A 56,113-nucleotide genomic window follows, 5' to 3' on the forward strand; every position below is an offset into this window, starting at 1 on the left:
GCCCGCTGCGCTGACCCGCGTCCCGCGACGTCAGGTGCTCACCGGCAGGGCGCGGGAGTGCCGGAGGCGGCCGTCGTCCGTCACCACCGCGTGCCGCCAGGGGGCGGGCAGGCGGTCCAGCCAGCCGATGCCGGGCTCGCCCATGGCGACGGCGGCGGTGGCGTAGGCGTCGGCGACGCCGAGGTCGGGGCCGACCACGGTGACCGAGCGCAGGCCCACGGCCGGGGCTCCCCGGCGCGGGTCGACGACGTGGTGGCCGCGCTCGTAGACGCCGGAGGTGGCGACCGCCAGGTCCGTGCCGGTCAGCACGAGGCAGGTGGCGGCCGGGTCCCAGGGGTGCCGGACGCCGATCCGCCACGGGCCGCCGGTGGCCGCGTGGCCGCGTACCCGGACGTCACCGCCGGCGTTCACGCAGTGGTTCGGGGCCCCGGCCTCGACCAGGCGGTCCGAGGCCACCTGCGCGGCCCAGCCCTTGACGTAGCCCGACGGGTCCAGCCGCCCGGTGGCGTACGCGTCGAAGAAGCCATCGGTGCCGGTCCACAGGTCGGCGCAGCGCTCCAGCACCGCCCGCAGGTCGGCCGACGCCCCGGCCAGCGGCAGCTCGCCCCGGTCCAGCCGGGACACCTCGCTGTCCGCCCGGTAGGTGCTGAACCGCGCGTCCACCTCGCGCAGCCAGGCGAAGGTGCCCTCGGCCAGCTCGTGCAGGGTCGCGGCGGGCAGGTCGTCGGCCAGGTCGAGGCTGATCGCCGTACCCATGATCTGCTCGACCCGGCGCAGGCCCGGCCTCATGCCGCGCCGATCTCCGTTCGCGACTGCGGGGCTCGCAAACCCGGCCCACTCCTCGCGCTCACGCCTTGTCCAACGCGGCCTGGAGCGACTGCTTGTAGGCCGTGCTCGTGTAGGTGGCCCCCGACACGGTGTTCAGGTTGGCGCTCTGCTTGGCGACCACCTCGCCCGAGCTGCCGCTGTAGCGGGCCTGCACGTCGTCGGCGCGCAGGCCCTCCTGACCGCCGACCGGCATGTCGAGGCCGGTGGCGTCGACGATCCGGCTGCCGCTCAGGGTGATCTGCACCCGCAGCGAGCCGTAGCGGTAGGCGACCGTCGGGCCGGTCACCGTGCGGGTGGTGACCTTCGGCGCCCGGGTGGTGGTCCGGGGTGCGGCGGTGGTGGCCCGGGCGGTGGTGCCGCCGCGGGTGCCCGGAGTGCGGCTCGCGCCCGCCCTGGCGGTCGGCTTCGCCGACGCGCCGGGCCGGGCGGAGGGGGTGACGCCGCCCGGGGTCGGCTCGGGAGCCGCCGCGCCGGCGGAGGCGACGGGGGCCTGGGCGACCGGCCGTTCCTGGGCGGCCTGACCGGTGCCCGGTGCGCCCTTGAGCACCACCAGCGCGGTGGTGCCGGCGGCCAGGCCGGTGATCGCGAGGAACGCGCGACGCATGGGCGGGGCCTCTCTACAGCTCGAAGGTGGCGAGGTGGATCTGCCGGCGCGGCACGCCGGCCCGGCGCAGCACCCGGACCGCCTCCTCGACGAGACCGCCCGGGCCGCACAGGTAGACGTCGCGCCGGGTCAGGTCGGGCACCAGCCGGCGCAGCCCCTCGGGACTCATCACCTGGCGGGGGCCGGGGTCGTCGCGGGAGCCGACGACGTACCAGACCGAGGTGTGCCGGGCCTGGGCGAGCCAGTCCAGCTCGTTGTGCAGCAGCACGTCGGCCGGGGTGCGGGCGCGGTAGATCAGCGCCGCCCCGGGCGGCAGCTCCTCCAGCATGGCCCGCAGCGGGCCGATGCCGCTGCCGCCGGCGATCAGCAGGGCGCGTTCCCGGGTGCGGTGCGCCGCCGTGAAGGTGCCGGACGGTCCCTCCGCCCAGACCCGGGTGCCCGGGGTGAGATCCCGCAGGTCGGCGGTGTGCCGGCCGACGACCTTCACGGTGAGCCGCAGCCAGCGGCCGTTGCCCGCCGCGGAGAGCGAGAACGGGTGCGACTGCCACCAGCCGCCGGGGTTGAGGAAGCGCCAGCGGAAGTACTGCCCGCCGAGCAGGTCGATCTGGTTGAGCCGGTGCCCGGTCAGGTAGATCGAGACGGTGTCCGGGCTCTCCGCCACCACGTCGGCGACCCGCAGCCGGTGCCGCAGGTTGAACCGCAGCGGGGCGATCAGCCGCCCCCACACCAGCGCGGCCACCACCAGCAGGTACGCGGCGATCCAGCCGGTGCGCACCGGCCCCGGCTCGTAGAGCTGGGCGCCGTTGCCGAACTGGTGCCCGTAGCCGAGCAGCAGGGCGAGGTAGCTGGTCAGGTGCAGGTGGTACCAGAGTTCGTAGGGCATCCGGCGACGGATGCCCCGGACCGCCGTGAGCCCGACCGCCACCATGATGCCGGTCGCCACGAAGGCGGAGACCATGTCCTCGTAGTGGGTCAGCAGGGCGCCGACCTGGCCGAGGATCGAATTGCGCTCCAGCCGGGCGTAGCCGACCACCAGCAGCGCCAGGTGGGCGAGGACCGCCACCAGCAGCGTGGCGCCGAGGTCCCGGTGCACCCGGGACAGCCGCTCGCCGCCCAGCCAGCGCTCCAGGGCCCCGAGCCGGCTCATCATCAGCACCTGCACGAGCAGCAGGTAGCCGGCGACCAGGCCGGTGATCCGGCCGGACGCGGTGAGCACGTGGGTGGTGTCGGCCAGCGAGCCGGGCGGGGTGGCGAGCCACCAGGGCAGGACCGCGGCGACCAGGCCGAGCCAGAAGGCGGCGGCCAGCACCCGCCGCCCGCCGGGCCCGCGACGCGGCCGGCCCGGCGGCACGGGGGCAGCCGGACGGCCGCCGTGCGGGGCGGGTGCCCCGCTGCGACGGCCGGCGGCGTAGGTGTCCTGATACGTCACGCGTACAACTTCACGGGGGTGTATTTCTGCCGGGGGAAGACCTTGTCCACCTGCGCGGTCGTCAGTCCGAACCGGCCCTGCGCGACCGACCCGTAGACGTTGAACATGTTGTTGTACTCGGGTACGTCTCCGCTGTCGAGATCGTTCAATCCGTTCCAGGTGCCCAGCAGCGAGCCGGCCAGCTTGCGCCCGGACAGGATGGTGACCACCCCGCCGTGCCCGTGGTCGGTGCCGCCCTGGTTGGAGGCGACCCGCCGCCCGAACTCGCTGGACACCATGACCGTCACGTCGGCGGCCCGGTCACCGAGGTCGGTGAAGAACGCCGCCATGGCGTTGGCCAGTTCGTTGAGCCGGCGCCAGAGCTGGCCGCCCTCGCGGGTGCCCTGGTTCTCGTGGGTGTCGTAGCCGCCCATGCCGACCGTCGCCACCCGGACGTTCGCCCCGCCCTTGATGAGCTGGGCGAGCTGCTGGAAGGCGTACCCGACGCCCTCGTACTTCACCCCGGCGGCGGCCGCGTACGGCTTCGCGGCCAGCTTCTGCGCGGTGGCCAGCGCGCCCATCCCCTCGCTCACCGCCTCCTCCACCGGGTGGTTGATCCCGGTGAACAGGCCGCGGATCGCCTTCTCGGTGGCGGCGCGGAAGCGGTCGTCGCCGTTGAGCCGCAGCTCCCCGACGCTGTTGAGGGAGATCGCGCCGTTCACGCCGACCAGCGAGCGGGGCAGCGTGCTGCCGATGCCCACGCTGCGGAACGCGGTGCCCTTGCCGAGGGTGTCGACCAGGCTGTCCAGCCAGCCCCGGCCGCCGGTCTCACCGGGCAGCCCGCCCAGGTTGCAGGCGTCGGCGGCCTGGAAGTGGCTGCGGGACAGCCGGGGGTCGGAGACCGCCGGCACGAAGCCCAGCTGGCCGGCCTTGAGCCACTTCTCCAGCGGGGCGAACGCGCTGGTCAGCTTGAAGCCACGGCCGAGGGCCAGCGAGTCGTTGCCGAGCAGCAGGTCCGGGCGGGACCTGCCGAGCACCGGGTCGTCAGCCGGGGCGACCAGGCTCAGCCCGTCCAGCCCGCCGTAGAGGAAGACGTGGATCAGGGTGCCGGTCTTCGTCGCCGCGAAGGACGCCGAGGTCGTGACGAACTGGGCGGTGGCCAGGGCGGTCGCGGTGGCCGCCGCGCCGGCGACGAAGGTACGGCGGGTGACGCCCCGGCCGTCCTGCTGGGCCTCCTCCAGCTCCTCCAGCCGGCGGTACCGGTCCGCCTCGGCGGCGTTCTCGGCCGCGACGATGTCGGCCTCCGCGCGCAGCAGCGCCTCGGCCGGGTTGTCGGCCAGCCGCCGCAGGTCGGGGCATTCGGGGTGCAGGGGGTACGGGTTCACGGTCATCTCCATCGAATGCCTCACCGGAGGTGGTGCTGGGGGGACGCGAGGATCGTCCGCGCGACCGCGGCGATGGCCCCGTTGAAGGTGGCGTCGACCTTGGTGCCCGCCGACACCCCGGCGACACCGAGCACGAGGGCCTTCTCCTTGGCGCTCAGCTTCTGGTGCACGAGCCGCTGGGCCAGCGCGTCCACGTACGCCCCGGCGGTCGCGGGCGGCTTCGCCACCAGCTTCTCCGGCCGCACGTAGGTGAACTGCTTGCGGTAGGCGGCGATCAGGTCGCCGGCCTCGTTCCAGCCGTCGACCATGGTGCCGGCGGAGGTCCAGGCCACGTAGACGTCGGCGTAACCGTCCGGGGTGGGCTTGCCCATCGGGTACTGGCCCAGCTCGCGCATCTTGTCCTGGACCTGCCGCAGCCCCTGCGCGAACGGGGTGCGCCGCTTGTCGCCGTCGAAGCCCGCGGACGCCTCCGGCCCCACGCCCAGCGACCGGTAGGTGGCCACCAGGTACTCCATCGGGCGGCGGACCTTCTGCCCCACGGAGGCCCAGAACTCCGACGAGCTGAACAACGTGGCCAGCACCGGCCGGATCTGCCCCTTGTTCGTCGTGTACGCCTTGGCCAGCCGGTCCACCAGCGACTTCGGCGGGGTGTCCGAGACGAACCGGGTGGCGAGGCTGCTCGCCACGTACCGGGCGGTCGACGCGTGCAGCGCGATGTAGGTGATGTACTGGTCGATCACCTTGTCGGCGACCTTCGGGTCGGTCGAGTTGTTCGCGTGGCTGAACCCGAGGATCTTCACCTTGCCGACGTAGTGCCGCTCCGGGAAGAACCGGTACCTGCCGTCGGCGACGCCCCGTCCGGTCTGGAGCATGGCGGCCTGGCGGACGTCCTTCTCGGTGTAGCCGCCGTCGACGCCGACCGAGTAGAGCTCCAGGTTCTCCCGGGCCAGGTTCTCGTTGACCGCGTCCTTGCGCGAGTCGGTCTGGTTCAGGTAGATGAGCAGCGCCGGATGCTTGTTGGCGGCCACCAGCATCTCCGGGTAGCTGCCCAGCGCGTGCTTGCGGATGACGTCCTGGTCGAAGGAGTTGCGGTAGATCTCGCCGCCGTCGAAGTCGGCCGCCACGTGCAGGAAGTCGTTCCAGAAGTCGACCATCACCTCGAAGAGCTGGCGGTCCGACCAGATCTGCCGGGCGATGGTGGCGTCCACCGTCTCCCGCTCGGGCTGGGCGCCCCGCTCGTTGAGCTGGTCCCGCTGGTCGCGGAGCTGGGTCGGGGTCAGCTTGAGGGTGGGCAGCTCGGCCAGCTTCAACTCGGCCTTCGTCGGCGCGATCTTCTCCGGCTGGAGCTGCTGGCGCAGCCAGTCGTCGATGCCGAGCCGCTTGATGTCGGCGAGCACCTTCGGCGTCGGGCCGAAGGTGGTCCGGCTGGCCAGGTGGCGGATCGGGTCCTTGGCGAGCACCGTCTTGACGGTCACCTGGGTGGCCGCCGCGGCGGCCGCCGGGCTGGCGAAGACCCGGCCGCCGGAGGGCGCGTTGCGCTTGAGCGCCGCGCCGGCCCGGGAGCCCATGTAGCTCTCGTTCTGCTCGGTGTAGGTGCGCACCGTGCTGGGCTGCTGGCCGCTCGGGCGGGCGGCGGTGCCGTCGGTGACCACGGTGCCGGTCGCGTCGCCGGCCACCGCGTCGTCCGAGAACAGGCCCCGGACCTGCGGCGACAGGAAGGCGGCACCGCCGGCGACCACCGCGGCGCCACCGATCGCGGCGAGGGCCCGCCGGCGGCCGCGGCGCGGCTCGTCGCCGTCGTCGTCCAGGTTGGGCAGTCCCGGTGCGGGCGGCGGGGCGTACCCGCCGGACGGCTGGGGGTAGCCACCGGCGAAACCGTCGGGCCCGACCCACTGCGGGCCGGACGTCGGCGCCGCGGGGGTGGTGTAGCCGCCGGGACCGGCGTACGGCATGGCGTTGTCGCGGTACCCGTCCGGATGGGGGTGCTGGTATCCGTCCCAGCCGCGATCGTCCCGAGGGCGACGCGGTGGCACGTTCAGGTCGGCCATGTAGCTTCCCGTTTTCTTCGAGCGCCGGCACGCCTGCCACCCGGGGGTGGGCGGAGGGGCGGCGACGGTTGCCGGAGGAGTTGCTACGGGAAAGTAGCCATGCGTCTCCGGGCGCTCAAGACGCGCCGATTGCACCCGCGAGGGCACTTAAGACGGTGCTCAGGCCGCCCGCCGGGCGGCCGGCGCGACGGTCGGTGCGCGGCGACCTCCGGAGCAGGGCCGACCCGGGCGGTCCCCGCCCGGACGTGACGTTTCCGCCCCTCGCGACGCTGCTGGCGGCGTTCAACCACTGAGGGAAACTTAAGGCACGGATAAGCCTGTGCTGAGGTCTCCGGCCGGTGCGTGCGAGCCTGTCCGGCCCCGCCGAAAGTAGCGGTGGGAGCAGCGCGTGACCCGCCTCCGTTCCGGGTATGCCGCCGAACCGCTGAAGCCGTGAGGGGAAGGCACCGCCATGCTCAGCAAAGAGGATCAGCGCAGGTTCGAACAGATCACCCGCCAACTGCGGGAAAGTGACCCGCAGTTCTTCGCCCGGCTCGACCACCGGGCCCGGGGCCGCCGAGGCCGGTACCTGATGCTGTTGACGATCGTGCTGTGGGCCTCGCTGCCGGCGATGACCGTACTGGCCGGACGGCTGGCCGGCGCGATCTGCGCCGTGGTGCTGGTCGCCAACGCCGGCCTCATGTGGCGGTTCCGCCGACGCTGGCTATGACCGCGGCGCCGCCGGCGACGGTCAGCCCGGGTCGTCCGACCCGGCCTCGCCGCGGCCGAACACCCGGTACGCCCGGCGGAGCCGCTCGACGAGGCCGGGGCCGCCGATCGCGGCCCCCGGCGGACCGAGCTGGCGCAGCAGCAGCTCCGGTCCGGTGGCCAGGGTGGGCGGCCGGTCCGGCAGCGCCACCGGGGACACCCAGAACCGGTCGACCTCCTCGTCGGGAGGGACCGCCGGCAGCCCCACCAGCACCCGACCCGCACCGGCCACGGGCCGCGCCCGCCCGGAGTCCGCGCCCGGCCCGTCCGGGGCCACCACCGGGACGGCCGGTGCGGCGGCGCCGCGCAGCGTACGCAGCCGGTCGAGCAGCTCGCCCCGGGACCGCCCGCGCCAGTGCAGGAGCTGGAACGGGTCGGCGTCGAACGCCTCCGCGAGCAGGTAGAAGGTCGCCGCGAGGTGCTTGCACGGCACCGCGAAGTCGGGGCAGCCGCAGCGCTGGTCCAGCTCGCCGACGGCGGCCGGGAAGAGCGGCGCGCCCGCCGCGGCGAACAGCTCCTCCAGCTCCGCCGGCAGGTCACCGGCGAGCAGCCGGGCACTGAAGAACGCCTGCCCCGCCAGCTCCCCCTCGACCCGCTCCCACACCCCGTCCGGGTACGCGGCCAGCCCGATCCGCACCGGGTAGGGATCCGGCCGGGACCCCTGCACGCTGGCGGTGACCAGCCCGGGCGCGACGTCGAGCCGGAGCACCTGCCCCCGGCGCGCGTACGCCCGGCCCCGGGTGAGCCGGGTGCCGAGCGCGAACGACTCCAGCACCTCCAGGAAGCGGCGGGACCACCAGGAACGTCCGATGGCGCCCCTGGTGCTGCGCGCCTTCAGCCCGCCCTCCACCCGCCGCGGCGGGCCGAACTCGGCGAAGCGCGATCCTCCGTCCGGTGTGGTCACTCGACCACCGCCCCGGACTCCAGCGCGAACAGCTCGCGCAGGGTGTCGGTGGACAGCTCGGTGACCCACTGCTCGCCGCTGCCCACCACCCGCTGGGCCAGGCTCCGCTTGTCGGCGATCATCGCGGCCACCTTCTCCTCGACCGTGCCGGCGCAGACGAACTTGCGGACCTGCACCCGGCGGCGCTGGCCGATCCGGAACGCCCGGTCGGTGGCCTGGTCCTCGACGGCCGGGTTCCACCAGCGGTCCACGTGCACCACGTGGTTCGCCGCGGTCAGGGTGAGCCCGGTGCCGCCGGCCTTCAGGGAGAGCACGAAGAGCGGCGGGCCCGCCGGGGACTGGAAGCGGGTCACCATGGCGTCCCGTTCGGCCTTGCCCACCCCACCGTGCAGGAGCAGCACCTCCCGGCCCGTACGCGCCGACAGGTGACCGCGCAGCATCCCGCCGAACTCGGCGTACTGGGTGAAGAGCAGGGCCCGCTCCCCCGCCGCCAGCACCTCGTCGACGATCTCCTCAAGCCGTTCCAGCTTGCCGGAGCGGCCGGGCAGGGCGGAGCCGTCGTGCAGCAGCTGGGCGGGGTGGTTGCAGACCTGCTTGAGCCGGGTCATGGTGGCCAGCACCAGCCCGCGCCGTTCGATGCCGTCGCTGGACTCGATCTTCGCCATCATGTCGTCGACGACGGCCCGGTAGAGCGCCGCCTGCTCGGCGGTGAGGTTGCAGAGCACCTCCATCTCCAGCTTCTCGGGCAGGTCCGTGATGATCGACGGATCGGTCTTGAGCCGGCGCAGCACGAACGGGCCGGTGATCCGGCGCAACCGCTCGGCCACCTCGGCGTCGCCGTGCCGCTCGATCGGCTCGGCGAACGTCTTCTTGAAGGTGGCGGCCGGCCCGAGCAGGCCCGGGTTGGCGAACTGCATGATCGACCAGAGGTCGGCCAGCCGGTTCTCCACCGGCGTGCCGGTGACCGCGACGCGGTGCCGCGCGGGCAGCGACCGCACCGCCTCGGCCTGCCGGGTGGAGGCGTTCTTGATCGCCTGCGCCTCGTCCACCACCACCCGGTGCCAGTCGATCCCGGCCAGCTCGTACGCGTCCCGCGCGGCCACCGAGTAGGTGGTCAGCACCAGGTCGGCGGCGTGCACGGCGGCGGCGAACGCCTCGCCCCGGGCCCGTTCGGCGCCGTGGTGCACGTGGACCCGCAGGTCCGGAGCGAACCTGGCCGCCTCCCGCTGCCAGTTGCCGACCAGCGACATCGGACAGACCAGCAGCGTGGGCCCGGCCTCCGGCGGGTCACCGGCGAGCAGCGCGAGCAACTGCACGGTCTTGCCCAGCCCCATGTCGTCGGCGAGGATCCCGCCCAGCCCGAGCGACTGGAGGAAGGCCAGCCAGGCCAGGCCCCGCCGCTGGTACGGCCGCAGCGTCCCGGCGAACCCGGGAGGCGGGTCGGCCGGGCTGAGCCGCCGCTCCGCCTCCCCGGCCAGCAGCTCGCCCAGCGCGCCGTCCGCGGCCACCTCCAGCACCGGCAGCTCGCCGGGGCGGTCGGCCCCGGCCAGCCCCATCCGCAGCAGGTCGGCCACGGTCAGCTCGCCGGAGGAGCGGAGCAGCCGCAGCCCGGCCTCCAGCCGCTGCGGGTCCAGCTCGACCCAGCGGCCGCGCAGCCGGACCAGCGGCGACTTCAGCTCCGCGAGCGAGGCCAGCTCCTCGGCGGTCAGCGGCTGGTCGCCGAGGGCCACCTCCCAGCGGTAGTCGACCAGGGCGTCCATCCCGAGCCCGCCGGCGGCGACGGCCACCGTGCCGGGCGCGGTCCGGCTGCGCGCCCGCAGCCGCGCCCCGAGGCGGGAGGAGGAACGCCGCCACCAGGAGGGCAGCAGCACCCCGAAGCCCGCCGCGTGCAGCACGGGCGCCCCCTCCCGGAGGAACCGGTGCGCGCCGTCGGCGTCCAGCTCCATCCCCTCCGGCGTGGCGGTGCGCAGCGCGGCGTCCAGCTCGGGCCAGAGGCGGCTGGCCCGGCCCAGCTCGGCCAGCAGGGTCTCCTGGGGGTCGACGCCACGGGCGGCGAGCGCGGGCGCCGGCCGCTGCCAGATGTGCGCGGCGTCGATCACCAGCCCCGGCTCGTCGGTCGGGTGCAGGCCGAACTCGACCCGCCAGGCGCCGCCCTCGACCAGTTCGGCCACCGGGTCTGCGGCCGGCTCGACCAGGCGGAACGCGGCCCGTACCGGGCCGCCGGCGGCGTCGCGCTGCCAGGCGTCCAGCTCGGCCCGGAGGGTGTCCAGGGCGGCCGGCTCGGCGGCGAAGGCACGCTCCGGGCCGGTGAGCGCGGCCAGCCAGGCCGGCACCGGCCCGCCCGGGCGCATGCCGCGGGGCAACCGGGTGTCGGCGAGTGCGGCCCGGGCGGCGGCGTCCACCAGCGCATCCAACGCCCCGGCCACCAGGTCCCCCAGCTCGACGTCACCCACCACCGTCACATGGCCGGGGCCCGCTTCTGTGGGTGCGGAGGCGACGGGGTGCCACCCGCGGGCGGCGCGGGCGGCCGGGGGCAGGGCGAGGGCCAGCGAGCGGGCCCAGGCCGCGTCCGTGCCGGTGAGCAGCGGACGCCAGACAGCGGAGGCGATCACCACGTCCGAGTCGTCGACGGCCCGCAGGCCCCGCGGCCCACCATCGGCGCGAGTGGCGTCGACGCCGGGAGCGGAACCGGCGACGCACGGCAGCAGCCGGCCGCGGGTGACCAGGTCGGCGGCGAAGTCGGCCAGTTCGGCCAGGTGGCGCAGGCTCGCCCCGGCCACCGCCTCCTCCGGTTCCAGCGCCCGGAGCAGGGCGAACGCGGCGTCCGGGGCGTACACCAGGGCGGGAACCCGCCAGCCGGCGCGGGTGACCGGGCCGCGGACCGGTTCCCCGGCGGCGGTCCGGACCAGCTCGGGTGAGTCCAGCGGCGAGCCGGCCCGGGTGGGCAGGTCGAGCAGCACGGCGGCCGGCGCGCCCGGCGGGCCGCCGAGCGCCGCGGCCAGGGCGGCGTGGTGGGCGGCGAAGGGGTGCGGCCGCTCGCGCGGGGCACGGCCCGGCCGGCGGGGCGCGCGGGCCGGACGGGTGCTGTCCTCGGCCCAGACGGCGAGCCCGCGCCCGGACAGCCACAACCCGTGGATGACCAGCACGCACTCCCCCTCGACGACGCCCGGGGCCAGGATAGGCGGCCGGCGCGGACTACTGTCGGCGCCATGGTCGATCTGCTCGTGATCGGCGGGTTGGGCGTGGACATCCGAGCCCAGGTGCCCGCCCTGCCGCTGCCGGCCGCCGACTCGCTGGCGGTGCCGCCGATCGAGTTGCGGGTCGGCAACACCGGGGCCGGGGTGGCGCTGGCCGCGCACGCGCTCGGCCTGCGGGTGGCCCTGGTCGACGTGATCGGGGCCGACCCGGCCGGCGACGTGGTCCGGGCGGCACTGGCCCGCACCTCGGTACGCGCCGTGCTGGCCGACGCCCCGGCCGGCACCCGCCGGTCGGTGAACCTGGTCGACCCGGCCGGCCGGCGGATGTCGCTCTACGACCCGCGCCCGTGGTCCGGTCCGGCGCCGTTCGGCGAGGCGGAGCTGGCCGGGCTGGTGCGCGGGGCGGCGCACGTGCACGTGTCGATCATGGACTGGGCCCGGGACGCGCTGCCGACCGTGCGGGCCGCCCTCGGCGCCGGGGTGTCCCTCTCCACCGACCTGCACGACTGGGACGGCGAGAACGACTACCACCGGCCCTTCGCCGAGGCGGCCGACCTGGTCTTCGTCAGCGATGTGCGGCTGGGCGACCGGGCCGGCAAGGTGGCGGCCGGGCTGGCGCCGCGGACGGTGCTGGTGACCGGCGGGGCGGCCGGCGCGACCCTGCACGGCCCGGACACGCCGCCGCTGCACGTGCCCGCGACCACCCCACCGGCAGCCGTGGTCGACACCAACGGCGCGGGCGACGCGTTCGCCGCCGGCCTGGTCGCGGCCCGGCTGCGCGGCGCCGGCCCGCTCGACGCGGCCCGCTACGCCGCCCGGGTGGCCGCGGCCGCCTGCACCCACGACGGCATGGAATATCCGGCCGGCCTGCTGCCCCGGGACTGAGCCCGGTCAGATTGCCCCGGTCTCGCCGTCGGTCAGCTCGCGCAGGATGTCGGCGTGGCCGGCGTGCCGGGCGGTCTCCTCGACGAGGTGCACGAGCACCCAGCGGAGCGACACCTCGCCGAGCTGCGGGTGCGGCACCACGTGGTCGAGGTCGAACCGGGCGGCGACGGCGCGGGACCGGGCGCAGGCGGCCCGGTAGGCGTCGGCCAGCCCGTCCACCGTCTCGCCCGGGTCGAGCGCGAAGCTGGCCTCGGCGTCGGCCTCGCTGGTCAGGTAGACGTCGCCCGGCTCGGGGGCGAACAGGCAGGGCAGCCAGTTCCGCTCCACCAGGGCGAGGTGTTTGAGCAGCCCGGCGAGGGTGGTGCGGGAGGGCACCAGGCGGCGGGCCGCCTCGGCGTCGGTGAGGCCGCGCGCCTTGCGCAGCACCGTGGCCCGGTGGAAGTCGAGGAACGATTCGAGGATCGCCCGTTCGTCGCCCGTACGGGCGAGGACCGGACCGAGGGTGGGGTCGATCGTCGGTTCCGCCATCCCCGGAACCTAGTCGCCCGGCCCGCCGGCGCGCTGCCCCTCATCCCGCTGCGGGCCGGCGATCCGCGGGGCAGGATGGGCGCATGGCATCCACGGTGCAGATCCCCCTGATGGGCGGCACGGCCGATGGCGAGGTGGTCACCGTCGAGCTGGACAGCAACGGCCGCCCGCCGCTGACCCACCACCACGTCGGGCCGGAGGGGCTGGCGCACGCCCAGATCTACGAGCTGCAGTCGGACGACAAGCAGGACGGCACGTGGGTCTACAGCTTCCGGGGGCCGGCGGCCTGACGGCCGCTCAGGCCGTGACCCGGGTGAGCGTCCGGGACCGGAGGCTCTCCAGCACGCCGCGGGTGACCTGCGAGGTGCCGTGGGCCTGCTCGCACACGGCGGCCACCCGCCGGGCGGTCTCGTCGGCCCGCGCCTCGCGCTCGTCCCACAACCGGTCCACCTCGGCCAGCAACGGGCCCTCCACCTCACGCTCCACGCCGCGCAGCGCCGGCACCCCGAGCCGCTGGGCCAGGTCGAAGACCTTTCCGGCGTACGGCAGGGGCAGGAACGGGGTGCCCATCATGGCCGCGAAGATCAGGAAGTGCAGGCGCATGCCGACCGCCAGGTCGAAGTGCTTCATGAGGCCAAGCACCTGCCGGGGCGAGTAGTCGTTGTGCAGGATCCGCCCCCGCTCGGCGGCGATCATGTGCGACATCACCCCGTGCGAGTGCCGGATGTCGTCGCGTTCCATCGGCACGAAGAGCACGTACGCGTCGATCCGGTGCACCAGGAAGTCGCTGATCTGCGCGAGCAGGCGGTGGTAGCCGTCGACGTCCAGGCGTTCCGCCGCCCGGCCCGGCTCCCGGACGCTCAGCCCGACCAGCTGCTTGCCGGCCGGCACACCCTCCTCGCGCAGCCAGCTCTCCGGGAACTCCTCCGGCGTGAGCAGGAACGCCGGGTCGGCGGTGACGGTGATCGGGTTCAGCAGCCCGGCCTCCTCCAGCACCATCCGGGACTCCTGGTCCCGCACGGTCACCTCGGTGGCCTGGCCCAGGGTCTCCCGCACCATCCCGGTGTCCACTCCTTCGCTGAGCGGGCCGACCCCGACCGCGTACGTCAGCAGCGGCAGGCCGCGCTCCTGGGCGACCCGGACCACCCGCAGGTAGCGCCGGGCCTCCTTGTCGTAGAGGATCCCGCCGCCGCCGAGGACAAGCAGGTCGAGCTGGGCCAGGACCGCCGCCGAGTCGACCCGGCTGACGCCCTCCCAGGGCACCGCCTCCACGTCCGGGTGCTCCAGGGCCGTGTGCGCCGGGTTCCGGGAGAAGACGATGATCCGGGCGTTCGGCTCCTGCTGACGCAGGTCGGCCAGGAGGCCCGTGAGGATCGCCTCGTCGCCGAGGTTGCGACCGCCGTACGAGCCGAGCACACCGATGGTCAGTCCGGTGCCATCCGTCATCGTCGCTCCTCCCCAGGTGCGTCCCGGCCCGCGTTCCCCGTGGACTGGGGTACATGCCTGGGGCGACCCATGCTGAAACCGGACAGCCGGTCGGGAAGTTCTCCGCTAGCCTTTGCGCCCGGGCCGGGGGTTCGCGGCGGGAACAGGAGTGCGGGGATGGCAAGGCTGTCGGCCTCCAGGCTGCGCCAGGCGCGACTCTGGTTGCTGCTGGTGGGGGTCCGTAGTCGGTGGCAGCTGCGGCTCGCGCTGGCCCCGCGCCGGTGGACCTGGTACGCGGCCGTGGTCAGTTTCCTGCTCGGCCTGGCGGGGCTGGTGTCGACTCCGCTCGGATCGGTGCCGGCGTTGCTGGCCGGGCTGGCCGGGGTGCTGCTGTCCGTGATCCTGCTGGCACCGGAGTGGGCGGCCCTGCGCCGGGGCAGTGTGGCGCTCGTGCGGAGCCGGACACCGCCCGCGCCGCCGGTGGTCGCCCCGGCCGGCCTGGTCCAGCTTCCCACCGACCCGGGTGAGGTGGCGTGGTGCCGGCCCGACGTGGACGAGGCCCTGCGCGACGCGGACGCGGACTATCTCTGGTCGGCCGACCGCCACGTGTTGCCGAAGCGGGTGGCCGCCCACACCGGAGCGATCCTGGCCGCCCGGGTCCGCCGCGGGACGATGTTCAACGGGCGGCTGATACGCCAGGACGACGAATTGACGCCGGAGCTGCTGCGCAGCGGCGAGGTCCGGTTGAGCGGCACCGACTACTACTCCCTGATCTGCTCCAACTACCTCGTCGGGTGGCGGGTGGTGGATCGCCGGACCGGTGCGGTCCACCTGGACGGCAGCCGGTTGCCCTACGCGGAGGACGGGCGGCTGCTGACGCTCACCGAGAGCAGGCTGGCGAACGTCATCGGCGTCTCCACGCTCGCGGTGACCACGGACCGGAAGCTCGTGCTGGGCTGGCAGCAGCCCAAGGCCACGGTGAGCGGCGGTGGGCTCGCCGCGCCGGCGGGCTCGGGCTCGGTGGACCTGATCGATGTGCACGACCGACCCGCGGGGGAATCCTTCGTCGAGTTCCTGGCCGCCGCCATGCGCCGGGAGCTGATGGAGGAGAGCCATCTCGCCCCGCGCCAGCTCGGACGGACCTGGGTGCTGGGTTACTTCCGGTGGCTCAACCGGGGCGCCAAGCCCGAGTACGTGGGCCTGACCATGCTCGACGTCTCCTCGGACGATCTCCACGGCACCGACGTGCGGCTGGTGGAGACGCCGTACGTCCAACGCCTGACCGTGGACTGCCCGATCGACCTGGAACGGCTGCGCCGTGACCCGGACTCGCTGGACTGCCTGCCCGAGGACGTGGCGGCCGGCGCTTCCATGCCGCTCTACATGGCTCTGCGGGCCCTCGGTGCGGCGCTCCGCCGCAACGACGAGCTGGCCCGGCACCTGCGAGGGCCGTCGGCCGGGTCGCGCACCGGGGAGCCCTCGCACGACGCCGGGTAGCTCGGACGCCCCGTTCCTCGATCGCCCGGTCGGCCGGGCCCCGGTGCGGCAACCCGGGGCGCGGATCAGGTCAGGCGCCCGGCCCCACCGACCAGACGGGAGACCAGGGCGGACACCACCTGGTCGGCGTCGAACCCGGCGTCGATCGAGGTGGTGAGCAGGTCGAGCAGGAGCCCGTCGACGGCGTAGTGCAGCAGGGCGATCTCGAAGGCGCCGCCGGGCAGCCCGGCGGCGACGTGAAAGGCGACGTCGTCGGCGTACCCCCGGCGCAGGACGTCGCCGAGCGCGGCCCGCAGCTCGGGGCGCCGGGATGCCTCCAGTCGCAGCTCGAACAGGGCCCGGGTGAGGTCGGGCTCGCGGGTGGTGCGCTCGACGATGTAGCGCAGGTAGTCGGTGACCAGCGCGAGCGAGGGCTCGCGCCCGCCGAGGTCGGCCAGCACCGCCGGGTCGGGCGCCATCCGGTCGAAGATCCGTTCGGCCAGCCCGGCGAGCAGCGCCGCCCGGGACGGGAAGTAGTTGGAGGCGGTGCCGGTGGGCACGCCCGCCTCGGCGTCCACGGCCCGATGGGTCAGCCCGCGCGCGCCGGCCGCGGCGAGCACCCGCAACCCGGCGTCGGCGAGCAGGGTACGGCGTTCCGGATTTCTGACCATGGCAGCACCCTAGCAATAACCACGACAGGTGTTGTACATTCTCTCTCGACCACGACAGCCGTCGTGGTTGCTCCCGGACATCGGAGTCGGTTTGCGCAAGCTCGTGTACTACGTCGCCAGCACCCTCGACGGCTTCATCGCCGCCCCCGACGGGTCCTACGACTTCCTCCCGCTGGAGCCCGACGTGGCGGCCCACCTGACCGCCGAGTGGCCCCAGACCTTCCCCACCTTCACCCACGCCCAGTTCGGCGTCGCCTCGCCGCCGGCCGGCCGCTTCGACACCCTGCTCATGGGCCGGGCCACCTACGACCCGGCGCTGAAGCTCGGCGTCACCAGCCCCTACGCGCACCTCAAGCAGTACGTCTTCTCCCGCTCGCTGCCCCCGTCCGACGACCCGCAGGTGGAGATCGTCGCCGGCGACCCGGTGGCCTTCGTCCGCGAGCTGAAGGGGCAACCCGGCGGCGACATCTGGCTCTGCGGCGGCGGGCAACTCGCCGGCCAGCTCCTCGACGAGGTCGACGAGCTGGTGGTCAAGCTCCACCCGACCCTGGCCGGCAGTGGCATCCCGCTGGCCGACCGGGGCTTCACGCCGACCCGGTTCACCCTGACCGAGACCCGGCCGTTCGACAGCGGCCTGGTCATGCTCCGCTACACCGCCGGGCCGCGGTAATCGGGTTGCCGCGGCCGGGCGGGGTCGCGCACGGTGGGGCGGTGACCAGCCTGACGAAGAGCCGGATCCGCTGGAGCGACCTGCCCGCGCCCGTCCGCGCCGCCGTCGAGGAGATCCTCGGCGACCGGGTGGTGGCCGCGGAGTCGCAGCACGGCGGCTTCTCCCCCGGCACCGCCGACCGGATCCGCACCGCCGGTGGCCGGCGGGCCTTCGTCAAGGCGGTCAGCCCGAGGCAGAACGACCGCAGCCCCACCCTGCACCGGGCCGAGGCGCGGATCGCCGCCGCGCTGCCGCCGGCCGCGCCCGCGCCCCGGCTGCTCGGCAGCCACGACGACGGCGACTGGATCGCGCTGGTCTTCAGCGACGTCGAGGGCCGCCACCCGGTCACCCCGTGGGACGCCGGCGAGCTGGCCGCCGCGCTGTCCACCCTGGAGGCGATGGCCGGGGTGCTCACCCCGGCCCCCGCCGCGGTGGTCACCACCGCGACCGACCAACTCGCGTACGACTTCGGCGGCTGGCGGCGGCTCGCCGACGACCCACCGGCCGACCTCGACCCGTGGGCGCGGACCCGGCTGCCCGAGCTGTACGCGGCCGCCGACCGGGGGCTGGCCGCGCTGGCCGGCGAGACCCTCTGCCACCTCGACATCCGGGCCGACAACCTGCTCATCGGCCCGGATGGCAGCGTCACCGTGGTCGACTGGCCGTGGGCCTGCCGCGGGCCGGCCTGGCTGGACAGCCTGCTGGTCCTGGTCAACGTGCAGGTGCACGGCGGTCACGACCCGGAGGCGCTGCTGTCCGCCCTGCCGCTCGCCGCCGGGGTGGACCCGGCCGACCTGACCGGCGTGCTGGCCGGGTTCACCGGCTTCTTCCTGGACGGCGCCCGCCAGCCGCCCCCGCCGGGCATCCCGACCGTCCGGGCGTTCCAGCGTCTGCAGGGCGACGCGCTGCTGCCCTGGCTCGCCCGCCGGTTCGGCTGACGATCAGGGCGGAGTCAGGTCCGTTCCGGGAGCTTCTCCTGCCGGGTCCAGCTCGTCCAGCCCCGCTCGCGCATCAGATCGCGCATCAGCCGGGCCCCGGGATGGGCCTCGTCGGCGAGCGCGTCGAGCAAGTCGTACGGCAGGTCGTCCGCCGGATCGCCCTGGCCGGCGGTCTCGCCCGCGGCGTAGGCCTCCTCGGACAGCTCCGCCATGATGTCGGCGGCCTCCTCCATGAGCCGGTGGGCGGCCTCCTCGGTCAGGCGTTCGCCGGGCGGGCCGCCCTCCACCAGCGTGGACAGGACCAGATAGAGCCGGACCATCCGCGGGTCCTCCAGCTGCGCGAACTTGGACGGCATCCACGCGCGGACCTGCTCCGGCCAGCGGGCCGCGACCAGGATCCACCCGTCCCGCTCGGCCTCCACGACGCGCTCGGACACCCCGATCTCCCGGAGCCGGTCGAGATAGGCGAGGACCTCCGGCGGGAGGCCGCCACTGTTTCCGGCGGCCAGCTGGGCGATCTGCTTGCGGCTGGTCTCCAGCCGGCTGATGTCGTCGGACAGGCGGCCGTCGATGCGATGGATCGCCGCGGCGAAATCCGCCTCGTCCGCCCGCAGCAGCGCGGTGATCTCGGAGAGTGGCACCCCGGCGTCGGCCAGGGCGCGAATCTTCAGGAGGGCGACGACGGCACTCGCGCCGTACCGCCGGTAGCCGGACGCGTCGCGCTCCGGCTCCGGCAGCAGGCCGATCTGGTGGTAGTGCCGCACCGCCCGCACGGTGACACCGGCGTACGACGCCAGTTGCCCGATCGTCAGCATGCCCCTGATCCTGCCCTGCTCAGGAGAGCGTGCGCCGCTGGTTCATGCCGCCAGCATGGCGGGTTGACGCTGCGTCAGGGTCAAGCCGCCCGCTTCGCGAAGACCACGAAAGCGCGCCACGTCTGCGGGGTGAAGGTGAGCACCGGACCAGCCGGGTCCTTGCTGTCCCGCACGCCTACCACCCCCGGCAGGTTGTCGGCCACCTCGACGCAGGCGCCACCGTTCGACCCCGAGCGGGTCGACTTACGCCATCGGACACCGGTCAGATCCATGATCGCGCCGCCTCCTTGATGAGGTCGAGGGACTGTCGGCGGGACAGGGCTTCTCCACGCACCGCCTCCCAGTGCCGATGCACGATAGCGATGTCCTCGGTCTGGTGCATCACCTGCGCGCGGACCTGCTGGTCGAGATACGCGACCACCGAGCCATCGCTCAGGCTGGCAAGGATGAAGCCGCCCTGCAACGCAGGGTAGAGCCCGGCTTCTTCGGGCACCACCAGGATCTGCACGTGTGGCAGCTCAGCCATCTTCACCAGGTGGGCGAGCTGCTGGCCCATCAGGGATGCGTGCCCCTGGAGCGGCCGACGGAGCACCATGACATCAAGGACGGCGACGAGCGGACACGGATGCTGCTCCCGGGTGAGGATGGCCTGCCGTCCGAGTCGGGAACCGACCCGCTGTTCGATCTCCTCGGCAAGAAGCATGCTCTCCGCCAGCGTCATCCGCGCGTATGCCTCGGTCTGGAGGATGCCGGGAACGTAGGCCGGCTCGTACCAGCGCAACAGGTTGGCGGTCCGTTCATCGTCGATCCATGGACGCATCCATGGCGGGGCTCCCTGGACCAGCGAGGCGTGCCGGAGCAGTCGGTCGAACATGCCACCCGTGGCCAACGCCTGGTCCATCGCGGCCAGGTAGTCGGCCTTCGGTGCGCGTTGGCCGGTCTCCACACCCGAAACATGGGATGCGGAGTAGTTGATGCGGCGCGCCAGGTCCTCCTGGCTGAGGCCGGCTCGGAGGCGAGCCTGTCGCAGCTCACCGGCGATGAAGTCCCACCACGACCCGCCCATGTTCTCCCTTTCTCCGCCCAATTGCGCGCCCGGCCTCCCACGGCCTCCCGCGCCGGGTTCCGGCCCTGCTCAGCAGCTATCCAGGCCGGCCGAATGCCTTCCGAGCGTAGTGCCGTCCTCAACAGACTGTCACCGGTGGGCCGCCTCCCGTCCGGCCCACCGTGGGGTCGCCCCCGAGTCCCCGATGCAGGGGCGGCCCCGACCCCGGACTCCGTGACAAGGAAGGTCGTGATGAGGGGCGCCATGCTTCCCGTACCCCGGCTCGGGCCGCACCCGGACCGGCCGCGCGCCTACCCGCCGAGCCGGCCGCCGCACCTGCCGCTCCGGCCGCTGTGGCTGTGCCGGGCCTGCGGGTCGCCGTGGCCGTGCGCCCAGGCCCGGCTGCTGCTCAAGGTCGAGTACGCGGATCACCCGGTTCGACCTGGCCGTCTACCTGTCCGGGCTCTACCACGAGGCGACCCACGACCTGTTCCGGCTCAACCCGGACGACGGGCCCACGCCCCGGGATCTGTTCGAACGGTTCGTGGCCTGGGGGCCGTACCGGTGGGGCGTGGTCGAATGACCGCCTCAACCATCGGCCGGGTGGGCGGCGTTCCTAGAGGGCGAGGGGGTGGGCATGTCGGAGACGTTCCACGAGTTCGTGGTGCAGCGGTCGCCCGCGCTGTCGCGGACCGCGTACCTGCTGACCGGGGACCACCAGCACGCCGAGGATCTGTTGCAGAGCGCGCTGGCCCGGACGTACCGGCACTGGCGGCGGATCCACGACGGGGACCCGGAGGCGTACGTGCGCCGGGTCATGTACCACCAGCAGGTCTCGTGGTGGCGCCGGCGGCGGCTCGCGGAACGGCTGGACGCGACGCCGGTCGAGCGGGGCGGCGGCGACCACACCGAGAACACGGCGCTGCGGCTCAGCGTGGTGGCCGCGCTGCGCCGGCTGACCGCCCGGCAACGGGCCGTGGTGGTGCTCCGCTACTACGAGGACCTGACCGAGGCGCAGGTGGCCGAGGTGCTGGGCTGCTCGGTGGGCACGGTGAAGCGGCACGGGCACGACGCCGTGCGCCGGCTCCGCCAGCTCATCCCCGACCTGTGGGAGGCCACGCCGGAGAGGAGCGGGCGATGAGCGTACGGCTGCGGGAGGCGCTGCGGGAGGCGGCGGCCGAGGTGCCCGCGTACCCGGTGCACGACCGGGCGGTGCGGACCGCGCGGCGCACCCGGCGGCGGATGGCGGCGGCCGTCGCGGCGGTGCTGGTGCTGGTGGCGCTCGTGCCACTGGCGGTGGGCGGTGGCGGGCGGCCGGCGCCGGCCCCGGCCGGGGTGGACGGCCCGGCGCTGCCGGACCGGATCGGGCTGCCGGGGTTCGGCGCGCTGCGGGCCACCGACCGGCCCCGGCTCGGCCCGGCGTCGGTCGTGTTCAGCGGGCAGGCGCGCGGGCTCACCGGGTTGATCGACGAGGACGGCACCGTGGGCATCGTCGCCGCCGAGGCCGACCGCTACCGGACCTGGACGGTCGGCTTCGAGGCGCCGGCCGGTGAGCAGGTGCTGCTCTCCCCCGACGGGCGGCGGATCGCCGTGCCGGCCGGGTCGCCCGAGCACCCCGGGATCGACCTGGTCGACCTGGTGGACGGGACGGTCCGGCGGCTGCCCAGCCCCAGGCAGGGCAGCACGCTGACCGAGCCGGCCGGGTGGGCACCCGACGGGACGGCGCTGGTGGTCCGGGACATCACGCCGACCAACCCGGAGGGCAGCACCTACGCCAACACGCTGAGCCTGGTGCGGCTCGACACCGGCCGGGCGGTTCGCCTGCTGGAGGTGGAGCAACTGCCGGTCTTCGGCACCCCGGTCGCGTTCACGGCCGACGGGTCCCGGCTGGCCTACCAGGTCGGCGACAAGGTGCTCGTGTCCAGTGCCGACGGGCGGAGCATCTCCTCCTTCCCGCTGCCGCCGCAGAGCGGGCTGGCCGGCAAGGGAGCCTGGCTGCCGGACGGGACGCTGGCGCTGGTCAGCCACGACCCGGGCACCGACCGGTGGCGGCTGCGTCGGGTCGACACGACCGGGAAGGACCTCGGCGCCCCGGCGCTGCCCGCCGTCGCGGGCGTCACCACGATCCGGCTGCTCGGCTGGCAGGCGGACGGAACCGCGGTGGTGGTGGCGTACCGGCCCGAGCCGAACTCCCCGACCTCCTTCGACGGCACGCTGGAGATGGACCAGCGGACCGCGTACGGGAACGTGCGGACGGTCCGGGTGCTGGGCCTCGCGCCGGGGGCCGCCGCGCCGACCACCCTGCTCACCGCCCCGGACCAGGTGCTCGCCATCGACGTGGCGGACGCGGTGGTCCGCGCCGGGCGGGTCCGCGCGGCGGATCCACCGGCGGGACCGGGCGGCCGGTTCTGGTGGGCGGCCGGGGCCGTGGTGCTGGTGGTCGGCGGCCTGCTGGCCGGGCGGCTGCTCCGGCGGGGACGCGCCCGCCGCATCACCCGGGGGCGCGCACCTCGTGGGTGAGGAAGGGCAGCACCGCCGCGGGCAGGGCCGATGAGCCGACGATGTCGTAGTGGGTCAGCCCGGGCAGCACGGCCAACCGGGACGCGGGCCGGTCGGTGCCGTCCCCGCCGGCGTCCCGGTGGCCGCCGCCGAGCAGCCCGAAGAACTCGGCCACGTGGCGGACCGGGATCGAGTCGGCGTCGGCGAAGACCAGCAGCACCGGCATGGGCAGGGCGGCCACCTCGGCCGACCAGTCGTACTCGCGGCGCAGCAGCTCGCCGGTCTTCGCCCAGAGCGCCGGCCAGTCCTGCGGGCGGGGGGCGACCCGCGCGTAAAGCTGGTGCGGCGGGGTGCCGCGCATCTGCTCGGCGACCCGCTCGTCCTGGGCGGCCATGGCGGCCAGCACCTCCGGGTACCAGCCCTGCCGCCGGCACGGCGTGGAGACCAGCACGAGGCGGCGGACCAGGGCCGGGTGCTGGATGGCGGCGCGCAGGGCCACCCCGCCGCCGAGCGAGTAGCCCAGCACGTCGGCCGGCGGCAGGTCGAGGTGCCGCAGCAGGGCGGCGAGGTCGTCGGCCATCGCCTCGTAGCGCAGCGGCCGGTCCACGTCGGCGGTGCGTCCGTGGCCCTGGAGGTCGACGGCGACGACCTGCCGGCGCGTGGTCAGGTCGGGAACGATCGGGGCGAACATCTCCGTCGACCCGTACCCGCCGTGGAGCAGGACGAGCGGCCGGCCCGTCCCGTGCATCTCGTACCAGAGCCGCACCCCGTTGACGTCCGCGTAACTCACGCCCGGTTCAACGACGACCGGCCCGGCCGCGGGTCGCCCCCGCCGCCGGGCCGGTCGCTCCGGTGTTACTCGGCGACGTACCGGTGCAGCAGCCCCTCGTCACTGTCGACGGTGCCGTCCCGGCGCAGGCCGGCCTTCTCCAGCACCCGGACGGACGGCACGTTGGCCGGGTCGACGGTGGCGAAGACCTCCGTCACCCCGGGGAGGGCGCGGGCGTACGCGACCAGCGCGCGGACCGCCTCGGTGACGTAGCCCCGGCAGCGCCGGGACTCGACGATGCCGTAGCCGAACTCGATGGCACCGTCGGTGGGCGGCCACTTCAGCCCGATGGCGCCCACGGTGAGGCCGGTCTCCCGCTCGATGATGAGCCGGTGGCCGTGCGGCTGGTCCGGGTTGCCGGCGATGATCCCGGCGATCATCCGTTCGCCGTCGGCCGGGTAGTCCGGCGCCCAGTGCGGGCGCCGCTCTCCGGCGACGACGGCGGCGGCCTCGTCGGCCGGCCAGGGGCGCAGCACGAGACGGTCGGTGGTCAGGTCAAGAGTGGACAACGCGAATCTCCAAGGTCGTGGAGTGACCCGGGTCGCGGTCGATCAGCGCGCGCGACCCGGAAAAAGGCATGGCAGGGGAAGCTCATGGCAATCCATGGCCTCATCCCCCTGCGCCCACGACGGTCGCGTGTCCGCGCCCCGGCACTCTAACCCATGATCGGGATACGCCGCGCCCCCGTTGCCTCGGGCCAACGGGCAACGGGGGCGCGGCGTGGAACCGGTCAGCTGACGCCGGTGACGGCCTTGACCAGGTTGATGGCGAAGTAGACCACGAACGCGGCGGCCACCGCCCACATCAGCGGGTGGATCTGCCGGGCCCTGCCCTGGGCCACGCGGATCGCCACCCAGCTCACGAAGCCGGCGCCGATGCCGTTGGTGATCGAGTAGGTGAACGGCATGAGCGTCATGGTCAGGAACGCCGGGACGGCGACGCCCACGTCGGTGAAGTCGATGTCCCTCACCTGGCGGATCATCAGCGCGCCGACCACCACCAGCGCCGGGCCGGCGGCCTCGCTCGGCACCAGCGACACCAGCGGGGTGAGCAGCAGCGCGCCCAGGAAGAGCAGGCCGGTGACCACGCTGGTCAGGCCGGTCCGCCCGCCATCCGCGATGCCCGAGGAGGACTCGACGTACGTGGTGGCCGACGAGGCGCTGCCCGCGCCGCCGGCGACCGCGGCGACGCCGTCGACGAAGAGCACCTTGCCGAGGCGCGGCATGTCGGTGCCGTCCTCGGTGGCCAGGTTGGCCTGCCTGGCCAGGCCGACCGTGGTGCCCATGACGTCGAAGAAGTCGGCCAGCACCAGGGTGAAGACCAGCAGCAGCGCGGTCATCAGGCCGACGTGGGCGAACGCGCCGAACGACACGTTGCCGAGCAGGTGCAGGTCGGGCTTCTGGACCAGCGGGTCCGGCAGGGTCGGCACGTTGAGCCGCCACCCGTCCGGGTTGGGCTTGCCGTCGACGAGGGACGGGCCGGGCTTGGCGAACGCGTTGACGATCAACGCGACGGCCGTGGTGGTCACGATGCCGATCAGGACGCCGGCCTTCACCTTGCGGGCGACCAGGATGCCGGTGACCAGCAGGCCGACCACGAAGACGACCGTGGGCCAGCCGTGCAGCGTCCCGTTGCTGCCCGAGCCGAGCTGCAGCGGCACACCGGTGCCGGCCCGGACCAGACCGCCGTCGACGAAGCCGATCAGCGCGATGAACAGGCCGATGCCGGCCGCGATGGCCGCCTTCAGCTCGGCGGGAATGGCCCGGAAGACGGCCTTGCGGAAACCGGTCAGCACCAGCACGGTGATGATCAGGCCCTCGATGACGACCAGGCCCATGGCCTCGGCCCAGCTCATCTGGGACGCGACCGCGTACGCCACGAAGGCGTTCAGCCCGAGGCCGGTGGCCACCGCGAACGGCACCCGGCCGACGATGCCCATCATGATCGTCATGACCGCGGCGACCAGGGCGGTGACCCCGGCGACCGCCGGGATACCCAGCGTCCTGCCGTCGGCGTCCGGCGCCGTGCCGATGATCAGCGGATTGAGGACGACGATGTAGGCCATCGTCGCGAAGGTGGTGAGCCCGGCGAGCACCTCGCGCCGGACCGTCGAGCCTCGGCGGGTGATCTCGAAGAAGCGGTCGAGGCGGCTCTGCGCGGCGGGTTCCGCCGGCTCGACCGGGACAGCAGGATCCTGCGTAGACACGCTCATGGCGTGGCCTTACTCCGTTCCGGGTTGGCCCAGCCGGTCACGCCGGCCGGGCGGTGGGGGTGCAGCCGTCCCGTTGCGGTTGGCCCGGAGAACGTCGGGACGGCTGGGCTCCACGGATCCCGTGAAGCACTACGAAGCCGCGCCCCGGGTCCGGGGAAGCGACTTCGCGATGCCCACCCTAACCGCCGGGTAACGGCAGATGACCTGCCCCTACACGGGAGCCCGGCGCCGGGGTGGTCAACGTCACCCATTTCGTACCAAGATCGGGTCAGGCGCGGGGGCGGGCGCGGAGGTGGGCGCGTTCGCCCTGGGCGCCGAAGAGGCTGAGGAACTCGACGGCCTCGTCGTCGGCGCGGCCGAACCAGTGCGGCACGCGGGTGTCGAACTCGGCCGCCTCGCCGGGGGCCAGCACCAGGTCGTGCTCGCCGAGGACCAGCCGCAGCCGCCCGTTGAGCACGTAGACCCACTCGTACCCCTCGTGGGTCTGCGGGGTGGGCTCGGCGGGCCGCCCGCCGGCCGGGATGACCAGCTTGTAGGCCTGGATGCCGCCGGCCCGGCGGGTGAGCGGCAGCATGGTCATGCCGTGGCGGGTGACCGGCCGCAGGTGGATGCGGGGGTCGCCGGTGGGCGGGGCGCCGACCAGTTCGTCGAGCGTCACGCCGTGCGCCCGGGCGAGTGGCAGCAGCAGTTCCAGGGTGGGGCGGCGGCTGCCGGATTCCAGCCGGGACAGGGTGCTCACCGAGACGCCGGTGGCGGCCGACAGGTCGGCCAGGGTGGTCTCCCGCTCGCGGCGCAGCGCGCGCAGCCGGGGGCCCACCGCGTCGAGCGCCCGGTCGAGGTCGTCGTCCATCCGCCTAGTTTGCCAGAACAGCAACAATGTTTGCAGGTCTGGCCACCACCGCCGCACCGTTGCGGCAGGAGGTGGTCACGATGACCGAAGGGTACGAGGTGGTGGTGGTCGGCGGCGGCGCCGCCGGGTTGAGCGGGGCGCTCATGCTGGCCCGGGCGCGCCGGTCGGTCCTGGTGATCGACGGGGGCAGCCCGCGCAACGCACCGGCCGACGGGGTGCACGGGCTGCTGGCCCGTGACGGCATGCCCCCGGCCGAGCTGCTGGCCCGCGGCCGGGACGAGGTCCGCCGGTACGGCGGGCACCTGCTGGACGGACAGGTCGACACGGTGACCCGCGACGGGGACGGTTTCGCGGTGGCGCTGGCCGGCGGCCGTCGGGTCCGGGCAGGCCGGCTGCTGGTGGCAACCGGCCTGGTCGACGAGCTGCCCGACGTGCCCGGGCTGCGCGAGCGGTGGGGCCGGGACGTGGTGCACTGCCCGTACTGCCACGGGTGGGAGGTGCGCGACCGCCCGATCGGGGTGCTGGCCACCGGGCCGCTGTCGGTGCACCAGGCGCTGCTGTTCCGTCAGTGGAGCGACGACGTCGTCCTCCTCCACCACACCGCGCCGCCGCTCGGTGACGAGCAGGCCGAACAGCTGGCCGCCCGGGGCGTCGCCGTGGTCGAGGGCGAGGTCGCGTCGGTGGAGGTCGTGGAGGACCGGCTGGTCGGGGTGCGCCTGCGCGACGGCCGGCTGGTCGGGCGCGAGGTGCTGGTCGCCGGCCCCCGGATGGTGGCGCGGGCCGGGTTCCTGGCGGCGCTCGGGTTGCGGGCGGTCGAGCATCCGGCCGGGGTCGGCGAGCACGTCCCGGCCGACCCGACGGGGCGTACCGACGTGCCGGGGGTGTGGGTCGCGGGCAACGTGACCGACCCGGCCGCGCAGGTCGGCGCGGCAGCGGCGGCGGGCGCCCTGGCGGCCGCCGCGATCAACGGCGACCTGGTCGGCGAGGAGACCCGCCGGGCGGTCGAGGCGCGGCGGCGCGGCTGAGCACGCGGAGGGGTGGCGTTCACGAATACGACTTACATGGTCAAAATTCCCCTTTAGGTTACTGCGGGAGGGTGCAGTCGAGACCGGGGGGCGACGTGGACGAGTATCCGCCGATCGAGGATCACGGGCTCATCGGTGATCTTCAGACCGCCGCCCTGGTGACCTGCGACGGCACGATCGACTGGTTCTGCGCGCCGCGCTTCGACTCGCCCAGCATCTTCGGCGGCCTGCTCGACAAGGAGCGGGGCGGCTACTTCCGCATCGCCCCCCACGAGACCACCTACGTCACCAAGCAGCTCTACCTGCCCGGTACCCCGATCCTGATCACGCGGTTCATCAGCGCAGACGGGGTCGCCGAGGTCCAGGACTTCATGCCCGTCACCGGCGAGCGGGTCACCGACGTGCACCGCCTGGTGCGCATGGTCACCATGGTCCGGGGCAGCATGCGGTTCCGGCTGGAGTGCCGGCCCCGGTTCGACTACGGCCGCGAGCAGCCCCGACTGGAGCGACACCGCAACGGGTTCGTCTTCCGCGGCTCGTCCGCATCGCTCACCTTCAACCCGGTGCAACCGATCCGCCGCCTCATCGCCAAGGAGGACATGCACCTGGGGGACGGCGACCTCATCGGGTTCGGCACCCTGAACCAGGGCGACACCGGCGGGGTGGTGCTGGAGACGAACTCGGACATGGAACCCCGGGCCGTCCCGCTCGAAGAGGTGCAGGGGATGTTCGAGTGGACCCGGGACTACTGGCGACGGTGGGTCGAACGGTCCCGGTACACCGGCCGGTGGCGGGAGATGGTCGAGCGGTCGGCCATCACGTTGAAGCTGATGACGTACGCGCCCACCGGGGCGATGATCGCCGCGCCGACGGCCGCCCTGCCCGAACTGGTCGGCGGCACCCGCAACTGGGACTACCGCTACACCTGGGTCCGGGACACGTCCTTCTCGGTGCACGCGCTGCTCGGCCTCGGCTTCACCGAGGAGGTCAGCCGCTACATGGACTGGCTGGACGAGCGGATCCGTGAGGCCGGCGACCACCAGGCCCCGCTGAAGATCATGTACCGGGTCGACGGGTCGTCCGACCTGCACGAGGAGATACTCGACCACCTGGAGGGATACCGCGGCTCCCGGCCCGTCCGGATCGGCAACGGCGCCGCCGACCAGCTCCAGCTCGACATCCACGGCGAGGCGCTCTACGCCATGCACGTCGCCGACGAACAGGGCATCCGGGTCTCCCACCAGGTGTGGAAGAGCACCGTGCGACTCGTCGACTGGCTGTGCCACAACTGGGACCAGCCGGACGCCGGCATCTGGGAGAGCCGGCACCATCCCCGGGACTACACCTTCGGCCGGGTGATGTCCTGGGTGGCCCTGGACCGGGCCATCCGACTCGCCGGCCGGCACGGCCGCCCCGGGGACGTCGGCTGCTGGACCAGCCAGCGCAACCTGATCTACGACCAGGTGATGGCGCGCGGCTATCACCGGGGCCGCGGGTCCTTCGTCCAGGCCTACGGCGAGAACGTCCTGGACGCCGCGCTGCTCTCCATGCCGGCGGTCGGTTTCGTGACGCCGTCGGATCCGATGTGGTGCCGCACCCTCGAGGCCATCGAGCGGGAGCTGGTCTCCGACAGCCTGGTCCACCGGTACGACCCGGTCCACTCCCCCGACGGTCTCCCCGGCCATGAGGGCACCTTCAACATGTGCACCTTCTGGTACGCCGAGGCGCTGGCGCGCTCCGGCCGCCTCGACGACGCCCGGCTCACCTTCGAGAAGATGTTCACCTTCAGCAACCACCTCGGCCTGTACGCCGAGGAGATCGCCTCGACCGGTGAGCAGATCGGGAACTACCCGCAGGCCTTCAGCCACCTCGCCCTGATCAACACGGCGCTGGCGCTGAACGACATGCTCGAGACCGAGGCCCAGTCCCGGCAGCGGCGGTGATTCCTCCGGACCGCGTGCGGGGTTAGTCGACGGCAGGCCGGGTAGCCACTCGCGCTGCGTGTGCAGCCTGTTGAACCGACCTTCCTTGCCGACGACCCAGCCGAGAGGAACGACGGTGTCACACGAGTACCGGAAGAACCCTGAGGCAGTGTCCCGGTTGTCGCCCGAGCAGTACCGGGTCACCCAGGAGGGCGGGACTGAGCGGCCCTTCGCCAACCCGTACTGGGACAGCAAGGAGCAGGGCATCTACGTCGATGTCGTGTCCGGCGAACCACTGTTCGCGTCCGCCGACAAATACGACAGCGGCACCGGCTGGCCCTCCTTCACCCGGCCCATCGAGCCGAGGAACGTGGTCGAGGTGCGGGACTCCACCCTCGGCATGGTCCGCACCGAGGTGCGGTCGGCGCACGGGGACAGTCACCTCGGGCACGTGTTCGACGACGGCCCGCTGGCGACCGGCGGGCTGCGCTACTGCATGAACTCCGCCGCGCTCCGGTTCATCCGGCGCGAGGACCTGGAACGGGAAGGGTACGGCGAGTACCGCGCACTGTTCGAGCACCCGGACGGGGGGCGAAGCGATGACCGACACGACTGAGAAGGCCGTCCTGGCCGGCGGCTGTTTCTGGGGGATGCAGGACCTCATCCGGAAGCGCCCCGGCGTGGTCTCCACCCGGGTCGGATACACCGGCGGGGACGTGCCCAACGCGACGTACTACAACCACGAGGGCCACGCCGAGGCCATCGAGATCGCCTACGACCCGAGCAAGCTCTCGTACCGGGACCTTCTCGAGTTCTTCTTCCAGGTCCACGACCCGACCACGAAGAACCGGCAGGGCGGCGACGTCGGCACCAGCTACCGGTCCGCCATCTTCTACTGCGACGACCAGCAGCGGAAGGTCGCCGAGGACACGATCGCCGACGTCGACGCCTCCGGGCTGTGGCCGGGCAAGGTGGTCACCGAGGTCACCCCGGCCGGCCCCTTCTGGGAGGCCGAGCCGGAGCACCAGGACTACCTGGAGAAGCATCCCGGCGGCTACACCTGCCACTTCCCCCGACCCGACTGGAAGCTCCCCCGCCGGGGAGAGAACCGGAGCTGATCGCACGCTGCGACAAGCCCGAGGAGAAGGAGCCCACGTGGCCGTCAAGACGCAGACGCTGGCCCGCGCCACCGACATCCGGCCGTTCACGGTGGAGATCCCCGAGGCGGATCTCCAGGCGCTGCGGCAGCGCATCGCGGCCACCCGCTGGCCGGAGAAGCAGACCGTGGACGACCAGTCGCAGGGCGTGCCGCTGGAGACCAGCCGGGCCCTCGCCCGCTACTGGGAGAAGGAGTACGACTGGCGCAAGGTCGAGGCGAGACTGAACTCCCTGCCGAACTTCATCACCGAGATCGACGGCCTGGACATCCACTTCATCCACGTCCGGTCCAAGCACGAGGGCGCGCTGCCGCTCATCGTCACGCACGGCTGGCCCGGCTCGATCATCGAGCAGCTGAAGATCATCGAGCCGCTGACCGATCCCACGGCCCACGGCGGGTCCGCCTCGGACGCCTTCCACGTGGTGATCCCGTCGATGCCCGGCTACGGCTTCTCGGGCAAGCCGACCGAACCCGGCTGGGGGCCGGAACACATCGCGAGCGCCTGGACCGAGCTGATGAAACGCCTCGGCTACGACCGGTTCGTCGCCCAGGGCGGCGACTGGGGCGCACTGATCACCAACCTCATGGGCGTGCAGGCGCCGCCGGAACTCGCCGGCATCCACACCAACATGCCGAGCACGGTTCCGTTCGAGATCGACGCGCTGGTCCAGTCCGACATCACCGGAATCAACGGCGCGCTGTCCAAGCTGCCGGCCAACCTCTCCGAGGAGGAAAGGCGGGCCGCCGAGCAGCAGGACTTCTTCTGGAAGCACTCCGCCTACGCACTGATCATGGCCACCCGCCCCGAGACACTGATCGGACTCGCGGACTCGCCCGTCGCGCTGGCAACCTTCATGTGCGACCACGACGCGGCCAGCCTGGAGCTGATCTGCCGGGCCTTCGCCGGGCAACCCGGCGGCCTCACCCGCGACGACATCCTCGACAACATCACGCTCACCTGGCTGACCAACACCGGCGTCTCCGCCGCGCGCCTCTACTGGGAGAACAAGTTCTCCTTCCTCGGCGCCAAGGACGTCTCCGTCCCGGCCGCCGTGAGCGTCTTCCCCGACGAGCTCTACCAGGCGCCGCGGAGCTGGGCCGAGCAGGCCTATCCGAACCTCATCCACTACAACACGCTCGACCGGGGCGGGCACTTCGCGGCGTGGGAGCAGCCGCAACTGCTGTGCGACGAGCTCCGCACCGCGTTCCGGTCGCTGCGCTAGATGGCCGTCTTCGAGCGGCTGCACCTGCCCGCGCTCGACGGGGCGACCGAGTGGCTCAACTCGAGGCCACTCGGTCCCGCCGAGCTGCGCGGGCGCCCGGTCGTGGTGAACTTCTGGACGCTGACCTGCATCAACTGGCTACGCCAGGAGCCGTACGTCCGGGCGTGGTCGCAGGCCTACCGGGACGACGGCCTCGTCGTCATCGGCGTGCACACGCCGGAGTTCGCGTTCGAGCACGACATCGACGAGGTGCGCCGGGCGGTGCGGGCGCGGGGCATCGACTACCCGGTCGCGGCCGACAACGACTACGCCGTCTGGAGCGCGTTCGACAACCACTACTGGCCCGCGCTCTACTTCGTCGACGCGGACGGCACGATCCGCGACCACCACTTCGGCGAGGGCCGCTACGAGCAGTCCGAGCGCGTCATCCAGCGGCTGCTCGGCGTCGACCGCGACCTCGTGCCGGTGGAGGGGCGCGGTGTGGAGGCCGACGCCGACTGGGACCACCTGCGCACGCCCGAGACGTATCTCGGTTACGCGCGCTCCGAACAGTTCGCGGCACCGGACCAGGCCACGTACGACGCCACCCAGGCCTACGAACTCCCCGCGGGCCTGCCCCCGGACCACTGGGCGCTCGGCGGCGAGTGGACGATCGGCTCGGAGTACGTGGTGGTGGACCGGGCCGGCGGCACCCTCGCCGTCCGGTTCCAGGCCCGCGACGCGCACCTCGTGCTGTCGCCCGGCACGCGGGACCCGATCCCCTTCCGCCTGCTCCTCGACGGCGCGGCACCGGGCCCGGCACACGGCGACGACGTGGACGAGGACGGCAACGGCCTGCTCCGCGAGGGCCGGCTGTACCAGCTCGTCCGCCAGCGGGACACGGTCCGGGAAGGGACCCTGGAGATCACGTTCCTCGAGCCCGGCGCCGAGGCGTACGTGTTCACCTTCGGCTAGAGCGCCGGGCGGGCCAGCCGATGAGGACGGCGAGCGGCGTCAAGCTGCCTGGTGATGGTCGTGGCGCTGCCGGACGCGTTCGGCGACCGGGGCCTGGCCTTCGCTGGCGCGTACGTCGCCATCCATGTCGGCCGTCAGCTCTTCCTCGTCCTCGCCCTGCGCGGACAGGAGCTGCAGCGCCGGAGCATCCGGGTGCTGGGCTGGTTCGCCGTGTCCGCGGTGCCGTGGATCGCCGGGGCGCTGGCGCCCGTGCCGGCCCGCGTCGTCCTGTGGACGCTGGCGGTGGCCGTGGACGTCACGGGCGGCGTCCTGCGCTTCCCGACGCCGCGGCTGGGACGCTCGCCCGAATCGGAGTACCCGATCGTGGCCGAGCACCTGTCCGAGCGGTACCGGCAGCTCTTCATCATCGCGCTCGGCGAGCTGATCCTGGTGGGCACGTTGACGCTGAGTGGCAGCGGCTTCGCGGCCGACCGGACGGCGGCGTTCGTGGTGTCGTTCGTCGCCACGGTGCTGTTCTGGCGGATCTACCTGCACCGGGCCGGGGAGCTGCTGCCCGCCGCCATCGCGGCGGCCCGCCGGCCGGATCCCCTGGCCCGGTTGGCGGCGGCCGCCCACCTCGTGATGCTCGCCGGCATCGTCGCCACCGCCGTGGGCGACGAACTCGTCATCGCGCATCCACTCGGGCACACGCCGCGCGCCTGGGCCGCCGTGATCCTCGGCGGGCCCGCGCTGTTCCTGGCCGGCCGCGCCGCCTTCGAGTACGCCGTCTTCGCCCGGGTGTCCCGGGACCGGCCGATCGGAATCCTCGTGCTGTTCGCGCTGGCACCCCCGGTGCTCCTGGCGCCGCCGCTGGCGGCAGTCGTCGCCGCCACCGCGGTCCTGCTCGGGGTCGCCGTCGCCGACACCGTCCGCGCGCACCGAGGACCACCCGAGCCGCCGTCACCCCCCGGCTAACCGGCCGTCGTAGGCTGCATCTCGCACCTGATGGGCGGGAGGCTGAGGTGGCCGAGACGACGCTGGCCGGGGTGATGGCCGAGCTGGCCGAGCTGGAGGATCCGAAGGCACGCGCGGTGAACGAGCGGCACGGTGACGATCACGGCGTGAACCTCGGCAAGCTGCGCGCGCTCGCGAAGCGGCTGAAGACGCAGCAGGAACTCGCGCGCCAGCTCTGGGAGACGGATGACTCCGCGGCGAGACTGCTGGCACTCCTCATCTGCCGCCCGAAGGCGTTCGCGCGGGACGAGTTGGACGTCATGGTGCGCGAGGCGCGCACGCCCAAGGTGCACGACTGGCTCGTGAACTACGTGGTGAAGAAGAACCCGCACGCGGAAGAGCTGCGCGTGGCCTGGTCAGCCGATCCGGATCCCGTCGTGGCGAGTGCCGGCTGGGCGCTGACCACGGAACGCGTGGCGAAGAAGCCCGAGGGCCTCGACCTCGACGGGCTGCTCGACGTCATCGAGGCGGAGCTGAAGGACGCGCCGGATCGCCTGCAGTGGGCGATGAACCACTGCCTGGCGCAGATCGGGATCGAGGATGCGGGGCTTCGCGCCCGCGCGATCGGCATCGGCGAGCGCCTGGAGGTGCTCAAGGACTATCCGACTCCCCCGGGCTGCACGTCGCCGTTCGCGCCCGTCTGGATCGCGGAGATGGTGCGCCGGCAGCACGAGGCGCAGGCGTGACCAGCGGGGCACGCGACGACAGACGGTTGGGGCTCATGGCTGGCACGGATCAACAGCATCGGCCCGTCGCCCTGGTGACCGGCGCGGGCCGCAGCGCCGGCATCGCCGCCTCGGTGGTGCTGAAGCTGGCGCAGACCGGCTGGGATGTCGGGTTCACCTACTGGACCCCGTACGACGAGCGGATGCCCTGGGGAGCCGAGCCCGAGGCGGTGACGCGACTCGCCAGCCAGGCCGGCACGCACGGTGCCGCAACCGCCGCCGTCGAGGCGGACCTCACCGATCCGCACGCCACGGCGGCGATCTTCGAGACCGTGGAGCGGGAGCTGGGCCCGGTCGGGGCGCTCGTCCTCGCCCACTGCGAGAGCGTCGACTCGGGCCTGCTCGACACCAGCATCGAGAGCTTCGACCGTCACTTCGCGGTCAACGCCCGGGCGAGCTGGCTGCTGATCCGCGAGTACGCCCAACGTTTCCAGGGTGCTCACGGCACCGGCCGCATCATCAGCCTGACCAGTGACCACACCGTCGGGAACCTTCCCTACGGCGCCAGCAAAGGCGCGCTCGACCGGATCACTCTGGCCGCGGCCCGGGAACTGGCCCACCTCGGCGTGACCGCCAACGCCATCGATCCGGGTCCCACCGACACCGGCTGGATGACGGCAGAGATCAAGGATGCGGTCCTCCGGTCCACCCCGCTCGGACGCCTCGGACGCCCGCAGGACTGCGCGAACCTCGTCGCGTTCCTGTGCTCACCCGAGGGTGGCTGGATCAACGGTCAGCTCCTGCACAGCGACGGCGGCATCGCCTGACCGGCACCGCGCTCGACGGCGTCCCCGCCGGACGCGCAGCACGCCGGTCAGCATCGGCAGGGTGAACTCGCCCTGGGCGGTTTCCGGCCCACCGGCGAGGAAGGCGCGGATCCGGCCGAACGTGGCCGCCCGGGCCGGTTCCGCCATGACCAGCATCCCCGCGCGGGTCGCGAGTGTCGCGACGAGGGAGTCGGCGGTCCGGCGCTGCCCGTGCGGGAACTCGGCCTGCTCCGGCGAGCCGAAGCGGGCGACCAGGCCGCCGCCCGGAGAGCACAGGTCCGCCGTCGCGGCGCGCCAACTGCTCAACGTGTCCCGCGGGCCGATGGCCGCGTTGCCGCTGACCCGTTCGAGCCCGGCAACCCAGTCGACCCGGTTGTCCAGGACGTTCCACAGGCCGGCCAGGATGCCTCCGGGCGCGAGGACCCTGGCGATCTCCGGGCCCGCGACCGCCATGTCGAACCAGTGCAGGGCGTTGCCGGCCAGCACGGCATCGACGGACGCGTCCGGCAGCGGGATCGCCTCGGCGCTGCCCGGCAGGGCACGGACGGTCGGCAGGGCACGGCGCAGCTCGGCCAGCATCGCCGGGTCCGGTTCGACCGCGACGACGTCGGCACCCAGCGCGACCAGCGTGGACGTCAGCTTGCCGGTTCCGGCGCCGAGGTCGAGCACTCGCCGGCCGGGCGCGGGCTCCAGCGCCCAGCGCACGGCGGCCTGCGCGTAGTCCGGGCGGTGCTCGGCGTAGGCGGCCGCCGCCGCGCCGAACGACGAGCTGAGAACCAACCGTTCCTCCACGCGGTCACCCTAGCCGCCGTACGTCACGCAGGGCAGCGGCGGTGTGACCATCGTTGGTATCTTCGCCGGCATGAGTGGGGCCCGACGGTCGGGGAGCCGGAACAGCCGGCGGAACGGCACCGATGGTGAGCGTGCCGAGGCGGCGGAGGCTTACCGCCGGTCGGTCGCGAGGTTGCAGCACACCGCCTACCGGAACCTGCGACAGACGATCGCCTACGCCACCATCTTCGTCGCCGTCCTGGCCACCTGGATGATCCTCATCGGTGCGGCCACGCCGGCCAGCTTCCCCTGGTACGCCGCCTCGGTCCTGGGTGGAGTGCTCGGCCTGGCCACCTATGCCGTCCGGGAGCCACGCCCGCGCCGCTACATACTGGCCGGCGCCGTCGTCCTCGCCGTCGTGGGCGTGACCGGCATCTTCCTCGTGGACTAGGCGGCGGAGATGACGCTGTCCGTCGAGCCGCAGGCGGTGGTCGGCTTCGCCCGCCAGGTCGACCGCGCCGCCGCGGACGTCGCCGAGATCCGCGGCTACCTCAACCGGTACGCCGACGTCGCGACCGGCGGCGAACAGCTCCAGATCGCCCGGGCCGGACACGAACACGCGGTGGAACTCGTCAACGGCACCCTCAACCGGCTCGCCTGCCTCCTGGAGAACTCCGCCCCGGAGCTGCGGGCCGCCGCCGGCTACTACCGCACGACCGATCTCGCCGCCGCCGACCGGCTCGACCGCACGCTGCCCGCGGCGGTCGACCGCTGCATCACCCCACTGGAACTGGAGGTGGCGGGCAACCCCTGCGCCCCGGCGGACTTCATCGACCCCCGGGACGTTCGAGGCCACCTCGACGCTCCCGGTGCCCCCGAGAGGCCGTCGAACGCCCTGGGATGGATGGACTACCTCAGCCCCGCGTCCTGGCTGAACGAGGTCTTCGACCACGTCTTCGGCTTCGACCCCATCGGGAGGATCCAGAACCAGGTCTCCGGGGACTGGGAAGCCCTCGCCCGGATGGCGCCCGTCGTCGACAACGTCGGCGGCGCCCTGCACGACCTGGCCTACAACCTCCAGTCCGGCACCACCACCCTGCACCCGCTGTGGCAGGGCGTCGCCGGGGACGGCGCCTTCCGCTACTTCACCACCACCGCCAACGCCACCGCCGACCTCCACGACCCCCTGACCACCATCAGCAGGGCGTACGTCGACATGGCCGATGCCGTCTGGTCCGCGGGCGAGGCCCTCGGCGGCGTCGTCAAGAGCCTGATCGACGCCGCCGTCATCGCCGGGATCGCCGCCGCCGCCGGCACCGTCACCGCCGAGACCGGCGTCGGCGCGGTCGTCGGCTACGGCCTCGCCGCCGCCGAGGTCGCCAACATGTTCCGACTCTGGGGTGAGGCGACGAAGCTCTGCCAGCAGATCGCCGCCGCCGTCCTCGTGTTCCGCGCGATCCTCACCCGCGAACTCAGCGACCTCGACGCCGTCGCCCTGCCCGCGCTCCCCGACGGCGGCCGCTACGACCACCCCCTCGCCGGCGCGAACGCCTAGCCGCCCATGGACGGCCTGGACGACATCACCAACGGCGACGAGGAACGCGCCGACGCGCTGCGCACGGCTCTGGATCGCCTCCGGCGCAGCGACAACCCTCTCCTCCGCGAGATGGCAGCCGCCGTTCGGGACGGCCAGCTCGACCTGCGCCAGGCGGTGACCGGCACGACCTACGGCGCCGAGCTGAGCCAGCCCTTCCGGACCTTCTGGACCGCGTACCAGGAGATGACGACCCAGGAGCGCGACGACCTCTGCGGCGCGCGTCCCACGCGGTAGGTGATCGCCGGCGGAACCCAGCCGGCGAGGTGTCCGCAACGGAAAAGGCTCCGCAACAGAAAAGGCTCCGCAACGGAAAAGGCAAGGAGGAGAACTCCTTGCCACTGTCAACATATACCGCACCCCTGGGCTTGCGGCAAGACCCCGGTTGTGGCGCACAGTGGTCGGCCGAGCGCACAAAATGGCCACAGCAATGGGGGAATGCATGTTCGATGTGATCGTCGTCGGCGGCGGACCGACCGGCATGATGCTGGCGAGCGAACTGCGTCTGCGGGGCGTCGACGTGCTCGTGCTGGAGAAGGAGGCCGAGCCGCCGCCGTTCGTGCGGTCGCTCGGGCTGCACGTGCGCAGCATCGAGGTGATGGATCAACGGGGCCTGTTGGAGCGGTTCCTCGAGAACGGCACGCCGCACCCGATCCGGGGATTTTTCGCGGGCATCGACAAGCCCGCTCCCACCGGGCTGGACACCGCCCACGGATACGTGCTCGGCATTCCGCAGACGGTGACCGACCGGCTGCTCGCCGAGCACGCGGCCGACGTGGGAGCCGAGATCCGGCGCGGCTGTGCGGTGGTCGGGCTGGAGCAGGACGACGACGGCGTGACCGTCCACGTCGAAGACGGAACGGCACCGCCGTTGCGGGCACGGTTCGTCGTCGGTTGCGACGGTGGGCGCAGCACCGTTCGGAAACTGCTCGGGGTCGGATTCCCCGGCGAGCCGTCGACAATCGACACGCTGCTGGGCGAGATGGAGGCGACGGCGTCGCCGGACGAGATCCTCGACGTGACGACCGAGGTGCGCAGGACTGAGAAGCGGTTCGGGGTCGGGCCGTCGGGCAGGCCGGGGGTGTTCCGGGCGGTCGTGCCGGCGGAGGGCGTGGCCGAGGACCGTTCGGCGCAGCCGACGCTGGAGGAGTTCAAGCGACAGCTACGCAGGTACGCCGGCACCGACTTCGGCGTGCACTCCCCCCGCTGGCTGTCGCGCTTCGGCGACGCGACGCGCCAGGCCGAGCGCTACCGGGTCGGACGGGTGTTCCTGGCCGGGGACGCCGCGCACGTCCACCCGCCCATGGGTGGGCAGGGGCTCAATCTCGGCATCCAGGACTCGTTCAACCTGGGGTGGAAGCTCGCGGCGGCCGTCAACGGCTGGGCGCCGGACGACCTGCTGGACAGCTACGAGTCCGAGCGGCATCCGGTGGCCGCCGACGTGCTGATCAACACCCGTGCGCAGATGCAGCTGACCACCAACGAGCCCGGGCCGCAGGCGGTTCGGCGGCTGCTCGCGCAGCTGATGGACTTCAACGACGTCAACCGGTTCCTGATCGAGAAGATCACAGCGATCAACATCCGGTACGACCTCGGTGCGGGTCACGCCCTGCTCGGGCGGCGGCTGCGCGACGTCCCGCTGAAGCACGGGCGGTTGTTCGAGCTGATGCGCGCCGGCAACGGGCTGCTGCTCGACCGGACGGGGCGGCTCTCGGTGGACGGCTGGGCCGACCGGGTCGACCACGTCGCCGACACCAGCGACGAGCTGGACGCGCCGGCTCTGCTGCTTCGGCCGGACGGGCACGTCGCGTGGGTCGGCGAGGATCAGCAGACGCTCGAGGTCGCGCTGGCCAGGTGGTTCGGCACCTCAGGTGCTCCTACGGCCGGGTGAGGTGGATGCTGACGCCGGCCGAACCCTCACCGTCGAAGCCGCCGATACAGCTTCCGCGTCTACGACGGCGACCAGGTCCTCACCGAGGCGCCGGTGGCCTAGAGGAAGCCGAGCTGCCGCGCCGCATCCTGATGAACCGAAACGAGTTCAGCAAGCCGCACGGGCTTGCGAGACACCGCCGAGAAATCCTTGCCCTCCCTGGTCCACGGCGGTGGCCACGCGCTGATCCCCTGATCCAGAGCGACGCTGGCCACCTCGGCTTCCCACCCCGGCCACCGCAAGCCCTCATAGAACTGGGTCATGGCGCCGGCGAGCATCGCCTCCAGCCAGTCGCCATACCCAAGCTCAAGATCCTGCCAAGCCAGGTCCTCCGGGCCGAAGTAGTGCACCGTCGGCCGCACACCCGGCTCCGCCTGCGACCACGCGAACTGCCCGCCCATCACATCAAAAGCGACGACCAGACGACCAGCCCCGGGAACCATCTCGGCCGCCACATCCGGCAGCCCGTCGTGCCCACTCCCGAGCACCCGGAGCCAACCGTGATCGATCACCAGCCCGCCGCTGTTGGCGACGACCGCCCCGAGCCACGACCTGGTCGTGATGTCCAAAGCTGCCAGACAGGCTGCCGCCCGCTGAGCATCGGCGGGCAGCACCGTCACCCGATACGGCGCTGCTGCCACCAGCGCCGAAATCTCGAACCACGCAGGCTGTTCCACCCCCTCAGCCTCGCAGGAGGATCAACCAGGCGACTCTGAGGGCCCTGCCGCCAACAAACATGGCTAGGACGATGTTGACGACGGGGGCCATACAAGCCGCCTACAGCACTATGTACGACCAGAAGGTCAAAGCGCTTGCCGCCGTGCTGACGGAGAACCTCCAGGATGACGCGCAACTCGACCTAGGCGCCCTGGTGGTCGCGGCACTGGCTGATCTTGAGGGCCCCCCATGTTCGGGTGTTGAACGCGTCGTGAACGGGCCCCCTTCCCCCTCGACCTGAGGGCGCGACAGACGAGGCCGGGGTCGCACTTCATTCTCAGCTTGAGGAGCGGTTCCCGAAGCTAGCCGCTGGAGTCCTGCCGATCATGTCAACACTGGTGCGTCAGGGCTTGGCGGAAGAGCGACTCGCCCGCTGACGACAACGCCTCATGGGCGGTCACGCCCTTCGGCCGACACTGCTCGGGGTACCTCCTGAGCAGCAAGTCGGGGAGTTGAAGCGGCACTTAGAGCCGCCGCCCCACGACCAGCGGGACCTGCGCGCGACGCCTGCTGGCACGGCGTCGCGGGTTGCGATCGTTCAGCGCTACTTGACGTCGTTTCACGGTGGCTTGTGCCCCCTGTGTCCCCCGAGTGGCGGGGGTGCCACGACGACGACCTGGGCGTTGGAGCGGCTCCACACCCTTCTCCCGACGCTAATAAAGCTAGCACGGGCTTAGGACATTCGGTATCGGCCGACAGACTGATTACTAGCTCACCGCAATCTCGCTAGATTCGCCGAGCTAATCAACGGGAAGGATCCGAAGTCTGTGCAGGCTCTGCAGGGTCAAAGGAACAGTCACGCTTCCAGCCGAGGCTCGGCCGACAATCAAGAGCAAAAGCCATCGGTGCTGGTCCGACGAGGGCTGATTCCCGATACGCGCTCGCAACGGGTTCTCGCTCTGGCAACGTTCGTCAACATGATCGGCAGCGGCGTCTTTATGGTCAGCGCCGCGCTTTTCTTCACCCGTGTCGTCGGACTTCCATTGGCTCAAGTCGGTCTCGGAATGGGCATCGCGGCTGCCGTTGGCCTTTTTGCTGGCGTGCCGGTTGGGCATCTCGCTGACCGACGGGGGCCACGAGAGATTTATCTCTGGATGCTGGTCATTCAGGGCGCAGCGATGGCGGCGCTGGTACTCGTGCAGTCGTTCTGGTTGGTCCTGGTGGCGCTGTGTATGGGGGAACTCGCTCGCTCAGCGGGGGGTGCGGCACGCGGTCCGCTGGTTCGCGGAATCGGCGCTGCTGACCTCACCAGATACCGCGCCTATCTACGCTCGGTCGCGAATCTCGCCGGAAGCTGCGCCGCCGTGGCTGCTGGCTTCGCCGTGCAGTACGACACGCGTCCGGCTTACCTGGCCCTGGTGCTGGGTAATGCGCTCAGTTTCGTGGCCAGTGCCGCCATCATTGCAGCGCTGCCGTCGCTACCGCCCGTGCCCGCGCCGCAAACGGCCAGCCCGTGGGAGGTATTGAAGGACCGGGCGTATGTTGCCGTCACCGTGCTCGACGGCATCATGTCGATTCACCACCAGGTACTGCTCTTCGCACTGCCACTCTGGATCGTCGGGCACACCGACGCACCCCGGTGGCTGATCGGCGGGGCAGCACTGGTCAACACCGCTCTAGTGGTCCTGCTCCAAGTCAGGGCTAGCCGAGGGGTCGATGACAGGGCCACCGCCGGGAAAGCCATGCGGCGTTCGGGCGTGGCGTTCTTCGTCGGCATGGCCGCGATGGCCGCAGCGGCAGGACTTCCCTCATGGCTTGCGCTCACAGGCATCGTCGTCGGCATCGTCGTCCACACGATCGGTGAACTGTGGCACACGGCCGGCTCGCTGGAACTCCGATTCAGCCTCGCTCCCGCCCACGCCCAAGGGCAGTACATGGGACTGTTCGGGTTCGGGGCCGGCCTGGCGAACGTGATCGCACCCACCGTACTGGCACTCTTCTGCATCGCCTGGGGAGTCCCTGGTTGGCTCCTGCTCGGCGGGGTGTTCGTCGTGGCGGGTCTACTGACGCCGTACGTGGTGCGGTGGGCGGAACAGACGCGCCCGTACGCGAAGCAGCCCGCGTAGCTGGGCTAGCCATCCCGATGCTCCTATGGAGGTGAAGGGGCGGCTCTTGGCCGCGCGGCCCGGCCGGCTGCCGCCCCATCTCACCGCCGGTCAACAGCCTGTCGTGCTGCGGCGGCCCCTTGGGCTTCTTACTTCCGCGCCAGCCGCCGGGCGTGTTGCGTGGCCGGAGTCGGAGCGCCAGCGGAGCGACGGACGCGCGCCCGGGCGGCGGCGCGTGCGGCCCGTTCAGGGCCGCCTTGATGCGATGCGAGCGACGGTGAAGCGTCTTAATGACCAGTTGGGCTGGGCTTCCTCGCTGCTACATGCGCTGCTACAGCGAGCAGGGGGCCTGATCTTGTGATCGGCTCCGTTGCTGGTCACCGATGGTGGGCGCGGCAGGTTTCGAACCTGCGACCCCTCGCTTGTAAGGCGAGTGCTCTCCCGCTGAGCTACGCGCCCGGAACGCCCCGTACGGCGGGCCGGAGCGGCAAGCTTACCTGCCCAGCTCCGGCCCGGTCGAACGACGTGCCCGGCGTCGGTCAGGCGGCGACGGCCTCGGCGAGGGCCTTGCGCCAGCCCTGCTGGTCCCGCGCCTCGCCGGGCATGTTCATCTCGGCGAACCGGACCACGCCGGCCTTGTCGATGACGAAGGTGCCCCGGTTGGCGATGCCCGCGACGTCGTTGAAGACGCCGTACGCCTGGGCGACCGCGCCGTGCGGCCAGAAGTCGGCCAGCAGCGGGAACTGGTAGCCCTCCCGGTCGGCCCAGATCTTGTGGGCGTAGACCGAGTCGACGCTGACCGTCAGCACCTGGACGTCGTCGTTGACGTACTCGTTGAGGTTGTCCCGCACCTCGCACAGCTCGCCCTGGCAGATGCCCGTGAAGGCGAGCGGGTAGAAGACCAGCAGGACGGTGCGCCGGCCGCGGAAGTCGGCGAGGCGGACCTCCTGGTTGTTCTGGTCCTTGAGCACGAAGTCCGGCGCCTCGGCGCCAACCTCGATGGGCATGGGAGCTCCTTGGATCGGGTCTGGAGATGATCAGCCTGCCACACCCGGCGGCACCGGCCGCCGGGCGCGGAGCCCGGCCTACTTCTTGCCCTTGGACCCGCGCCGGAGCACGAGGCGGGCGCCGCTCCAGTCGCGGCCCGCGTTGATGGTGGAGGTCTGCTGGAGGCCGGCGGTCTGCGCGCTCTCCGCGACCTCGCTCGGCTCGACGTGGCCGTCCCGGCCGGCCTTGGGCGTCAGGAGCCACACCACGCCGTTGTCGGCCAGCGGTCCGAGGGCGTCGACGAGGAGCTCGAAGAGGTCGCCGTCGCCGTCGCGGTACCAGACGAGAACCGAGTCGACCACCTCGTCGGTGTCCTCGTCGACCAGATCTCCACAGCGGTCGGTCAGGGCGTCCCGGAGATCCTGGTCGACGTCGTCGTCGTAGCCCATCTCCATGACGACCATCCCCGGCTCGATCCCGAACCGGTCCGCCAGGCTGCGTACCCCGTCGGCGGCCTGACCAGCGGTCGCGCTCACTGTCGCGTGCCTCCTCATCTCATCCCTGCTCGTGGCGTCGTCCGACGCCGTCGCGCCCAGTCCACACAGTTGTGGCTTCCCGCGCAAGTGGCGCACCGGGTGGAACGGAATTTACCGTGCCAGCAGCGTGCGGGCACCCTCGGTAATGGCTTCCTCGGAGACCAGAACCTGACGTGCCGCCGGACCTAATGGTACAAACGAGTCAAGTCCGGCCACCCGGAGCGCCGTGCCGACGTACCCGGCGTCGACCAGGGCGGCGATCACGCCCTCGCCCACCCCGCCCGAGCGGCGGGTCTCGTCCACCACCAGCACCCGGCCGGTGGCCGACGCCTCCCGGATGATGTCCGCCACCGGCAGCGGGGCCAGCCAGCGCAGGTCCACCACCCGGCTGCCGACGCCCTCGTCGGCCAGGGTGGCCGCCGCCCGCAGCGACATCCGGACACCGTTACCGAAGGTGATGATGGTGAGGTCCTCGGCCGAGCCGACCCCGTACACCCGGGCGCGGCCGATCGGCACGTGGCGGGCCGCCCAGGCGCCGGGCTCGGCGTACTCCGCCAGCCACTCGCCGTCGCCCTCGGCGTAGAGATCGCGGGTGTGGTAGAGCGCGATCGGCTCCAGGAAGACGCTGACGGCGCCGTCCACCGCGGCGGCGGCCAGGCAGGTACGCAACATCGGCGCGGCGTCGTCCGGGCGGGCCGGCACCGCGATGACCAGCCCCGGCACGTCGCGGAGCACGGCCACCGAGTTGTCGTTGTGGAAGTGCCCGCCGAACCCCTCCTGGTACGCCAGCCCCGCCACCCGCACCACCATGGGGTTGCGGAACGCCCCACGGGAGAAGAACCGCATGGTCGCCGCCTCGCCCCGCAACTGGTCCTCGGCGTTGTGCAGGTACGCCAGGTACTGGATCTCCGGCACCGGCAGCATCCCGGCGACGCCCGCGCCCAGCGCGAGCCCGAGGATCGAGGTCTCGTCGAGCAGGGTGTCGAACACCCGTGCCGCCCCGAACCGGTCCCGCAGGCCCTTGGTGACCCCGTACACCCCGCCCTTGGCGGCCACGTCCTCGCCGAAGACGGCCGTCCCCGGGTGGTCGAGCATCCCGTCGGTCAGGGCCGCGTTGATGCTCTGCGCCAGGGTGAGCGGCCCGGCCAGTTCGGGCAGCCGGCCGCCGAACGCCTCGGCCCGGGCGCCGGCGTCCGGGCCGGCCGCCCGGGTCGCCGCGTCGGCGACCGCCCGGGAGATGCGGACCGGCCGGCGCGGGGCCAGCTCGGCCACCACGTCGACCGGGGAGGTGAGCTTCGGCTCGTCCAGCACCTCCTCGGCGAGCCGGCGGATCTGCCAGCCGCGCTCGTCGTACCGGGCCAGCAGCTCCTCGCCCGTGGCGTAGCCGGCCTCGACCATGCGCCGGGCGGTGGCCAGCAGCGGGTCCCGCGCCACGTCGGCGGCGATCTCGGCCGGGCTTCGGTACGCGGTCTCCGCGTCCGCCCCGGCGTGCCCCATGAGCCGCACGGTGGCCAGGTGCAGCACGGCCGGCCGCCGGTGCCGGCGCACCCAGGCCGCCGCCTCCTTCGCCACCCGGTACGCCTCGGCCACGTCGGTGCCGTCGGCCGCGAAGTAGCGGATCCCCGGCCTGGCCCGCAGGGTCGCGGCCACCCAGCCCTGCGGTGAGCGCACGCTGATGCCGAGCCCGTTGTCCTCGCAGACGAACAGGACCGGGATGCGCAACCCGGTGTGGTCGTACCAGCCGGCGGTGTTGAACGCCGCCGTCGCGGTGGCGTGGTTGACCGAGGCGTCGCCGAACGAGCAGACCACGATGGCGTCCGGCGGCCAGGTCGGGGCGTCGGACTCCTCGCCGGCCCGCCGGCCGCCGCGGCGCAGCCGTTCCAGGGCCAGCCCCAGGCCGACGGCCCGGGGTAGCTGCGAGGCGATGGTCGAGGTGGTCGGGACGACCGCCAGGTCGGCCCGGCCGAAGACCTTGTGCCGGCCCCCGGCGATCGGCTCGGCGGCGGACGCGACCATCCCGCGCAGCACGTCGCGGGCCGCGTCGGCGTAGGCGTCGTCGGGGTCGGGCAGGGGCAGTTCGGGTACGCCGGCCGTCGCGGCGCCGACCGTGTCCACGGCCACCCCGGCCCCGGCCGGCAGGCTCGCCGCCTCAGCCCCGTCACCGGCCGGCGGCACCACCGGACCGCCGGGCGTCGCCGGGCCGTCGGGCATCGCAGGACCGTCCAGCGTCGGCGAGGCGGCGGCCGGGTCGGCCACCGGGTCGCCCGTCAGCCCCGGGGGCTCCGGCGCCACGGCCGGCGGGCCGGCGTCCGCGTCCACCTCACCGTCGGCTGGGGTACGCGGGTCGGGGATCCGGGCTGTCGGCGCCCCGGTCGGCTCCGGCCCGTCGGCGTCCGGCGTCGCCGCCCCGGCCGGGAAGCCGCCCGCCGCCTGCGCGGCACGCAGGCAGTAGAAGGCCCCGGAGCGGTAGTGGAGCAGGGCGGGATCGGTCGGCCGCAGCGCGGCGGCGACGGCCGCGTTGCCCTCGTGGCCGGCGGAGCCGATCGTGTAGTACCCCTCGCCGAAGCTGCGCAGCCAGCGCCCGGCGAGGTCGAGCAGCCGGCTGGTCAGCTGGGCGTCGAACAGGGCCAGCGCCTGCGCCCCGGTCAGCGACCCGTCACCGGGCAGCGGTTCACCCAGGTCACGCCGCTGGGCGGGGGCGCCGAGCGCGGTCAGGGCCGCCCGGAACCGGTCGTCGAGATCGTGCGGGGTGGTCACGTCGGACAGCATTACCGACGGGAGGGCACCTCGCCCAGTCGGACACGTTCCGCCCGGCCCCGGTCAGGCCTCGCCGCACTGCTCCGGGCAGCCGCCGTCGGAGACCTTCCAGACCAGCTCACGCAGGGTGGCCAGCTCGCCGGTGGTGAGCCCGCCGAGGAGTCGGGAGTCGGACATCACGAGCCGGACCCGGTCCCGGACCCGCCGACCCTCCGCGGTCACCACCAGCGTCTTCTGCCGCCGGTCGGCCGGGTCGACCCGCCGCTCCACCAGCCCCGCCTGCTCCAGCTTGTCGACCAGCCCGGTGACGTTGGAGCGGTCGCAGCCCAGCTGCGCGGCGAGGTCCCGGGCGGGCAGCGGCCGGTCGGGGTCCAGTTCGTGCAGGGCGCGGGCGGCGGCCGGGGTGAGCCCCAACGCGGCGATCTCCCCGTCCTGGTGGTGGCGCATGGCCGAGGCGATGTGCAGGATGCGGCGCACGGCGTCCCCGGCCAGGCCGGAGCGGTCAGGGACGGTGGACTGCGCCATGTCGCACATCCTACGTGCGCAGCTCACGCACCCCGGGGTCACGGCCGTGAGCCGACGACCCTCCGGGACCGGCCCGGGGTCCGGCGCCGGCCGGGTGGCCCGCCGGGCGGCGACGGCGCCGGCCAGCAGCAGCACGGCGGTCAGGAGCGCCGGGGGCAGGGCGAGCACCGGGCCGTGCCGGCCGGCCGCGGCGAGGGCGAGGTGCAGGCCGCCGACCAGGGTCACCCCGAGCACGGCCGCGAGCAGCGTACCGGTGGAGACGACCGCGGAGAGCGCCGCGGCCGCGCCGGCCGGCACGACGCCGGTGAGCCGGGTGACCAGCGGGCTGAACGCGGCGGCGTGCGCCGCCCCGCCCGCCACCAGCAGCGCGCTTGCCGCCGGCCACGGCCAGCCCGCGGCGGAGAGCCCGGCCACCGCCACCACCACGGCCGCCAGCACCGGCGGGCCGGCGACCGGCAGCACCGCCCGGACCCGCTCCGGCAGCCGCGCCACCGCCAGGCCGCACAGGGCGAATCCCGCGGCGTACGGGAGGAAGGCCAGTCCCGCCGCCAGGGCCGTGAAGCCCAGCCCGTCCTGGAGCCGCAGGGTGAGCACGAACAGGAAGCCCGCGTAGCAGCCCATCACCACGCAGCAGGCGAGCAGCCCGGCCGGCACCCCGGGGTGGCGCAGCACCGCCACGTCCAGCAGCGGGGCCGCGTCGCAACGGGCGCGCCGGACCTCGTACCCGAGGAAGAGCCGCAGCCCGGCGGCGCCGGCGGCGACCGCGGCGGCCCGGACCCATCCGGGCCAGCCCAGGTCCCCGCCGAGCACCAGCGGCAGCACCAGGGTGAGCATCGCGGCGGCGAGGAGCAGCGCGCCCGGCAGGTCCAGCGGCCCGCGCCGGGGCGGGCCGGCCGGCAGGCCGGTGAACACCCGCCGCCCGGCGATCTGGAGCACCACGCCGACCGGCACGTTCACCAGGAACGCGGCCCGCCACGTCAGGCCGCCCAGGTCGAGGGTCACCAGCAGCCCGCCGACCACCTGCCCGGCGGCCACGCCGAGGGCCAGCACCATCGAGTACGCCCCGATCGCCCGCGCCCGGCCCGCGGCCGGGACCGCCGCCTGGATCAGCGACAGCACCTGCGGCACCATGAGCGCGCCGGCGGCGCCCTGCGCCACCCGGGCCAGCACCAGCGCGGCCGGCCCCGGGGCGAGGCCGCAGGCCAGCGAGGCGAGGGTGAACCCGGCCAGGCCGAGCAGGAAGACCCGTGGGTAGCCGTGCCGGGCGCCGAGCCGGGCCCCGACCACCACGAGCACGGCGAAGGTGAGGGTGTAGCCGGCCAGCACGAGCTGCTGCACGGCCGGCGGTCCGGCCAGGTCGGCCCGGATCGCGGGCGCGGCCACCGCCGCGATCGAGGTGTCCATGGAGGCCATCGCCTGCCCGGTGAGCAGGACGGTGAGCAGGGCGGCGGTCCGGCGGGTCGACTCGGTCACGGCCGCCACCCTGCCCGCCGCGGCGGCCGGCGGTCTTGTCGATCCTTGCGGGACGGTCGTGTCGGCCGGTCGGCCTACGCTGACCGGCATGCGTACCGCCACGCCGCTGCTGGCGCACCCCGACTTCCGGGTCGGCGTGGTGCGGTGCCGGGACGACCACACCGGCTGGTCGGCGCCCGAGCCGGCCACCGCCCACGGCCTCGTGCTGACCCGGCGGGGCGGCTTCCGCCGGGCCGGGCGCGGCGGCGCCGAGTTCGTCGAGCCGACCGTCGCCTACCTGACCGTGCCCGGTGAGGAGGAGCGTTTCGCGCACCCGGCGGGCGGGGACGACTGCACCTCGGTGCACCTGTCCGAGCGGCTGTGGCGGGAGCTGTTCGCGGAGCGGCCGGTGCCGGCCGTGGTGCACGTCGACGCCCGGGTGGACCTGGCCCACCGGCTGCTGCTGCGGTCGGTGGCCGACCCCGACCACGCGGCGGCCGAGCGGCTGGTCCGGCTGGTCGGCGCGGCCACCGGGCCGGCGGCCGGCGGGAGCGGGCGGGACCGGCGGCTCGTCGAGCGGGCCCGCGCCGCCCTGCACGACGGCGCGCCCGAGGCCGCCGGGCTGCTGCCGCTGGCCCGGGCGCTCGGGGTCTCGCCCTACCGGCTCAGCCGGGAGTTCCAGGCCCGGGTCGGTGTGCCGCTGACCCGCTACCGCAACCGGCTTCGGGTCGGGCGCCTCCTCGACCGGCTGGAGGAGGGTGCGGAGAGCCTCGCGGGGCTCGCCGTCGAGCTGGGCTTCGCCGACCAGGCCCACCTGACCCGCACGGTCCGCGCCCAGCTGGGCCACACCCCCGGCCGGCTGCGCCGGCTGCTGGGCTGACGGCGCCGGGTTTCCGCCGGGGTCCGCTGTTCGGCAAGAAGTGCCGTCCCCGGTCGCCTGCCGGCCACCTGGCGGACATCGACGGTCGCGAGGCTGCCCGGAGTCGAGAAACCGGACTCCGGGGAGGAAAAACGATGGCACTGTCCCGACGTACCGTCCTGCTCAGCGGCGCGGCGCTCGGCGCGGCCGGCGCGGTGACCGGGCTGCCCGTGGCGGCCGGCGCGGCGGCGACCGGCCCGCTGCGCCGCGACCCGTTCACCCTCGGGGTGGCCTCCGGCGACCCGGACCACGAGGGCTTCGTGCTGTGGACGCGGCTGGCCCCCGAACCGCTCGCCGAGGACGGCCTGGGTGGGATGCCGTCCCGCGTCGTGCCGGTGCACTGGGAGCTGGCCGCCGACGAGAACTTCCGGCACGTGGTCCGTCGCGGCGCCGCGACGGCCCGGCCGGAGTCGGCGCACAGCGTGCACGTCGAGCTGGACGGGCTGCTTCCCGGCCGGGAGTACTTCTACCGGTTCCGGGCCGAGCGGTGGATCTCCCCGGTCGGGCGTACCCGCACCGCGCCGGCGCCGTGGCACCTGCCGGCCGCCCTCGCGATGGGCTTCGTCTCCTGCTCGCAGTACGAGCACGGCTACTTCACCGCATACCGGCGGCTGGCCGAGACCGAGCCGGAGCTGATCCTGCACCTCGGCGACTACCAGTACGAGTACGCGCCGGACACCTACACGGTGCCGGGCGGCAACCCGCGTGACCACGAGGGGCCGGAGACCCGGACGCTGGCCAACTACCGGCAGCGGCACGCCCAGTACAAGACCGACACCGACCTTCAGGCGGCGCACGCGGTCGCACCCTGGGTGGTGGTCTTCGACGACCACGAGGTCGAGAACAACTGGGCCGACGAGGTGCCCGAGGCGCCGGACCCGGACTTCCCGGCCCGCCGGGCGGCGGCGTTCCAGGCGTACTACGAGAACATGCCGCTGCGCCGCACCTCGATCCCGCGTGGCATCGACATGCAGCTCTACCGGCGGGTGCGCTGGGGCCGGCTGGCCACCTTCCACATGCTCGACACCCGGCAGTACCGGGACGACCAGGGCTGCGGCGACGGCTACAAGGACTGCGCGGCGGCGTACGACCCGGCCCGGTCGATCACCGGGGCCGCGCAGGAGGCGTGGCTGCTGGACGGGTTCCGGCGGTCCGAGGCCCGCTGGGACATCCTCGGCCAGCAGGTCTTCTTCGCCCAGCGGGACAACAACTCCGGCCCGCTCACGGTGACGAGCATGGACGCCTGGGACGGGTACGTGGCCTCGCGGGACCGGATCACCCGCGGCTGGGTGGCCGCCGGGGTGCGCAACCCGGTGGTGCTCACCGGCGACGTGCACGCGCACTGGGCCAGCGACCTCAAGCTGGACTACGCCGACCCGACCTCCCGCACGGTCGGCAGCGAGCTGGTCTGCTCCTCGATCACCTCCGGCGGGGACGGCGCCGACTCGGAAAGCGGCTCGCACCCGTGGCTGGGGTTCAACCCGCACCTGCGCTTCCAGAACAACCTGCGCGGCTACGTCCGGACCACGATCACCCCGGCGCAGCTCGCCGCGAACTTCGACGTGCTGCCGTACGTGAGCCGGCCGGACGCGCCCGCCCACACCCGGGCCACCTTCGTCATCGAGGACCGGGTGCCGGGCTTGAACCTGACGTACGACCGGCCGCCGGCCGCGGCCCGGAGCCTGACGCCCGGGGCGGAGGCCGACCTGGGACGGCAGACGGTCGAGTCGGAGACCGTCCGTCCCTGACCCGCTGGTGAGCGGGGTGGCCGCCCGGTCCGGGCGGCCACCCCTCCCGGTGTCGGCCTCAGCCGGGCAGGAAGGAGAAGCGGACCTGCCGGTCGGGGTTGTCGCCGTTGGTGTCGACCAGGCAGATCGACTGCCAGGTGCCGAGCTGGAGCCGCCCGCCGAGCACCGGCAGGCTGGCGTACGGGGGGACGAAGGCGGGCAGCACGTGGTCCCGGCCGTGGCCGGCCGAGCCGTGCCGGTGCCGCCAGCGGTCGTCGGTGGGGAGCAGGTCGTCGAGCGCCCGCAGCAGGTCGTCGTCCGAGCCGGCGCCGGTCTCGATGATCGCCAGGCCGGCGGTGGCGTGCGGCACGAAGACGTGCAGCAGGCCGTCCCCCTGGCCGGCGACGAACCGCTCGGCCTCGCTGGTGATGTCGCGGACGGTCGGCCGGGACCCGGTCCGGACCGTGATCACCTCACTGCGCATACGGCGCATTCTGCCGCAGCCGGGCGCGCGACCGCCGCCGGTGTCGCCGGCGGGCCCTCGCAGAGCCCGGCCGTCGCACAAAGTTACCGGCGAGTACCTGTGTTCAGCGTCGCGTCTGGGGGAGGGAGACGTGACGACGAGCGCCACCAGGGGGCAGGATGGCGCTAGAGACCTATCCCACACAGAACCGAGGGAACGCCTGTGGCTACGGAACGCAAGCGCCCGGTGATCACCGCTGGTCTGCCGAGCCAGCTTCCGGACATCGACCCTGAAGAGACCAGCGAATGGGTCGAGTCGCTTGACGGTGTCATCGACGAGCGCGGAACCAAGCGCGCCCGCTACGTCATGCTGAGCCTGCTGGAGCGGGCCCGCGAGCGCCAGGTCGGGGTGCCGTCCCTGACCACCACCGACTACATCAACACCATCACACCGGAGCGCGAGCCGTGGTTCCCGGGTGACGAGCACGTCGAGCGGCGGCTGCGGGCCTACATCCGGTGGAACGCCGCGATGCTGGTGCACCGGGCGCAGCGGCCGGAGATCGGCGTGGGTGGCCACATCTCCACCTTCGCCAGCTCCGCGTCCCTCTACGAGGTGGGCTTCAACCACTTCTTCCGGGGCAAGGACCACCCGGGCGGCGGCGACCACATCTTCTACCAGGGCCACGCCTCCCCCGGCATGTACGCCCGGGCGTTCCTGGAGGGCCGGCTCAGCGCCGACCAGCTCGACGGCTTCCGGCAGGAGCTGTCGCACCCGGGTGGCGCCCTGCCGTCGTACCCGCACCCGCGGCTGATGCCGGACTTCTGGGAGTTCCCGACGGTGTCGATGGGCCTCGGCCCGCTGAACGCCATCTACCAGGCCCGGTTCAACCGCTACCTGCACCACCGCGGCATCAAGGACACCTCGCAGCAGCACGTCTGGGCGTTCCTGGGCGACGGCGAGATGGACGAGGTGGAGTCGCTCGGCGCGATCGGCGTGGCCGCCCGCGAGGAGCTGGACAACCTCACCTTCGTGATCAACTGCAACCTGCAGCGGCTGGACGGCCCGGTCCGCGGCAACGGCAAGGTCATGCAGGAGCTGGAGGCGTTCTTCCGGGGCGCCGGCTGGAACGTCATCAAGGTGGTCTGGGGCCGCGAGTGGGACCCGCTGCTCGCGGCGGACACCGACGGCGCGCTGGTCAACCTCATGAACACGACGCCCGACGGTGACTACCAGACCTACAAGGCCGAGTCCGGGGCGTACGTCCGGGAGCACTTCTTCGGGCGCGACCCGCGCACCCGCAAGATGGTCGAGCACCTGAGCGACGACGAGATCTGGAACCTCAAGCGGGGCGGCCACGACTACCGGAAGCTCTACGCGGCCTACAAGGCGGCCATGGAGCACACCGGCCAGCCGACGGTGATCCTGGCCAAGACGATCAAGGGCTGGACGCTGGGCTCGCACTTCGAGGGCCGCAACGCCACCCACCAGATGAAGAAGCTGACGCTGGAGGACTTGAAGCTCTTCCGCGACCGCCTCTACCTGGACATCCCGGACAAGCAGCTGGAGGAGAACCCGTACCTCCCGCCGTACTTCCACCCGGGCGAGAAGTCCGACGAGATGGAGTACCTGCACGAGCGGCGCAAGCAGCTCGGTGGTTACCTGCCCTCGCGGCGGACCAGCCACAAGACGCTGCAGATCCCGGGCCCGGAGCGGTTCGCCGACGTCAAGCGCGGCTCGGGCAAGCAGAAGGTGGCCACCACCATGGCCTTCGTCCGCCTGCTCAAGGACGTGATGAAGGACAAGGAGTTCGGCAAGCGCTGGGTGCCGATCATCCCGGACGAGGCCCGCACCTTCGGCATGGACTCGCTCTTCCCGACGGCGAAGATCTACTCGCCGCACGGCCAGCGGTACACCTCGGTGGACCGGGAGCTGTTCCTGTCGTACAAGGAGGCCACCACCGGCCAGATCCTGCACGAGGGGATCAACGAGGCCGGCTCGGTCGCCTCGTTCACCGCGGCGGGCACGTCCTACGCCACCCACGGCGAGCCGATGATCCCGATGTACATCTTCTACTCGATGTTCGGGTTCCAGCGGACCGCCGACGAGTTCTGGGCGGCGGCCGACCAGATGGCGCGGGGCTTCCTGCTCGGCGCGACGGCCGGCCGGACGACGCTCAACGGTGAGGGCCTCCAGCACGAGGACGGCCACTCGATGCTGATCGCCGCCACCAACCCGGCCGTGGTCGCCTACGACCCGGCGTTCGCCTTCGAGATGGCGCACATCCTGGAGAGCGGCCTGCACCGGATGTACGGCGAGGCGCAGGAGAACATCTTCTACTACCTCACCGTCTACAACGAGCCGATCTTCCAGCCGGCCGAGCCGCAGGGCGTGGACGTCGAGGGCATCGTCAAGGGCATCTACCGCTACTCGGCGGCCCCGCAGGTCGACGGGGACGCGCCGAAGGCGAACGTCCTGGCCTCCGGCACCGGCATGCAGTGGGCGCTCAAGGCCCAGCAGCTGCTCGCCGAGGACTGGGGCGTGGCCGCCGACGTCTGGTCGGTGACCTCCTGGACCGAGCTGCGCCGGGACGCGGTGGAGTGCGAGGAGCACAACCTGCTCAACCCGGGCGGCGAGCAGCGGGTGCCGTACATCCAGCGGAAGCTGGCGGACGCCGACGGGCCGAAGGTCGCGGTGAGCGACTGGATGCGCGCGGTGCCGGACCTGATCGCCCGCTGGGTGCCGGGTGACTACACCTCGCTCGGCACCGACGGCTTCGGCATGTCGGACACCCGGCACGCGCTGCGCCGCCACTTCCACGTGGACGCCGAGTCGGTGGCCGTCGCGACGCTGCGCCAGCTCGCCCTGCGCGGCGCGGTGCCGGCGCACGTGCCGGCCGAGGCCGCCAAGAAGTACGCGCTGGACGACGTCAACGCCGCCCCGGTCGGGGAGACCGGCGGCGACAGCTGACCTGTCCCGCACGAAGGGCCCGGCGCTCCCGCGCCGGGCCCTTCGTCATGTGCGGTGCGCGGCGGCCGAGGCGACGATGGCCCGGCGTCCCTGGCGGGGACGCCGGACCATCACCATCGCGGGCGACGCCGGGACAGGCTCGGTCAGCCGACGGCGGCCAGGTCGGTCAGCCGGGCCAGCGAGTCCTCCAGATCGGCGCCCACCCTGCGCAGGCCGAGCCGGAGCAGGGCGGCCTTGACGGGCCCGGCGGGCCACCGCACGACGATGAGCCGCACGACCGTCCCGCCCTCCTCCTCGTCCGGGGTCAGCTGGACGTAGATCTCGGTGCGCGCCTCGGCCCGGGCGCCGGCGCCCCGGGCCCGTTCGCGCCACCCGATCAGGGTCGGCTCCTGGTAGGCGATCACCTCGGCCTCGTGCGCCGCGCCGCGGCCGGCCTGGACCAGTTGTCGCCGGCCGAACCCCTCCCCCGAAAGGACCTCGGCCGCGCGGACCCCCGCCAGCCAGGCCGGCAACTGCTCGGCCCGCTGCACGACGTCCCAGACCGCTTCCACCGGCGCCACCACGTGCGCACTGCGCTCGACGAGGATCATGTCTATCTTTCCCCCACTTAAAACACATCCGCGATATTCGGCACTCTATGTGTAAATCGGACTTAAGCGGACGGGTTCGGAAAAGACACGCCGAAAGCCCTTGCCCTGCCTGCCTTTGCGGGCCTATGGCGCGGCGACCGCCCGGGCCCTAGAGTCGCGAGCACGCTTCGCGTTTCTGGGAGGGCGAATGACGAGCGCGCCGATGCCCGAGTTCCCCGCCGGCTTCCGGTGGGGGGTGTCCACGTCCGCGTACCAGATCGAGGGGGCGGTCACCGCCGGCGACCGCGGGCCGTCCATCTGGGACACCTTCGCCCACTCCCCCGGGCGCATCGTCGACGGCAGCACCGGCGACGAGGCGTGCGACCACTACCACCGGTACGCCGAGGACGTCGGGCTGCTGGCCGGGCTGGGAGTGTCGGCGTACCGGCTCTCCATCGCCTGGCCCCGGGTGCAGCCCACCGGCACGGGCCCGGCCAACGCGGCCGGGCTCGACTTCTACGACCGGTTGGTGGACGCCCTGCTCGCCGCCGGCGTGGACCCGGTCGCCACCCTCTTCCACTGGGACCTGCCGCAGGCCCTGGAGGACGCCGGCGGCTGGCTGAACCGGGACACCGCCCACCGCTTCGCCGAGTACGCCGACCTGGTCGCCGCCCGCCTCGGCGACCGGGTGAAGCTCTGGATCACCCTCAACGAGCCGTTCGTCCACATGAGCCTCGGGCACGGCACGGGCGCGCACGCCCCGGGCCGGGTGCTGCTCTTCGACGCCTTCCCGGTGGCCCACCACCAGCTCCTCGGGCACGGCCTCGCGGTCTCCGCGCTGCGCGCGCGCAGCACCAGCCCGGTGGCCATCGCCAACAACTACTCGCCGGTGCGGCTGGCCGGGGACTCCGACGCCGACCGGGCCGCCGGGGCGGCGTACGACGCGCTGCACAACCGGCTCTTCACCGACCCGCTGCTCGGCCTCGGCTATCCCGAGGAGCCGGGCTTCGACCCGGCCGTGGTGCGGGCCGGGGACCTCGACGTGATCGCCGCACCGATCGACGTGCTCGGCGTCAACTACTACAACCCGACCGGCATCCGCGCGCCCAGCGGCGAGGACTCGCCGCTGCCGTTCGAGATGGTGCCGCTGGAGGGTTACCCGCGGACCGCCTTCGACTGGCCGGTGGTCCCGGACGGGCTGCGCGAGCTGCTCGTCCAGCTCCACCGGCGCTACGGCGACGCGCTGCCGCCGATCCAGGTCACCGAGAGCGGCTGCGCGTACGACGACGCGCCGGACGCCGACGGCCGGGTGCCCGACCCGGACCGGATCGCGTACCTGGACGGGCACCTGCGGGCGGTGCACGAGGCGATGACCGCCGGCGT

At 73.2% G+C, this 56,113-nt stretch carries 50 protein-coding genes, 1 tRNA gene and 4 pseudogenes (1 of these 55 cut by a window edge); 27 read left to right on the forward strand and 28 right to left on the reverse strand.

The genetic code is table 11. The features are described 5' to 3' along the window. Window positions 1–30: 30 nt before the first annotated feature. From F8274_RS07325 to F8274_RS07345, 5 genes are all read right to left on the reverse strand, one after another. The gene (locus F8274_RS07325; RefSeq protein ID WP_151461568.1) at window positions 31–756 is read right to left on the reverse strand and encodes an FAD:protein FMN transferase; all 726 of its coding nucleotides are present in this window, start codon (window positions 754–756) and stop codon (window positions 31–33) included. Between the two features lie 91 nt (window positions 757–847). After that, window positions 848–1,432 carry an FMN-binding protein gene (locus F8274_RS07330; RefSeq protein ID WP_151461524.1) on the reverse strand — a complete coding sequence of 195 codons (585 nt, stop codon included), beginning with the start codon at window positions 1,430–1,432 and terminating at the stop codon, window positions 848–850. Window positions 1,433–1,445: 13 nt separating this feature from the next. Then, window positions 1,446–2,861 carry a ferric reductase-like transmembrane domain-containing protein gene (locus tag F8274_RS07335; RefSeq protein WP_151461525.1) on the reverse strand — a complete coding sequence of 472 codons (1,416 nt, stop codon included), beginning with the start codon at window positions 2,859–2,861 and terminating at the stop codon, window positions 1,446–1,448. Continuing rightward, on the reverse strand, window positions 2,858–4,231 hold the full coding sequence (locus F8274_RS07340; protein ID WP_225853652.1) for a DUF1501 domain-containing protein: 1,374 nt from the start codon (window positions 4,229–4,231) through the stop codon (window positions 2,858–2,860). The genes F8274_RS07335 and F8274_RS07340 overlap by 4 nt, the downstream gene beginning before the upstream one ends. Window positions 4,232–4,245: 14 nt before the next feature. Next, window positions 4,246–6,273, reverse strand: coding sequence for a DUF1800 domain-containing protein (locus F8274_RS07345; RefSeq protein WP_151461527.1), 2,028 nt, complete (start codon window positions 6,271–6,273; stop codon window positions 4,246–4,248). Window positions 6,274–6,724: 451 nt separating this feature from the next. Between F8274_RS07345 and F8274_RS07350 the strand changes: the two genes are divergently transcribed. After that, window positions 6,725–6,982, forward strand: a complete 258-nt coding sequence (locus tag F8274_RS07350; protein WP_151461528.1) for a DUF3040 domain-containing protein — start codon at window positions 6,725–6,727, stop codon at window positions 6,980–6,982. Window positions 6,983–7,003: 21 nt separating this feature from the next. On the opposite strand, the gene F8274_RS07355 is transcribed toward F8274_RS07350, so the two are convergent. The 3 genes and pseudogenes from F8274_RS07355 to F8274_RS32550 form a co-directional block, all read right to left on the reverse strand. Next, window positions 7,004–7,924 carry an SWIM zinc finger family protein gene (locus F8274_RS07355; protein ID WP_192579741.1) on the reverse strand — a complete coding sequence of 307 codons (921 nt, stop codon included), beginning with the start codon at window positions 7,922–7,924 and terminating at the stop codon, window positions 7,004–7,006. Further along, window positions 7,921–10,530 (reverse strand): annotated as a pseudogene (locus tag F8274_RS07360) (DEAD/DEAH box helicase); the annotation flags it as partial. The pseudogene F8274_RS07360 and the gene F8274_RS07355, both read right to left, overlap by 4 nt. A 65-nt stretch (window positions 10,531–10,595) precedes the next feature. Then, a pseudogene (locus F8274_RS32550) lies at window positions 10,596–11,070 on the reverse strand (ATP-dependent helicase); the annotation flags it as partial. 63 nt (window positions 11,071–11,133) lie between these two features. Between F8274_RS32550 and F8274_RS07365 the strand changes: the two are divergent. Then, a complete protein-coding gene (locus F8274_RS07365; protein WP_151461530.1) occupies window positions 11,134–12,006 on the forward strand; it encodes a carbohydrate kinase family protein in 873 nt (290 codons plus the stop codon). A 6-nt stretch (window positions 12,007–12,012) separates the two neighbouring features. On the opposite strand, the gene F8274_RS07370 is transcribed toward F8274_RS07365, so the two are convergent. Then, complete coding sequence (locus tag F8274_RS07370; RefSeq protein WP_151461531.1) at window positions 12,013–12,534, reverse strand: DinB family protein; 522 nt, start codon at window positions 12,532–12,534, stop codon at window positions 12,013–12,015. A gap of 83 nt (window positions 12,535–12,617) precedes the next feature. Between F8274_RS07370 and F8274_RS07375 the strand changes: the two genes are divergently transcribed. Next, the gene (locus tag F8274_RS07375) at window positions 12,618–12,824 is read left to right on the forward strand and encodes a hypothetical protein (RefSeq protein WP_151461532.1); all 207 of its coding nucleotides are present in this window, start codon (window positions 12,618–12,620) and stop codon (window positions 12,822–12,824) included. A gap of 7 nt (window positions 12,825–12,831) precedes the next feature. Here the strand turns inward: F8274_RS07375 and F8274_RS07380 are convergent, their stop codons facing one another. Continuing rightward, window positions 12,832–13,980, reverse strand: coding sequence for a polysaccharide pyruvyl transferase family protein (locus F8274_RS07380; protein WP_151461533.1), 1,149 nt, complete (start codon window positions 13,978–13,980; stop codon window positions 12,832–12,834). Between the two features lie 156 nt (window positions 13,981–14,136). On the opposite strand from F8274_RS07380, the gene F8274_RS07385 reads away from it, so the two are divergent. Beyond that, on the forward strand, window positions 14,137–15,456 hold the full coding sequence (locus F8274_RS07385; RefSeq protein WP_151461534.1) for a hypothetical protein: 1,320 nt from the start codon (window positions 14,137–14,139) through the stop codon (window positions 15,454–15,456). A 65-nt stretch (window positions 15,457–15,521) separates the two neighbouring features. On the opposite strand, the gene F8274_RS07390 is transcribed toward F8274_RS07385, so the two are convergent. After that, complete coding sequence (locus F8274_RS07390; RefSeq protein WP_151461535.1) at window positions 15,522–16,106, reverse strand: TetR/AcrR family transcriptional regulator; 585 nt, start codon at window positions 16,104–16,106, stop codon at window positions 15,522–15,524. Between the two features lie 91 nt (window positions 16,107–16,197). On the opposite strand from F8274_RS07390, the gene F8274_RS07395 reads away from it, so the two are divergent. Both F8274_RS07395 and F8274_RS07400 read left to right on the forward strand, forming a co-directional pair. Further along, on the forward strand, window positions 16,198–16,776 hold the full coding sequence (locus F8274_RS07395) for a dihydrofolate reductase family protein (protein ID WP_151461536.1): 579 nt from the start codon (window positions 16,198–16,200) through the stop codon (window positions 16,774–16,776). Window positions 16,777–16,817: 41 nt separating this feature from the next. Beyond that, on the forward strand, window positions 16,818–17,753 hold the full coding sequence (locus F8274_RS07400; RefSeq protein WP_192579742.1) for a phosphotransferase family protein: 936 nt from the start codon (window positions 16,818–16,820) through the stop codon (window positions 17,751–17,753). A gap of 14 nt (window positions 17,754–17,767) precedes the next feature. Here the strand turns inward: F8274_RS07400 and F8274_RS07405 are convergent, their stop codons facing one another. The 3 genes from F8274_RS07405 to F8274_RS07415 all read right to left on the reverse strand — a co-directional run bounded on the left by F8274_RS07405 (window position 17,768) and on the right by F8274_RS07415 (window position 19,634). Beyond that, window positions 17,768–18,568, reverse strand: coding sequence for a MerR family transcriptional regulator (locus F8274_RS07405; protein WP_151461537.1), 801 nt, complete (start codon window positions 18,566–18,568; stop codon window positions 17,768–17,770). Between the two features lie 80 nt (window positions 18,569–18,648). Next, a complete protein-coding gene (locus tag F8274_RS07410) occupies window positions 18,649–18,840 on the reverse strand; it encodes a DUF397 domain-containing protein (RefSeq protein ID WP_151461538.1) in 192 nt (63 codons plus the stop codon). Then, entirely contained in the window at window positions 18,831–19,634 is an 804-nt protein-coding gene (locus F8274_RS07415) for a helix-turn-helix transcriptional regulator (protein ID WP_151461539.1), read from the reverse strand. Before F8274_RS07415 ends, F8274_RS07410 begins: the two co-directional genes overlap by 10 nt. A 231-nt stretch (window positions 19,635–19,865) precedes the next feature. Here F8274_RS07415 and F8274_RS31795 point away from each other — a divergent pair. From F8274_RS31795 to F8274_RS07430, 3 genes and pseudogenes are all read left to right on the forward strand, one after another. Next, window positions 19,866–20,196: pseudogene (locus tag F8274_RS31795) on the forward strand (hypothetical protein). A 54-nt stretch (window positions 20,197–20,250) separates the two neighbouring features. Beyond that, window positions 20,251–20,754 carry a SigE family RNA polymerase sigma factor gene (locus F8274_RS07425; protein WP_151461540.1) on the forward strand — a complete coding sequence of 168 codons (504 nt, stop codon included), beginning with the start codon at window positions 20,251–20,253 and terminating at the stop codon, window positions 20,752–20,754. Further along, on the forward strand, window positions 20,751–22,133 hold the full coding sequence (locus F8274_RS07430; protein WP_151461541.1) for a hypothetical protein: 1,383 nt from the start codon (window positions 20,751–20,753) through the stop codon (window positions 22,131–22,133). The genes F8274_RS07425 and F8274_RS07430 overlap by 4 nt, the downstream gene beginning before the upstream one ends. On the opposite strand, the gene F8274_RS07435 is transcribed toward F8274_RS07430, so the two are convergent. The 4 genes from F8274_RS07435 to F8274_RS07450 form a co-directional block, all read right to left on the reverse strand. Then, a complete protein-coding gene (locus F8274_RS07435) occupies window positions 22,105–22,902 on the reverse strand; it encodes an alpha/beta fold hydrolase (protein ID WP_151461542.1) in 798 nt (265 codons plus the stop codon). The genes F8274_RS07430 and F8274_RS07435 overlap by 29 nt on opposite strands. 65 nt (window positions 22,903–22,967) lie before the next feature. Then, entirely contained in the window at window positions 22,968–23,450 is a 483-nt protein-coding gene (locus tag F8274_RS07440; protein WP_225853648.1) for a GNAT family N-acetyltransferase, read from the reverse strand. Between the two features lie 221 nt (window positions 23,451–23,671). Continuing rightward, window positions 23,672–25,153, reverse strand: coding sequence for an NCS2 family permease (locus F8274_RS07445; protein WP_151461543.1), 1,482 nt, complete (start codon window positions 25,151–25,153; stop codon window positions 23,672–23,674). A gap of 268 nt (window positions 25,154–25,421) precedes the next feature. Further along, window positions 25,422–26,003 (reverse strand): helix-turn-helix domain-containing protein, encoded by a 582-nt coding sequence (locus F8274_RS07450; RefSeq protein ID WP_151461544.1) that lies wholly within the window; start codon window positions 26,001–26,003, stop codon window positions 25,422–25,424. An 80-nt stretch (window positions 26,004–26,083) separates the two neighbouring features. Between F8274_RS07450 and F8274_RS07455 the strand changes: the two genes are divergently transcribed. The 9 genes from F8274_RS07455 to F8274_RS07495 all read left to right on the forward strand — a co-directional run bounded on the left by F8274_RS07455 (window position 26,084) and on the right by F8274_RS07495 (window position 34,771). Next, window positions 26,084–27,028 carry an NAD(P)/FAD-dependent oxidoreductase gene (locus tag F8274_RS07455; protein WP_151461545.1) on the forward strand — a complete coding sequence of 315 codons (945 nt, stop codon included), beginning with the start codon at window positions 26,084–26,086 and terminating at the stop codon, window positions 27,026–27,028. Window positions 27,029–27,123: 95 nt separating this feature from the next. Beyond that, window positions 27,124–28,971 (forward strand): glycoside hydrolase family 15 protein, encoded by a 1,848-nt coding sequence (locus tag F8274_RS07460; RefSeq protein ID WP_151461572.1) that lies wholly within the window; start codon window positions 27,124–27,126, stop codon window positions 28,969–28,971. Between the two features lie 148 nt (window positions 28,972–29,119). Further along, window positions 29,120–29,566, forward strand: coding sequence for a peptide-methionine (R)-S-oxide reductase MsrB (gene msrB / locus F8274_RS07465; RefSeq protein WP_225853649.1), 447 nt, complete (start codon window positions 29,120–29,122; stop codon window positions 29,564–29,566). Then, a complete protein-coding gene (gene msrA, locus F8274_RS07470; protein ID WP_151461547.1) occupies window positions 29,550–30,068 on the forward strand; it encodes a peptide-methionine (S)-S-oxide reductase MsrA in 519 nt (172 codons plus the stop codon). The genes msrB and msrA overlap by 17 nt, the downstream gene beginning before the upstream one ends. 37 nt (window positions 30,069–30,105) lie before the next feature. Then, window positions 30,106–31,332 (forward strand): epoxide hydrolase family protein, encoded by a 1,227-nt coding sequence (locus F8274_RS07475; protein ID WP_151461548.1) that lies wholly within the window; start codon window positions 30,106–30,108, stop codon window positions 31,330–31,332. Further along, the gene (locus F8274_RS07480; protein ID WP_151461549.1) at window positions 31,333–32,286 is read left to right on the forward strand and encodes a redoxin domain-containing protein; all 954 of its coding nucleotides are present in this window, start codon (window positions 31,333–31,335) and stop codon (window positions 32,284–32,286) included. It begins immediately after the preceding gene. Between the two features lie 54 nt (window positions 32,287–32,340). Further along, the gene (locus F8274_RS07485) at window positions 32,341–33,240 is read left to right on the forward strand and encodes a low temperature requirement protein A (RefSeq protein ID WP_151461550.1); all 900 of its coding nucleotides are present in this window, start codon (window positions 32,341–32,343) and stop codon (window positions 33,238–33,240) included. A 47-nt stretch (window positions 33,241–33,287) separates the two neighbouring features. Next, complete coding sequence (locus F8274_RS07490) at window positions 33,288–33,965, forward strand: DNA alkylation repair protein (RefSeq protein WP_225853650.1); 678 nt, start codon at window positions 33,288–33,290, stop codon at window positions 33,963–33,965. Window positions 33,966–34,000: 35 nt separating this feature from the next. After that, the gene (locus tag F8274_RS07495; RefSeq protein ID WP_151461551.1) at window positions 34,001–34,771 is read left to right on the forward strand and encodes an SDR family oxidoreductase; all 771 of its coding nucleotides are present in this window, start codon (window positions 34,001–34,003) and stop codon (window positions 34,769–34,771) included. Here the strand turns inward: F8274_RS07495 and F8274_RS07500 are convergent. Beyond that, window positions 34,712–35,563 (reverse strand): class I SAM-dependent methyltransferase, encoded by an 852-nt coding sequence (locus tag F8274_RS07500; protein WP_151461552.1) that lies wholly within the window; start codon window positions 35,561–35,563, stop codon window positions 34,712–34,714. The genes F8274_RS07495 and F8274_RS07500 overlap by 60 nt on opposite strands. Before the next feature lie 70 nt (window positions 35,564–35,633). On the opposite strand from F8274_RS07500, the gene F8274_RS07505 reads away from it, so the two are divergent. The 4 genes from F8274_RS07505 (at window position 35,634) to rox (ending at window position 39,027) form a co-directional block, all read left to right on the forward strand. Beyond that, window positions 35,634–35,993 (forward strand): hypothetical protein, encoded by a 360-nt coding sequence (locus F8274_RS07505; RefSeq protein ID WP_151461553.1) that lies wholly within the window; start codon window positions 35,634–35,636, stop codon window positions 35,991–35,993. Window positions 35,994–36,002: 9 nt separating this feature from the next. Continuing rightward, window positions 36,003–37,097, forward strand: a complete 1,095-nt coding sequence (locus F8274_RS32300) for a hypothetical protein (protein ID WP_151461554.1) — start codon at window positions 36,003–36,005, stop codon at window positions 37,095–37,097. Window positions 37,098–37,103: 6 nt separating this feature from the next. Continuing rightward, the gene (locus F8274_RS07515) at window positions 37,104–37,373 is read left to right on the forward strand and encodes a hypothetical protein (RefSeq protein WP_151461555.1); all 270 of its coding nucleotides are present in this window, start codon (window positions 37,104–37,106) and stop codon (window positions 37,371–37,373) included. Between the two features lie 205 nt (window positions 37,374–37,578). Next, the gene (gene rox / locus F8274_RS07520; protein WP_151461556.1) at window positions 37,579–39,027 is read left to right on the forward strand and encodes a rifampin monooxygenase; all 1,449 of its coding nucleotides are present in this window, start codon (window positions 37,579–37,581) and stop codon (window positions 39,025–39,027) included. A gap of 98 nt (window positions 39,028–39,125) precedes the next feature. On the opposite strand, the gene F8274_RS07525 is transcribed toward rox, so the two are convergent. Then, a complete protein-coding gene (locus F8274_RS07525) occupies window positions 39,126–39,743 on the reverse strand; it encodes a DUF2625 family protein (protein WP_151461557.1) in 618 nt (205 codons plus the stop codon). An 807-nt stretch (window positions 39,744–40,550) separates the two neighbouring features. Here F8274_RS07525 and F8274_RS07530 point away from each other — a divergent pair. Next, complete coding sequence (locus tag F8274_RS07530) at window positions 40,551–41,849, forward strand: MFS transporter (RefSeq protein WP_225853651.1); 1,299 nt, start codon at window positions 40,551–40,553, stop codon at window positions 41,847–41,849. Between the two features lie 363 nt (window positions 41,850–42,212). Here the strand turns inward: F8274_RS07530 and F8274_RS07535 are convergent. From F8274_RS07535 to F8274_RS32560, 6 genes and pseudogenes are all read right to left on the reverse strand, one after another. Further along, window positions 42,213–42,287 (reverse strand) — tRNA-Val (locus tag F8274_RS07535). An 80-nt stretch (window positions 42,288–42,367) separates the two neighbouring features. Further along, the gene (locus F8274_RS07540) at window positions 42,368–42,835 is read right to left on the reverse strand and encodes a peroxiredoxin (protein ID WP_091269137.1); all 468 of its coding nucleotides are present in this window, start codon (window positions 42,833–42,835) and stop codon (window positions 42,368–42,370) included. A 78-nt stretch (window positions 42,836–42,913) separates the two neighbouring features. Further along, complete coding sequence (locus tag F8274_RS07545) at window positions 42,914–43,351, reverse strand: DUF3052 domain-containing protein (protein WP_151461558.1); 438 nt, start codon at window positions 43,349–43,351, stop codon at window positions 42,914–42,916. A gap of 111 nt (window positions 43,352–43,462) precedes the next feature. After that, entirely contained in the window at window positions 43,463–45,949 is a 2,487-nt protein-coding gene (locus F8274_RS07550) for a thiamine pyrophosphate-dependent enzyme (protein WP_370518201.1), read from the reverse strand. 222 nt (window positions 45,950–46,171) lie between these two features. After that, window positions 46,172–46,633: a MarR family winged helix-turn-helix transcriptional regulator gene (locus F8274_RS32555; RefSeq protein WP_255474560.1), complete on the reverse strand. Its 462-nt coding sequence runs from the start codon at window positions 46,631–46,633 to the stop codon at window positions 46,172–46,174. 237 nt (window positions 46,634–46,870) lie between these two features. Then, window positions 46,871–48,196: pseudogene (locus F8274_RS32560) on the reverse strand (MFS transporter); the annotation flags it as partial. On the opposite strand from F8274_RS32560, the gene F8274_RS07560 reads away from it, so the two are divergent. Further along, a complete protein-coding gene (locus F8274_RS07560; protein ID WP_151461561.1) occupies window positions 48,195–48,965 on the forward strand; it encodes an AraC family transcriptional regulator in 771 nt (256 codons plus the stop codon). The pseudogene F8274_RS32560 and the gene F8274_RS07560 overlap by 2 nt on opposite strands. A gap of 134 nt (window positions 48,966–49,099) precedes the next feature. Further along, complete coding sequence (locus F8274_RS07565) at window positions 49,100–50,752, forward strand: alkaline phosphatase (RefSeq protein ID WP_151461562.1); 1,653 nt, start codon at window positions 49,100–49,102, stop codon at window positions 50,750–50,752. Between the two features lie 58 nt (window positions 50,753–50,810). Here F8274_RS07565 and F8274_RS07570 read toward each other — a convergent pair whose 3' ends face one another. Beyond that, a complete protein-coding gene (locus F8274_RS07570) occupies window positions 50,811–51,215 on the reverse strand; it encodes a YjbQ family protein (RefSeq protein WP_192579744.1) in 405 nt (134 codons plus the stop codon). 201 nt (window positions 51,216–51,416) lie between these two features. On the opposite strand from F8274_RS07570, the gene aceE reads away from it, so the two are divergent. Continuing rightward, a complete protein-coding gene (aceE, locus tag F8274_RS07575) occupies window positions 51,417–54,161 on the forward strand; it encodes a pyruvate dehydrogenase (acetyl-transferring), homodimeric type (protein ID WP_151461564.1) in 2,745 nt (914 codons plus the stop codon). 143 nt (window positions 54,162–54,304) lie between these two features. Here the strand turns inward: aceE and F8274_RS07580 are convergent, their stop codons facing one another. Then, window positions 54,305–54,751 carry an SRPBCC family protein gene (locus F8274_RS07580; protein ID WP_091319671.1) on the reverse strand — a complete coding sequence of 149 codons (447 nt, stop codon included), beginning with the start codon at window positions 54,749–54,751 and terminating at the stop codon, window positions 54,305–54,307. A 187-nt stretch (window positions 54,752–54,938) separates the two neighbouring features. Here F8274_RS07580 and F8274_RS07585 point away from each other — a divergent pair, with 187 nt between their 5' ends. Then, window positions 54,939–56,113: the 5' portion of a GH1 family beta-glucosidase gene (locus tag F8274_RS07585; protein WP_151461565.1), read on the forward strand. The gene runs 157 nt beyond the window's last position; only the first 1,175 of its 1,332 coding nucleotides appear in the window; the start codon lies at window positions 54,939–54,941; its stop codon lies off the right edge, out of view.

The organism is Micromonospora sp. AMSO31t, from assembly GCF_008868175.1.
Classification (GTDB): domain Bacteria; phylum Actinomycetota; class Actinomycetes; order Mycobacteriales; family Micromonosporaceae; genus Micromonospora.

Excerpts from the sequence above, each read along its gene's own strand:
- F8274_RS07325 (WP_151461568.1), bottom strand. The coding sequence starts at position 756 with ATGGGTACGGCGATCAGCCTCGACCTGGCCGACGACCTGCCCGCCGCG.
- F8274_RS07330 (WP_151461524.1), bottom strand. The coding sequence starts at position 1,432 with ATGCGTCGCGCGTTCCTCGCGATCACCGGCCTGGCCGCCGGCACCACC.
- F8274_RS07340 (WP_225853652.1), bottom strand. The coding sequence starts at position 4,231 with ATGACCGTGAACCCGTACCCCCTGCACCCCGAATGCCCCGACCTGCGG.
- F8274_RS07345 (WP_151461527.1), bottom strand. The coding sequence starts at position 6,273 with ATGGCCGACCTGAACGTGCCACCGCGTCGCCCTCGGGACGATCGCGGC.
- F8274_RS07350 (WP_151461528.1), top strand. The coding sequence starts at position 6,725 with ATGCTCAGCAAAGAGGATCAGCGCAGGTTCGAACAGATCACCCGCCAA.
- F8274_RS07365 (WP_151461530.1), top strand. The coding sequence starts at position 11,134 with ATGGTCGATCTGCTCGTGATCGGCGGGTTGGGCGTGGACATCCGAGCC.
- F8274_RS07370 (WP_151461531.1), bottom strand. The coding sequence starts at position 12,534 with ATGGCGGAACCGACGATCGACCCCACCCTCGGTCCGGTCCTCGCCCGT.
- F8274_RS07375 (WP_151461532.1), top strand. The coding sequence starts at position 12,618 with ATGGCATCCACGGTGCAGATCCCCCTGATGGGCGGCACGGCCGATGGC.
- F8274_RS07380 (WP_151461533.1), bottom strand. The coding sequence starts at position 13,980 with ATGACGGATGGCACCGGACTGACCATCGGTGTGCTCGGCTCGTACGGC.
- F8274_RS07385 (WP_151461534.1), top strand. The coding sequence starts at position 14,137 with ATGGCAAGGCTGTCGGCCTCCAGGCTGCGCCAGGCGCGACTCTGGTTG.
- F8274_RS07390 (WP_151461535.1), bottom strand. The coding sequence starts at position 16,106 with ATGGTCAGAAATCCGGAACGCCGTACCCTGCTCGCCGACGCCGGGTTG.
- F8274_RS07405 (WP_151461537.1), bottom strand. The coding sequence starts at position 18,568 with ATGCTGACGATCGGGCAACTGGCGTCGTACGCCGGTGTCACCGTGCGG.
- F8274_RS07410 (WP_151461538.1), bottom strand. The coding sequence starts at position 18,840 with ATGGATCTGACCGGTGTCCGATGGCGTAAGTCGACCCGCTCGGGGTCG.
- F8274_RS07415 (WP_151461539.1), bottom strand. The coding sequence starts at position 19,634 with ATGGGCGGGTCGTGGTGGGACTTCATCGCCGGTGAGCTGCGACAGGCT.
- F8274_RS07425 (WP_151461540.1), top strand. The coding sequence starts at position 20,251 with ATGTCGGAGACGTTCCACGAGTTCGTGGTGCAGCGGTCGCCCGCGCTG.
- F8274_RS07430 (WP_151461541.1), top strand. The coding sequence starts at position 20,751 with ATGAGCGTACGGCTGCGGGAGGCGCTGCGGGAGGCGGCGGCCGAGGTG.
- F8274_RS07445 (WP_151461543.1), bottom strand. The coding sequence starts at position 25,153 with ATGAGCGTGTCTACGCAGGATCCTGCTGTCCCGGTCGAGCCGGCGGAA.
- F8274_RS07450 (WP_151461544.1), bottom strand. The coding sequence starts at position 26,003 with ATGGACGACGACCTCGACCGGGCGCTCGACGCGGTGGGCCCCCGGCTG.
- F8274_RS07455 (WP_151461545.1), top strand. The coding sequence starts at position 26,084 with ATGACCGAAGGGTACGAGGTGGTGGTGGTCGGCGGCGGCGCCGCCGGG.
- msrA (WP_151461547.1), top strand. The coding sequence starts at position 29,550 with ATGACCGACACGACTGAGAAGGCCGTCCTGGCCGGCGGCTGTTTCTGG.
- F8274_RS07480 (WP_151461549.1), top strand. The coding sequence starts at position 31,333 with ATGGCCGTCTTCGAGCGGCTGCACCTGCCCGCGCTCGACGGGGCGACC.
- F8274_RS07485 (WP_151461550.1), top strand. The coding sequence starts at position 32,341 with ATGGTCGTGGCGCTGCCGGACGCGTTCGGCGACCGGGGCCTGGCCTTC.
- F8274_RS07495 (WP_151461551.1), top strand. The coding sequence starts at position 34,001 with ATGGCTGGCACGGATCAACAGCATCGGCCCGTCGCCCTGGTGACCGGC.
- F8274_RS07505 (WP_151461553.1), top strand. The coding sequence starts at position 35,634 with ATGAGTGGGGCCCGACGGTCGGGGAGCCGGAACAGCCGGCGGAACGGC.
- F8274_RS32300 (WP_151461554.1), top strand. The coding sequence starts at position 36,003 with ATGACGCTGTCCGTCGAGCCGCAGGCGGTGGTCGGCTTCGCCCGCCAG.
- F8274_RS07515 (WP_151461555.1), top strand. The coding sequence starts at position 37,104 with ATGGACGGCCTGGACGACATCACCAACGGCGACGAGGAACGCGCCGAC.
- rox (WP_151461556.1), top strand. The coding sequence starts at position 37,579 with ATGTTCGATGTGATCGTCGTCGGCGGCGGACCGACCGGCATGATGCTG.
- F8274_RS07540 (WP_091269137.1), bottom strand. The coding sequence starts at position 42,835 with ATGCCCATCGAGGTTGGCGCCGAGGCGCCGGACTTCGTGCTCAAGGAC.
- F8274_RS32555 (WP_255474560.1), bottom strand. The coding sequence starts at position 46,633 with ATGGCGCAGTCCACCGTCCCTGACCGCTCCGGCCTGGCCGGGGACGCC.
- F8274_RS07560 (WP_151461561.1), top strand. The coding sequence starts at position 48,195 with ATGCGTACCGCCACGCCGCTGCTGGCGCACCCCGACTTCCGGGTCGGC.
- F8274_RS07565 (WP_151461562.1), top strand. The coding sequence starts at position 49,100 with ATGGCACTGTCCCGACGTACCGTCCTGCTCAGCGGCGCGGCGCTCGGC.
- F8274_RS07570 (WP_192579744.1), bottom strand. The coding sequence starts at position 51,215 with ATGCGCAGTGAGGTGATCACGGTCCGGACCGGGTCCCGGCCGACCGTC.
- F8274_RS07580 (WP_091319671.1), bottom strand. The coding sequence starts at position 54,751 with ATGATCCTCGTCGAGCGCAGTGCGCACGTGGTGGCGCCGGTGGAAGCG.